Genomic DNA, 57,671 nt, shown 5'->3' with positions numbered 1-57,671 from the left:
TCGCACTGACCGCGGAAGACGTGCGCGACTACTACGAAGGCTTCTCCAACGCGACCCTCTGGCCGCTCTACCACGACGTCGTCGAGCGCCCGGTGTTCGACCGCGGCTGGTGGGAAAGCTACGTCAAGATCAACCGCCGCTTCGCTGAGGCCAGCGCCAGGGTCGCCGCCGGCGGCGCGACCGTCTGGGTGCAGGACTACCAGCTGCAACTGGTCCCCAGCATGCTCCGCGAACTGCGGCCGGACCTGCGCATCGGCTTCTTCCTGCACATCCCGTTCCCGCCGGTCGAGCTGTTCATGCAGCTGCCGTGGCGGGCCGAGATCGTGCGCGGGCTGATCGGCGCCGACCTCGTCGGCTTCCACCGGCCCGGCGGCGCGCAGAACTTCCTGTGGCTGGCGCGCACCCTGGTCGGCCTCGAACCGAGCCGGGGCGCCGTCGGGGTCCGGTCCCGGCCAGGCATGATGCAGGTCGGCAACCGGACGGTCCGGGTCGGCGCGTTCCCCATCTCGATCGACGCCGCCAAGCTCGACACGCTCGCCCGCACCAGACAGGTCGCCGAGCGCGCCGCCGAGATCCGCCGTGATCTGGGCAATCCCAGGACGGTGCTGCTCGGGGTGGACCGCCTCGACTACACCAAGGGCATCGACCTGCGGCTGCAGGCGCTGCACGAGCTACTGCACGAGGGCAGGGTGAAACCCGAGGACGTGACGTTCGTGCAGCTCGCCACGCCCAGCCGGGAACGCGTCGAGCACTACCAGCGGATGCGCAGCGACATCGAGCAGATGGTGGGCCGCATCAACGGCGAGTTCGCCCGGGTGGGGCATCCCGTCGTGCACTACCTGCACCAGTCGGTCAGCCGCACCGAGCTGGCCGCGTTCTACTCGGCCGCGGACGTCATGGTGGTGACCCCACTGCGCGATGGGATGAATCTGGTCTGCAAGGAGTACGTGGCGTGCCGGCACGATCTCGGCGGCGTACTCGTGCTGAGCGAGTTCGCCGGCGCGGCGGCCGAGCTGACCAGCGCCTTCCTGGTCAATCCGCACGATCTCGACGGGGTGAAGAACGCCCTGGAGGCGGCGATTACGCTCGACCCTGCCGAGGGCAGGCGCCGGATGCGAGCATTACGGCGTCAGGTCCTCACCCATGACGTAGACCGGTGGGCACGATCGTTCCTGGAAGCACTCGGATCCGAGCCGGCTTCCTGATTCAGCCGACTTGTCGACAAGCTTTTGAGCTCCTGAAGGAGGAGTGGTGACCGCCGAGTCCCTGCCCGCCGAGCTGCGCCGTGCGATCGTGCAGATCGCCCGCACGCCGCGACTGCTGGTCGCGTGCGACTACGACGGGACCTTGGCTCCGATCGTGACCAACCCGCACGAGGCGAGGCCGCTGCCCGAGTCCGTCGGCGCGCTGCGCTCGCTCGCCGGGCTGCACGAGACGACCACCGCGGTGATCTCCGGCCGCGCCCTGCGCGATCTGGCGATCCTGTCCCGCCTGCCGTCCGAGGTCCACCTGGTCGGCAGCCACGGTTCCGAGTTCGACATCGGGTTCGTGCACGCGCTCGACAAGAAGGCCCGCGAGCTGCACCGCAAGCTCGAGCGCGAGCTGGAGGAGCTGGCCGACGGCGTGCCCGGGGTGCAGCTGGAGGTCAAGCCCGCGAGCATCGCGGTGCACGTTCGCCGCGCCGAGCGCGACGCCGCGCACGGCGTCCTCGAATCGATCCACAGTGGACCGTGCACTTGGGACGGTGTGACGACGACGGATGGCAAGGAGGTCGTCGAACTCGCGGTCGTGCAGACCGACAAGGGCCGCGCGCTCGACACCCTGCGCCACCAGGTCGGCGCGACGGCCGCGGTGTTCCTCGGCGACGACGTGACCGACGAGAAGGCGTTCGCGCGGCTGTCCGGTCCGGACGTCGGCGTCAAGGTGGGCGGCGGGGAAACCCTTGCCACATACCATGTCGGGGGCACCGAGGACGTCGCGACCGCGCTCGCGTTCATCCTGGAGGAGCGGCGGAACTGGCTCTACGGCGAGCAGGCGCCGCCCATCGAGCGGCTGTCCATGCTGGCCAACGAGCGTTCGGTCGCGCTGCTCACCCCGGACGCCAGGCTCACCTGGCTGTGCCACCCCGGGCCCGATGCGCCCGCGGTGTTCGCGGACCTGCTCGGCGGCACCGGCGCGGGACATTTCTCGATCAACCCCGCGCGCGGGGATTCCACGCAGCGCAACGGGAACCTGCCGCTCGGCCAGCGCTATCTGCCGGCCACGATGACGGTCGAGACCCGCTGGTCCCGGCTGCTCGTCACCGACTACCTCGAGCCGGACACCCCCGCGCACCGGACGGACCTGGTGCGGGTCATCTCCGGGGCGACGGCGGCCACGGTGGTGTTCGCGCCGCGACCCGAGTTCGGCGCCGTGCCGGTCAACCTGGTGCCCGAGGCCGACGGCCTGCGCGTGGTCGGCACGTCGGAGCCGATCGTGCTGCGCTCGCCGGGGGTGTCCTGGGAGATCACCAACGACGGCCTGCACGACACCGCCACCGCGGTCGTCAACCCCACGCAGGATGTGCCGGTAGTGCTCGAACTGCGTTGTGGCACAACGGATCTCGGCGCGGCCGAGCTGTCCGAAGTGGACCGCAGGGCGCGGGCCGGCCGGTACTGGAGCGAGTGGGCCTCCGGGCTGAAGCTGCCGAACGTCGAGGCGGAACTCGTCGCGCGTTCGGCGCTGACGCTGCGCGGGCTGTGCGACACCGACACCGGTGGGGTGATGGCTGCGGCCACGTCCTCGCTGCCCGAAGAGATCGGCGGGGTGCGGAACTGGGACTACCGGTACTGCTGGATCCGCGACGCGGCGATGACCGTACGGGAACTGGTCGGACTCGGCTCGCTGTCCGAAGCGGACGGGTACCTGACCTGGCTGCACGGCGTCCTGTCGACGCTCGCGGGCCCGGAGCGGTTGCACCCGCTGTACACGCTGGCCGGCACGACGTTGGGCGCGGAGGCCGTCATCGACACCCTGCCGGGTTACGCCGGCTCGCGGCCCGTGCGCGTCGGCAACCTGGCGAACCACCAGGTGCAACTTGACGTGTTCGGCCCGGTGGTGGAACTGGTGGTCGGGCTCGCGGAGGCTCGTGGTGAGCTGCGGGACGAGGACTGGCAGATGGTGCGCGCGATGGCCGAAGCCGTGACGCGGCGGTGGAACGAAGCCGACCACGGCATCTGGGAGGAGCGGCACGTGCCGCGTCACCGGGTGTATTCGCGCGTGATGTGCTGGGTGACGATCGACCGCGCGCTCAAGCTCGGCGAGGTGTACGAGCGCGAAATCCCGCACGGCTGGCGCGAACTGCGCGCGACCATCGCGAGCGACGTGCTGGAGAACGGCTGGAACGAAGAGGTCCAGGCGTTCACCACGGCGTACGACGGCACGGACCTGGACGCGGCCTCGCTGTTCGTCGGCCTGTCCGGGCTGATCGACCCGGCCGACGAGCGGTTCCAGTCGACGGTGACGGCGATCGAGGCCGAACTGCGCAGCGGTTCGACGGTGTACCGCTACCGCCGCGACGACGGCCTGCCCGGCGGCGAGGGCGGGTTCCACCTGTGCGCGGCGTGGCTGATCGAGGCGTACCTGCTGACCGGGCGCCGGACCGAGGCGGAGGAACTGTTCGAGCAGATGGTCGACGCGACCGGCCCGACGGGCCTGCTGCCCGAGCAGTACGACCCGATCGCGGAACGGTCGCTGGGCAACCACCCGCAGGCGTACTCGCACATCGGCCTCATCCGCTGCGCGAAGCTGCTGGCGGGCCAGTAGCCGCGGCGTGGCGCGTCCGCGTGACCAGGCGTTTTCCGCCGTGTGGTGGTGTATCCCGGTAAACTCGACCTGAGGCGAACGGCCGGAGATAAGGAGGCGCAGCATGACTGCTCAGCTCGCGGACAAGCAGCAGGCGCTCGGCCCTGTCACGGTCGAGGACTGGCTGGCGGCGGATACGCCCGACGACGGTTCGCGCCTCGAACTGCTCCTGGGGTATTTCAAGATGACACCGCCCGCAACGTCCGGCCATCAGCGTGCGTCGTTCCGGCTCGCCCGAGCGATCGACAACGGGCTCGTAGCCGCTGGCTTGGCTGGCTTGGAGGTGCTGCAGGATGTCGGCGTGCGGATCAGCACGCCGTTCCGCACCGCGCTCATTCCGGATCTCGTCATCGTCAAGGTCGGCGACAGCCGCCCGGCTTTCGAGCCCGCCGACGTGTTATTGGCTGCGGAGATATGGTCGCCGGGGAACCGCCGGACCGAGCGCGAGACCAAGATCGCCGCCTATGCCGAGGCCGCGATCCCGTACCTATGGCTCGTCGAAACTCCACTCGGCAAGCCGGTCAGCTTCCGCGGCTACCGGCTCGAGGAGGCCGATTACGTGCAAGTGGTACACGCCGAGGCAGGCGAGACCATCACCATGGCCGCTGGCCCGGTCCCGGTGAAGATCGACACCTCCGAACTCTGCTAGCGCCGGCCACTTCCCCGCCACCACCCTCAACCGACGCACTCCGTGCGACTGCTATGCCCTCATCGCCGCGTTCACCGCCTCCGCGACGGTGCTCACCTGCAGCACCCGGATCCCGTCCGGTAGCTTCCCCGGGTCCGGCGGCACGATCGCGTGCGTGAAGCCCATCCGCGCCGCCTCGGCCAGCCGGCGCCCGACGCCGGTCACGCGGCGGATCTCCCCGGCCAGCCCGACCTCACCGATCGAAACCAGCCGCGGCGACAGCGCCACGTCCTTGTCCGACGACGCGATCGCCAGCATCACGGCAAGGTCCACCGCCGGCTCCGTCACCTTCATCCCGCCGACGGTCGCCGAGTAGACGTCCTTCTCCCCGAACCGCACCTCGGCGTGTTTGTCCAGCACCGCCAGCACCATGCCGACCCGCGCCGAGTCGAGCCCGCTCACCGCCCGCCTCGGCTGCGGCAGCGTCGTCTTCGACACCAGCGCCTGCACCTCGCACAGCAGCGGCCGCTTGCCCTCGATGGTCACCGTGATCGCGGTGCCCGGCACGGCCTCGGCATGCCGGTTCATGAACAGCCCCGACGGATCCGGCATCCCGACGATCCCGTCGTCCCGCAACTCGAAGCAGCCGATCTCGTCGGCCGCGCCGAACCGGTTCTTGACCCCGCGCACCATCCGCAGCGTCGAATGCCTGTCCCCCTCGAACTGCAGCACCACGTCCACCAGATGCTCCAGCACGCGCGGCCCGGCGACCGAACCGTCCTTCGTGACGTGCCCGACGAGCACGATCGGGAGGCCCCGCTCCTTGGCCAGCGCCACCAACCCGGCCGTCACCGCCCGCACCTGCGTGACCCCGCCGGGCGCGCTCTCGGCCTGGGGGGACGCCATCGTCTGCACGGAATCGACGATCAGCACTCCGGGATCGATCGCCTCGACATGCCCGAGGATCGCCCCGAGATCGCTCTCCGCGGCCAGGAACATGCGGTCGTGCAGGTTCCCGGTGCGGTCGGCTCGCAACCGCACCTGGCCCGCGGACTCCTCACCCGTCACGTACAGCGCGGGTTTCGCCGACCCGGCCGCCCACTGGTAGGCGACCTCCAGCAGCAACGTCGACTTGCCGACGCCCGGCTCACCGGCGAGCAGCACGACTGCTCCCGGCACGAGCCCACCACCCAGCACCCGATCCAGCTCCGGCACCCCGGTCGGCCGTGCCCGTGCGGCTTCGAGATCGACCTGCCCGATCGGCCGCGCCGGGGCGCTGGGGGCTCCGGCGGCGACCCTGGCCACCGCCGGGCGCGCGTCCCCGCGCTCCTCGATCGTGCCCCAAGCCTGACATTCAGGGCAGCGGCCGACCCATTTCGCGGCTTCGTGACCGCACTCGCCGCAGCGGTAGCTGACGCCCTTCTTGACCACGGTCGCCGACGTTAGCGGGCGCCACCGACAGTTTCAGTTACCGGCTTCGGCCTGTTGCGAAGCGGTCTGGCAGTCGGGCAGCTCCTTGGTGGGCGCGTCGATCGGCAGCTGAATGGTCACCGGGCCGGCGTCGCGGAAGACGAACGTGACCGGGGTCATCTGGCCGGGCCAAATGACCTGCTTGATGCCCTCCAGCACGATGGTGGCACGCCCGAGCGTGCCGTTCTCGCCGGTCGTGGGGCTGCTCGTCGGCGAGGCGGAGGTGCGACCGGAACCGGACTCCGGCCGGTCGGCCGGACCGACGACGAGGCTGCTCGCGCCGACGACCGTCTTCTGCCCGCCGATGGTCACGTTCGACGCGTTCGGCGAGGAGACCGAGACCAGCTCGTCGTCCTTCGCGCCGGCGTTCCCGATCGTCAGCGTAAGCGGGGCGTTCGACCCCGCCGGGTACGCCTGCTGGCAGCTGTTGGTGTTGGCCAGACCGGCGTTGCGCACGGAGATCTTGCCTACCGTCGCGAGCGCGCCGTTGACCGCGGGCACCATGGTGTCGGTCTGGGTGATCTGCCCGGCACCGCACCCGGCCAGCGCCAGAGCCGCACCGAGGCCCAGGACGCCCGAAGTCAGCGCACGACGTTTCTGCAGCCTCACGGTCTTCAGTCCCTCCTAGAGCCCGCATTACCACTGCGCAGACTAGCCGGGGCGGTTCCGGGGGGCGGAACCCGGTGGCCGATGGCCGCGCCAGACCGTCCACAGTGGATTCGTGATCATCCGGTGGACCACCTGCATGAGCACGCCGAAAGTGGATTTGTCAACCCCCGCGACTGCCCGCGCATGGCCCCTGACCTGCGAGGACGATCTCGCCCCGCTAGGTGGGCCTGTCCGCGGCGTGCTAGTATGGACCCAGCGAAAGGGGCAGAGGACACATGGTTTTCAAGGTCGGAGAGACCGTCGTCTACCCGCACCACGGTGCCGCACTCATCGAAGCCATCGAGACCCGTGTGATCAAGGGCGAGGAGAAGCAGTACCTCGTCCTCAAAGTCGCGCAGGGAGATCTCACGGTTCGCGTTCCCGCTGATAACGCCGAGATCGTCGGTGTGCGGGACGTAGTAGGCCAGGATGGTCTGAACCGCGTCTTCGACGTGCTGCGTGCTCCCCACACCGAAGAGCCCACGAACTGGTCTCGTCGGTACAAGGCCAACCTGGAGAAACTCGCCTCGGGCGACGTGAACAAGGTGGCCGAAGTGGTGCGCGACCTCTGGCGGCGAGAGAAGGACCGTGGCCTTTCCGCTGGTGAGAAGCGGATGCTGGCCAAGGCTCGGCAGATCCTGGTGAGTGAACTGGCCCTGGCGGAGGGCACCGACGAGGGCAAGGCGGAAACCCTCCTCGACGAGGTGCTGGAAACCGCGGCGGTTTAACCGGCCGAGGGCGCACCGTCTGTGAAAAACAGCTTATGAAGGCGGCTGCGCTCGTCATCGCCGACGCCGAGGGCCTGGACGTTCGCGTTCAGGGTGAGCCGTTGCTGGTGCACGCCGTCCGCGGCGTGCTCGATGCGGGCTGCGTGGATCACCTGCGGATCGTCGTCCCGAAGCGAGAAGTCGGCAGCTACGAATCGATCGTGCGGGCGGTACCCGGTACTGGAAAACAGTGCCGGGTACTGCCCTGCGACGGTTCCCGGGCCGAATCGATTCGGCTCGCGTTCGAAAGCCTTCCCGGTGGGCTCGACGTGATCTTGATTTGTGACGCGAGCCGCGCGTTCGTCCCTCCTCCCGTCATCCGGGCGGTGGCGGACACGGTTTCACAGGGGGCTGCCACCGTCATTCCGGTCCTTCCCGTCACGGACACGGTCAAACTCGTGAATTCGCACGAGGTGATCATCGCCACGGAGGATCGCGCCCGCTTGCGCACTGTTCAGGCGCCGTTCGGCTGCACGCCCGAGTCACTTCACGAAATGTGCACGCGCGGCGTCGACCCGCTTACGGAACCGCCCGAAACGGTGCACACGATCGCCGGGCACCAGAACGGAATCCGGATCACGACGCCGTTCGACGTCGCTGTCGTGTCGGCGTTGCTGAGCGAGGAGCAGGCGTGAGGGTCGGAACGGGCGTCGACGTACATCCGGTCGAGCGAGGCCGTGAATGCTGGGTCGCCGGATTGTTCTGGGAAGGCGTTCCGGGCTGCGCCGGGCATTCCGACGGTGACGTCGCGGCCCACGCGCTGTGCGACGCGATGCTGTCGGCCGCGGGACTCGGCGATCTCGGCTCGGTGTTCGGCACGAGCGACCCGCGCTGGGAAGGCGTCCACGGCCCGGAGTTCGTCGCCGAGGTGCGGCGGCGGGTCGCGGCCGCGGGCTGGCGGCTCGCCAACGCGTCGGTGCAGGTCATCGGCAACGAGCCGCGCATCGGCAGGCGCCGTGAGGAGGCCCAGGACGTGCTGAGCAAGGCGGCCGGCGGGCCGGTCGCCGTCAGCGGCACGACCAGCGACGGGCTCGGCCTCACCGGCCGCGGCGAGGGCATCGCCGCCGTAGCCACGGCGCTGCTGCTCGCCGCCGAGTAGGTCACAACGCGCGCCAAGCACGCAGCTGGCCCCCTACGCTGGAGACGTGACGATCCGGGCGGTGATGTTCGATTTCTCCGGCACCTTGTTCCGGCTGGAGCAGAACGAGAGCTGGCTGCACCACCTCACTGACGCCGAGGGCGAACCGCTGGACCTCGAGGCCCAGACCGAGCTGATGCGCCGGATGACCGCACCCACGGGCAAGGTCGTCGAGCTGTCCGAGGAGTACCAGTACGCGTGGGAGAACCGCGACCTCGACCCGGCGCTGCACCGGAAGATCTACCTCGAGGTCCTGCGCCGGTCCGGTGTCCCGAAGGCCGAGCAGGCCGAGGCGCTCTACGGCCGGCTGGTCGATCCGGGTGAGTGGACGCCGTACCCGGACACCGAGGCGGCGCTGAAGGACTGCGCGGGCAAGGGGATCAAGGTCGGGGTGCTGAGTAATATCGCGTTCGACATCCGGCCCGCCTTCACCCGTCGCGGCCTCGACCAGTACGTGGATTCGTTCGTGCTCTCCTTCGAGGAAGGCGCTATCAAACCGGATCCGGCGATCTTCCAGATCCTGCTGGACCGGCTGGCGGCCGACCCGGAGGAGACCCTGATGGTCGGCGACAGCGCCGAGGCCGACGGTGGCGCCCGCGCGCTGGGCTGCGCTTTCGCCCTGGTCGACCCGCTGCCCACCAGCGAGCGGGCCGACGCCCTGGTCGCCTCGCTCCGCGGGCACGGGGTGCTCTGACCGCGGTCCCAGGCAGGCCCCGTACCATTTCAGGGTGGCCTTACACCTATTCGACACCGCGACCAGGAGCGCGCGGGAGTTCCATCCCGCTCGTAGTGGAACGGCGTCCATTTACGTGTGCGGGGCCACCGTGCAGGGCATTCCGCATATCGGGCACGTCCGGGGCGCGCTGAACTACGACGTCCTGCGTCGCTGGCTGCTCCACAATGGACTCGACGTGCTGTTCGTGCGGAACGTCACCGACATCGACGACAAGATCATCACCAAGGCGGCCGATGCGGGTCGTCCGTGGTGGGAGTGGGCGTTCACGCACGAGCGCGCGTTCGAGGACGCGTACCTGGCGCTCGGCTGCCTCCCGCCGTCGATCGCCCCGCGCGCGACCGGGCACATGACGCAGATGGTCGAGCTCATGCGGCGGCTCATCGACAGCGGCCATGCCTACGCGGCCGACGGTGACGTCTACTTCTCGGTGAGCACGTTCGCGGAGTACGGAGCGCTCTCGCGGCAGAAGCTCGACGAAGTCCAGCAAGGCGAGTCGCTGGGCGGGGGCAAGCGCGACCCGCGTGACTTCACGTTGTGGAAGAGCGCCAAACCCGGTGAGCCTTCGTGGCCGACGCCTTGGGGTCCGGGGCGCCCCGGTTGGCACCTCGAATGCTCGGCGATGGCGACGAACTACCTCGGCGCCGAGTTCGACATCCACGGCGGCGGCGTCGACCTGGTGTTCCCGCATCACGAGAACGAGCGCGCACAGTCGAACGCGGTGGGCGATCCGTTCGCGCGGTTCTGGCTGCACAACGCGTGGGTCACGCTGTCGGGCGAGAAGATGTCGAAGTCGCTCGGCAACACCGTGTCCATCGAAGCGATGCTGAAGAACTACCGCGCCGCGGAGTTGCGGTACTACCTCGTCCAGCCGCACTACCGCTCGACCATCGAGTACTCCGACGCCGCGCTGTCCGAGGCCGCTTCGGGCTATCGCCGGATCGAGCAGTTCCTGCGCCGGGCGGGCTCCGTCGAGCCTGGCGGGCTGGCGCCCGAGTTCGTCGCGGCGATGAACGACGACCTCGCGACGCCCGCGGCGGTAGCGGTGGTGCACAACGCGGTCCGCGAGGGCAACGCGGCGCTGGACGCGCGGAACGAGGAGGCCGCCCGCACGATCGCCGGCTCGGTCCGCGCGATGACGGGGGTGCTGGGCCTCGATCCGCTCGCCCCCGAGTGGGCGGAGACGGCCAGCACGGAAATGCCCGGGCGCCAGGCGCTCTCCGATCTCGTCGACGGCATGCTCGCCGAACGCCAGGAGGCCCGCGCGGCCCGCGACTTCGCGCGCGCGGACGCGGTACGGGATCGGTTACTCAAGGCCGGAATCGCGGTCGAAGATACCCCAGATGGTCCACTGTGGACCGTTAAGGACGCTTAGGAACGATGGCAGGGAACTCGAAGCGCCGGGGTGCGATCCGCAATCCCGGCAGTAAGAAGGGTGCCGTCAAGGGCTCGGGCGGTCAGCGCCGCAAGGGCCTCGAAGGCAAGGGCCCGACTCCGCGGGCGGAGATGCGCCCCGGGCATCCGGCGCAGCGGCGCGCGGCGGCCGCGGCGAAGGCGGAGCGGGCACGGGAGAAGAAGGGCGAAGGGCCGGAGATCATCGCTGGGCGCAACCCGGTGGTCGAGGCGCTGCGAGCCGGTGTTCCCGCCACGACGCTGTACGTCGCGCTGAACGTCGAGGCGGACGACCGGGTGAACGAGGCCGTGCAACTGGCGGCGAACAAAGGCATCTCGGTGCTGGAGGTCCCGCGCGACGAACTGGATCGCAAGACGAATCGCGCGGTGCACCAGGGTCTGGGGCTGCAGGTGCCGCCGTTCGAGTACGCCCACCCCGACGATCTGCTCGCGGCCGCGCGGGATTCGGGCGAACCGCCACTTCTGGTCGCGCTCGACGGGGTCACCGACCCGCGGAACCTCGGTGCCGTGGTGCGATCCGCGGCGGCGTTCGGCGCGCACGGGGTGCTGCTGCCGGGCCGTCGCAGTGCGGGAATGACGGCGGTCGCGTGGCGGACGAGCGCCGGGACCGCCGCGCGGATGCCGATCGGGGTGGCCACGAACCTGACCAGGCAACTCAAGGCCTGGGCGAACGAAGGTCTGATGATCGCGGGCCTCGATGCCGACGGCACGGTGGACATCGACGGGATGGACCTCGCCGCCGACCCGCTGGTCATCGTGCTGGGCTCGGAAGGTCGCGGACTGTCCCGGCTCGTGCGCGAGACGTGCGACGTGACGGTGTCGATCCCCATGGCCGCCGGCGTCGAGTCGCTCAACGCGTCCGTGGCCGCAGCAGTGCTGCTGGCCGAGGTCGCCCGCCGCCGCCGAATCGCCGGCCGCGTCTGACCCCCACTCGCGGGGCGGGAGGTCGGTGCTTTTCTGCCGGGGTGGTGAGGGCGTCGGTTAAGGTCAGCAGGCTGAACTCGATGGGGGGGCTCCCACTCCGATGTCGTTCGTGTCTCCGCTGTTCCTGTGGTACTTCATGCCGACGTTGCTCGTCGCCGTGCTGGTGCTGCCGCGGACCTGGCGGAACGGCATCGTCGCGGTCGCGAGCCTGGTGTTCTACACCGTCGGCGCCGGCGCGTTCCTGGTACTGCTGCTGTCCACCATGGTGGTCAACTTCCTCGCCGGCCCCGCACTCGAACCAAATGGCCGGACCACGGGCCCGGCGCGCCGGAAACGCCTGCTGACCGGCGTGATCTGCTTCGACGTGACGATGCTCGTCATCTGGAAGTACGCCGGCTTCGCGACCCAGCAGTTCGACTACCTCGCGCGCCTGTTCGGCGGGGACTTCCCCATCGTGCACTTCGCGCTGCCGATCGGGATCTCGTTCTTCACGTTCCACCACATCTCATACGTGGTCGACATCTACCGCGGGGAGCGGCCGGCGCTGCGGAATCCGGTGGCCTTCGTCACCTACATCGCGATGTTCCCGCAACTGGTGGCGGGACCGATCGTGCGGTACCGCGAAATCGCCGACCAGCTACCGCAACTCCGTTCGCACAGGCTCGACGACATCGCGGCCGGCTTCCCCAGGTTCGCGCTCGGGCTGTGCAAGAAGACGATCATCGCGGACTCGCTCAACCCGATGGTCGAAGCCTGCTTCAAGACCTCGCCGGACAACATGACGTTCAGCGTCGCCTGGCTCGGCGCGGTCGGGTACACGCTGCAACTGTTCTTCGACTTCTCGGGCTACTCGGACATGGCGATCGGGCTCGGGCGCATGCTCGGGTTCCGCCTGCCGGAGAACTTCGCGCGCCCCTACTCGTCCGTGACCGTCACCGAATTCTGGCGACGCTGGCATATGTCGTTGTCCCGCTGGTTCCGCGACTACCTCTACATCCCGCTCGGCGGCAACCGCCGCGGCGCGGCGAAGACGTACCGGAACCTGTGCATCGTGTTCGTCCTGACCGGTTTCTGGCACGGGGCGAACTGGACGTTCCTCGTCTGGGGTTGCTACCACGGGGCGCTGCTGATCATCGAACGCGCCTTCGGCTGGGACACCACCCCCGCCGCACTGTGGCCCCGCATCGGGCGGCGGGCGCTGACGCTGGTGCTCGTCGTCCTCGGGTGGGTTTTCTTCAAGGCACCGGACATGGCGCACGCGCTGACCATGATCGGGCATATGTTCCTGCCGGACTTCGCCGGACTGACGGACGTCGTCTCGTCGGCGCTGACCAACCAGCGACTGGTGATCCTGCTGCTCGCGTTGCTCGTCGTGGTGCTGCCGGCACACCCGGTGACCGGCCCGCTGCTCGAATCCTCCCGTACCCGCCCAGCGATCAGCCTGCGGATCGGCGTGATGACGGTCGGCCTGGCCTACGCGGCGATCCTCGTCGCGAACGGCACGTTCAGCCCGTTCCTGTACTACCAGTTCTGATCGCCGGTCGGCGGGCCGTGGGCGAAGTCCCTACTTCGCGGCCTATCCTTCCGAAACGGGCCGATGACGGCCTGGCCGCCTTGATGATCCACCTTGCCATTCACGGCCGCTACCAGTTCTGGGAGGCCTGGCGTGGTAACCGGATCCCTGATCGCGATCGCGTTCGGGCTGGTGTTCGTCGAGGTGAACAGCGGTGGGCTGCCGGCGCCGTGGGCGCTGACCGTGCGGATCGCCGGAGCGGTGGCGGCCGCGGGCTTGCTCCTCGCGCTGCGCGGCCGCCGCCGGGACCAGGATCCGGGCACCGGGCTCGGCGGGCGTCGCTATTGGACGATCGTCCTCGTCGAAGCGATCGCGCTGTTCGGCGGGCTGGCCGTCATCAACGGCGTCTTCAAGCACGGCGAACTCGGCGTCGCGTGGACGGCATTCGTCGTCGGGGTGCATTTCTTCGCGCTCGGCAAGGCTTTCCGGCTCAACCGGTTCCATCTCCTCGGCGCCGCGCTGGCTCTGCTCGGCGTCGCCGGGTTCGTCCTCGACGCGCGCGGCGCCGGAGCAGGAACCATCGCCCTTGTTGCGGGTGTCCTGTCCGGCGCCGCGTTGTTCACCACCGTCGCGGCATCGCTCACGATGGCTGCACGACAAGCTCCTCGGTCTCCCGGTCGATAGCCTCCTGCACCTTCTCGCTCGAGACGGCCAGGCTGACCGCCCAGTAGAAGATCACCAGGCTGAACGCGATGACCACGAGCAGGTCGATCCACTCCGGCAGCGCGTTGATGTTCCCGCCGTCGCCGTACCGGCCGAGCCAGCTGATCAGCACCATCCCGCCGAGCCACGGCAGGATCCACATCGCGGCCTTCCAGTCGATCGCCCGCCGGTCCTCGGCCTTCGTGGTCGCGCGGGCGACCACGAACAGCGCGAAACCCGCCACGATCGCGATCATGATCTTCCACAGGGTGTCGAACCCGGTCCAGTAGATGACCAGGTTCGCGGCCACGAAACCGGCCGGTGCCAGCACCTTCGCCGCAGGTGCCTTGTACGGGCGGTGGCGGTCCGGGTCACGCTTGCGGAGCGCGGTCAACGCGAGCGGCGCGAACGCGTACATCAGCGCCGTCGCCGACGTGATCACCTCGACCAGCTTGCCCCAGCTCGGGAACGGCAGGAACGCGATCTCGCCGATCACGAACGACAGCAGGATCGACCAGACCGGCACCCCGCGGACGCTCAGCTTGCCCAGCCGCTTGGGCAGTACCTTCTCCCTGCCCATCGCGTACGACAACCGCGACGAGGTGCCGAGGTAGAGCAAACCGGTACCGGCCGGCGAAACGAACGCGTCCGCGTAGAGGACGTAGGACAGCCAGCCGGCGCCCGCGAGCGTCGCGAGAGTCGCATATGGACCGAACGAGCCCTGGGTGATCGGGTTGTCCCAGTTCTTCGCGATCGCCGCCGGGTCGAGCCCGCCGATGAACGCGATCTCCAGCAGCAGGTAGACGATCGTACCGATGACCATCGCGGTGATGATCGCGCGCGAGATGTCCTTCTGCGGGTTCCGCGCCTCGCCGCCGACCTGCACCGCCTGTTCGAAGCCCTGCAACGCGAACACCACACCGACCGGCAGCGCGGCGAAGACACCGTGCGCCCCCGCCGGCGCGAACCCGCCGCCCGCGCTGAAGTTACCGGGGTGGAACCGCAGTGACAGCAGGACCACGATCGTCAGCACCGGGACCGCGGTCTTCCAGATCACGGTCGCCGAGTTGCTCTCCGACAGCAGTTTCACACCCACGAGGTTGATCAGCGTGAAGATCGCCATCAGCAGCGTCGACCAGCCGAACCCGCTGGCGGTCAGCGTGCCGCTCGGGCTGAGCAGGTTCAGGTTTTCCTTGACCCAGGTGATGTTGTCGAGGTACTCGACGCTCGCCTCGACCTCGACCGGTGCCAGCGCGACCGCCTGCAGCCACGCGACCCAACCGCCCGCGAACCCACCGAGCACGCCGTACACGAGCGCCGGGAAGCGCGCCGTCCCGCCCGCGACCGGATAGGCCGCGCCGAGTTCGGCGTGTATCAGGGCGAGCGTCGCCATGATCACCGCGGTCAGGATCCAGGACAGCAGCGACGCGGGGCCGGCGACCTTGGCCGCCTTCAGCGCGCCGAGTAGCCAGCCGGAGCCGATGATCGACCCTAGTGACACGAACATCAGGCCGTAAAAGCCGACCGACCTGCGCAGGTGCGCGCCGGAGCGCGACGTGGCCGACTGCACGGGTTTAACCATCAAACGCCTCGATCCCGAATTCGAGCGGATTTTGTCCGGTGTGATGCACGACAAGCCCCTTCGGGCAAGTCCCCGTTCAGGTTCTTAGCGCATTCACAACGGGCAATGATGGCGAACTTTACGGGATGACGGAACAGCCAGATTGTTACGGGTGAGTTTCATTCGCCAGAATCAGACACTTCGAAAATAAGCGACAAAGCGCAGGTCATGACCCTCTTCGGGCATGAAAAAGCCGCCTTTCCGGCGAAGCGAAAAGGCGGCTGACGGATAGGGAAAAGGTCAGGCGGGAACTTTGCCGGATTCGTCGGCGGGGACCAGCTGCTGGAGCGCTTCCTGCAATGCGGAATGCGTTGCGGTGAGCCGCTCCGTAACCTCCTGCTTGAATTCGAAAGCCTGTGTGCGATTCTGCTCGGCTTCGGCGAGCTGGCGCTCGGCGTCGGCGACGAGCACGGCCGCCCGCTCCTCTGCTTCCAGCGTCTGGCGGGACAGCCGGTTCTCGGTCTCGGAAACCTTGGCCGCGAGCGACTCCTCGGTCTCACGGACCTTGGTGGCCAGCGCGTCCTCGGTGGTCGACACCTTCTCAGCAAGCGCTTTCTCGGTGGTCGAGACCTTCGTGGCGAGCTTCTCCTCGGCGTCGGAGATCTTGGCCGTCAGCTCGTTCTCGGCCTTCTTCTCCGCCTCGGCACGCTGCAGGTTCGACTCCTCGTCGAGGCGTGCGCGCTCTGCCTGGGCCTCGGCGTTCAGCCGCTCGATCTGGCCACGGGCGGAGTTCATCAGCTCCTCGTGCTCGCCCTTGAGGCGGGCGGTGAGCGCCTGGTACTCGGCCTCGAGCTCGTTGCGCCGCTCGGCGATGTCGGCCTCGCGCTCGGAGACCCACTTGTCCGTGGCCTTACGCGTGTCGAGGTCGTACTTCTCCGCCTCGGCGCGGATCTGCGCGGCCTGATCTTCGGCCTGCTGGCGGAGTTCGGCGATCTCCTCCTCGGCCAGCTGCATCATCGAGCGCACGCGCTCGGTCATGGTGGCCGCGCTGTTGGGGTCGCTGGCCATGCGCGAAAGCGCTGTCTTGGTCTCGGAAAGCTCCTGCTGCGCGTAGCTGAGCGCCTTCGTCAGCTCGGCGACCGAGGACATCGCCTCGTCGCGGGCCTGGGAAAGCTCCTTCATGTCGGCAGCGAGCTGGTTGAGCCGCTCGTCGACCGGGACCCGGTCGTAGCCGCGGAAGACCAGCGGGAAATGCGGGGCACCGAGCGAAGGCTCGGTAGATTCGATGGGGGACTGCGCTGGGGGCATGGCGCGAACCTTAGTAGGTCCGCACGCCGGATTCCATACCTCCGTTCGAACTCTTTACTCTCGGTGAATGGCGGGTTCACCTGCCGCCGACCTGCGTAACACGACTGTCCAAGTTGGTCATGACCGGCTGGTTACCAACCCGACCAAAAGTAGGCAGACCCTGAGCAGCACGTGACCGTCGCTGCGCAAGCCGGATGGCCGTGACTGTGGTCGGGTTGGTAACGAACGGCACAGTACGGTTCGTGGTGGAGTCGCGGAGGTGGGGCGCGTGGAGCTGCAGCGGGTCGTCGAGGACCTCGGTGCGCATTGGCCGGTCTACCTGAGCATGCCCTTCATCGCGGCGCTCATCGGCTACCTCACCAAACGGGTCGCCATCGAGATGATGTTCCGGCCGATCGAGTTCGTCGGGATCAGGCCGTTCCTCGGCTGGCAGGGCGTGCTGCCGGCGAACGCCGAGCGGATGGCGGCCACCGCCACCCAAATGCTGATCAGGAACCTCGTCGACCCGAAGGAGATCTTCGCGCGGCTCGATCCGGAACAGGTCGCCAAGGAGGTCGAGGAGCCGCTGCTGGAGATCGTCGAGGACGTCACGCGCGAGGTCATGGAGCAGTACCAGCCGCGGCTGTGGGAAGCGCTTCCCGGTGGCGCGCAGCAACTCCTGCTCAACCGGGTGCGCGCGGAGTCCCCGAAGGCCATCGCGAAGATCATGCGGGAGATCTCGCACGATATCGACGGCGTGCTGGACCTCGAGCACATGGTGGTCACCAACCTGGTCCGCGACAAGGCCCTGCTGAACCGGCTGATCCGGGAGATCTCGCGTCCGGAGATGCGGTTCATCGCCCGCTCGGGCCTCGTGTTCGGGTTCGCGCTCGGCATCGTGCAACTCGCGGTGTGGGCGCTGACGAAATCGCCCATCGTGCTGCCGCTGTTCGGGCTCGGCATCGGCTGGTTCACCGACTGGCTCGCACTGAAGATGATCTTCCTGCCGCGCGAGCCCCGCGAGTTCTTCGGCCTCTACACCTGGCAGGGCGTGTTCCAGAAGCGCAAGGAGCAGGTCTCGGCCGACTACGGCGACATGATCGCGCGCGAGATCATCACGATCCCGAACCTGCTCGAGGAGATCCTGCGCGGGCCCCGCTCGGACAGGCTGTTCCAGATGATCACGCGCGAGGTGCGGCGGACGATCGACGCGCAGGCGAGCCTGGTCAAACCGCTCGTCGCGGTCGCCGTCGGCAGCCGCCGGTTCCAGGAGATGAAGCAGGCCGCCGCGACGAAGGCCGCCGAACGCGTGCCGGACACGATCCGGTACGCCGAGGAGTACGCCACGAACGCGCTCGACGTGCGGAACACGATCTCCGAGCGGATGAAGCGACTGTCCCCTGTGGAGTTCGAAGGGCTGCTGCGCCCGGCGTTCCGGCAGGACGAGTGGAAGCTCATCGCGGTCGGCGCGGTGATCGGCGGCCTCGTGGGTGAGCTGCAGGTCCTGTTCCTGCTGCACTAGTCTTCGCGCGTGGTCGCAGACCTAGCCGCGCACTGGCCGCTCTACCTCGCGATCCCGTTCGTCGCCGCGCTGATCGGGTACGTGACCAAGCGCGTCGCGATCGAGATGATGTTCCGGCCGCTGGAATTCGCCGGGATCCGGCCGTTCCTGGGCTGGCAGGGGGTCGTCCCCAAGCACGGCGGCCGGATGGCGGCGATCGCCACCGATCTGCTCACCTCGAACCTGCTCGACCTCAAGGAGATCTTCGCGCGCATCGATCCGGACCGGCTCACCGCGACCATGGAGCAGCCGCTGCTGCGCGCGGTCGACGAGATCGCGCGCGACGTGCTCGCCGAATACCAGCCCCGGCTGTGGGAAGCGCTCCCCCCGATGGCCCAGGAACTGGTCGTCAAGCAACTGCAGGCGGCGGCTCCGCGCATCGTGCGGGAGCTCATGGCCGATCTGCGCGAGAACCTCGACGACGTGCTCGACGTCAACCACATGACCGTCCAGCACCTCACCCGGGACAAGGCGCTGCTGGTCCGGCTCATCCGCGAGACGACCCGGCCGGAGATGGCGTTCATCGCGCGCTGCGGGATCTACTTCGGCTTCGGACTCGGTGTCGTGCAGGCGTTCGTGTGGGCGCTGACGAAGAACCCGTGGGTGCTGCCGATCTTCGGCGGCTGCATCGGGCTGCTCACCGACTGGCTCGCGATCAAGATGATCTTCCTGCCGCGCGAACCGGTCCGCGTGCTGCCCGGCCTGATCCTGCACGGCAAGTTCCAGCGACGCCGACACGAGGTTTCGCGCCAGTACGGCGAGCTGGTCGCACACGAAGTGCTCACCACGCCGAACCTGGTCGACGCGCTCCTCCGCGGGCCGCGCGCCGACCAGATGGTCTCGATCGTGCGGCGGACCGTGGCGAAGGCGGTCGACGAGCAGGCCGGGCGCTTGATCTCCGTCACGATCGGCGCGGCACGGCTGCGGGAGATGAAGGCGGCCGCGGCGAACCACGCGGTCGCGCGACTGCGGGAGACCGTCCGGCACGCCGAGGGCTACCTCACCGACGCGATGGACGTGGCGAACATGGTCGAACAGCGGATGCTCGCGCTGACCCCGGTGCAGTACGAAGGCCTGCTGCGCCCGGCGTTCCGGCAGGAGGAGTGGAAGCTCATCTCCGTTGGCGGGGTGATCGGGTTCGTCGTCGGCGAGTTGCAGGTTCTGCTGATGTTGCACTAGCGAGCGGATACCGTGTCGGCGTGGCGCAAGAACCGCAGCAACTGCCCGCCGTGCACGAGGCGTGGCTCCCCCGGGAGCATCCGCTGCACCGTCCCCGGCACGGCGGCAAGCAGCTCACCGCGCTGATCAGCGCCATGGTGTTCTTCGTGATGCCGACCCTGCTGTGGGTGTTCGGCGTCCGACCCGGCGAGATCGAGAACCACCGGCTCGCCGGCTTCCCGAGCGTTTCCGCCGGCTGGGGGTTCTTCACCGCCCTGCCGACCTGGGGCACCGATCAGCTCTCGTTCCGCACCGCGGCCATCGAGGCCGCGGACGGGATCAGCCGCGGCGTGTTCGGCGAGCCGCTGCCGCACGACCAGGGCGGCACGTCGAACTCCGGACCGCTGCCAGGCGGCCTCCCGCCCGCGAACGGCGACACCCCGACGCCGGGGGCCGACCTGGGGCCCGTGGACCAGGCCGGCTACCGCCAGGTGATCGAAGGCAAGGACGGCTGGCTGTACTACGGGGTCGACGCCGAGGCCAAATGCGCGCCCAACCGGCCGCTCGCCGACACGATCAAGCTCATCCGGCAGATCCGCGACCTGGTGGTCGCTTCCGGCCGCCAGTTCGTCTGGGTGGTGCCGCCGGACAAGTCGACGATGGTGCCGCAGTTCCTGCCGGCCAGCTATCCCGGCAAGGAGTGCCAGCAGGCCGCCGAGGGCCCGACCTGGTCGCAGCTGGACGCGGCCGGCGTGCTCGATCTGCGCCCCGAACTGCGGGCGGTGGCGACGCAGCTGAACCGTCCGGTGTACACGCCGGACGACACGCACTGGACCGACGAAGGCTCACTCTCACTGACCCGCAACGTGGCCGAAGCCGTGCAACCCGGGGTCACGAAGACCTGGCGCAGCCCGGCGATCGGTTCCTATACCGGCAGCGCCGATCTGCCCAAGCTGATCGGGAAGTCCGGTACCAAGACCAGCGTCCTCTACAACCTCCTGCCCGACGGGGCGACCAACCGGGCCGGCCCGATCATCACGGATATCGAGACGCCGTCGGTGCACGACTCCGCACCGATCACCGGCACCGTCAACACGAAGACGCTGGTGTACGGCGACTCGTTCAGCATCGCCTCGTCGCGGTACCTCACCGGCGCCTTCAGCAACCTGACGCTGCTGGCGTACTCCACCACGAAGACGGACACCCAGCAGGCGGTCGATCAGTTCGTCGCCGCCAGGACCGTGGTGCTGGAGACGGTCGAGCGCGCCGTTTCGGCCGGCGCCCTGCCGTTCTTCGACGACGGGTTCATCGACCAGTTGCGGACGGCACTGGAGCAACATCCGGTGCGGTGACCCGGGTGGCGCGCGAGCGGCGGTAGGCGATCACGCGGCAGACGAGGTAGATCAGGAACGAGATCGCCGTGACGAAGGCGCTGACCGGGACGCCGGGCGCGAGCGACAGGATGATTCCGCCCAGCGCGGCCAACTCCGCGAACAGCACGGCCAGCAACGTCGCGCGCCACGGGTTCGCCGTGACGCGGACCGCGGCGGCCGCCGGGGTGACCATGAGCGAAACCACCAGCAGCGAGCCGACGATCTGCACGCCGAGGGCCGTCGCGATCCCGACGAGCACCGCGAACACGACGGACAGCAGCCGGCCCGGCACCCCGCGCGCGGCGGCGACCTGCGAGTCGACGCTCGCGAACAGCAGCGGGCGGTAGATCACCGCGAGCACCAGCAGCACCACGATCGCAGCCAGGACCAGCACGATGATGTTGGTCGATCCGATCGACACGATCTGCCCGATGAGGATGCCGAACTTGTTCGACGTCCGTCCCGGGTAGAACGACAGCAGCAGCACGCCGAGGCCGAGCCCGAACGACAGGATCACGCCGATCACGGAGTCGCGATCGGACTCCCGCCCGCCGAGCAGCCCCAGCAGGAGCGCCGCCAGCACCGAACCGGCGAGCGCGCCGTACTCGACCCCGATCCCGAGCAGCAGCGCCCCGGCGGCGCCGGTGAACGCGAGTTCCGCCGTGCCGTGCACCGCGAACGACATCCGGCGCGTCACGACCAGCGGGCCGAGCACCCCGGCGACCAGGCCGAGTACCGCCGCGGCCAGCAGCGCGGTCCGCACGAACGGCTCCGACAGCAACTGGACGGTGAGCCCGAAATCGAACAGCTGGCCCACTCAGGACACCCGCTCTTCCTCGTCGAGGTGATGGGCTTCGTCTTCGCACAGCGCGCTCTGCGTCCCGGCCACGTGGATCTGCCCGCCGATCCGGATGACCTCGACCTTGCTCCGGTACAGCTCCGAGAGCGTCGTCGAGTTCATCACCTCCGCCGGCGTGCCGATCCGGAAACGACCGTCCACGAGGTACAGCACCCTGTCCACATAGGACAGAATCGGGTTGAGCTCGTGGGTGACGAACAGCACCGCGGTACCGGCTTCGCGGCGCCGCTGGTCGATCAGGGCGCTCACCGCACGCTGATGCCCGAGATCCAGTGACGCCAGCGGCTCGTCGCACAGCAGCACGTCCGGCTCGCCGACCAGCGCCTGCGCGACGCGCAGCCGCTGCTGCTCGCCGCCCGAAAGGTGCCCGACCGGCGACTTCGCGTACGCCTGCGCACCGACCGACTCGATCGCGGCCGCGACGCGACGGCGGCGCTCGGCCATCCCGCGCAGTCCGAGCCCCCAGCGGTGCCCGTCGAGGCCGAGCCCGACGAGGTCCACGCCCCGTAACGCCAGCGCCTCCTGCATCGCGCGCTGCTGCGGGATGTAGCCGACCGGCCGGTCGCCCGCGATACGCCAAGTGCCGGCCGACAGCGGCTGCAGCCCCAGCAGCACCTTGAGCAGGCTCGTCTTGCCCGACCCGTTCGGTCCGAGGATCGCGAGGAACTCACCGGGCTGGACGCTCAGGTCCAGCCCGGACCAGAGCGTGCGCCCGCGGAAGCCCAGGCTCGCACCGGAGATCTCGACTGCGGCACTCAAGAGTTCAGCGCTCCTGCCAGGGCGTCGACTTGGCCGGTCATCCACGAAATGTAGCCCGTGGCGCCGGCCGGCAGCGTCTCGGTCACGTTGACCACGGGCAACCCGGCCCTCTTCGCGTTGTCCACCACCTGCTGCGTCACGGGCGTCACCGTTTGTGCATTGTTGACAATCGCCTTCACTTGTTTACCATCGATCAGGCTGTTCACCTCGGCGAGCGCGGCCGCGGGCACGTCGTTCTCCTGCTCGACGGCGTCCGAGAACGCGCGCGGGGTCACGTCGGTGACCTTCGCGGTCTCCAGCAGGTAGTGCGCGACCGGTTCGGTGGCGATGACCTTCTCACCGGGATGCGCGGCGCCGGCCTGCTCGGTCTTCGTCTGCAGGCTCGCGACCTTGGCCTTGAACGCGTCGGCGTTGGCGGTGAAGGTCTTCGCGTCGGCGGGGCGCAACTGCCCGAGATCGGCCGCGATCCGGTCGGCGATCTTGTCCACGCTCGCGAAGCTGTACCAGACGTGTTCGTTGTCGTCACCGGTCGCGGCGATGTCGTAGGCCACCAGCTTCTTCGCGTTCGTCGCCTGGTCCGCCAGCTTGGTGAAGAAGTCGTCGTAGCCGCCGCCATTGCCGAGCGTCAGCACAGCCTTCTGGGCGGCGAGGGCGTCCTGCGGGGTCGTCTCGTAGGAGTGCGGGTCCGCGGCCGGGTCGTGGATGATCGACGTGACCTGCACCTGATCGCCGCCGACCGCGGCCAGCACGCTGCCCCACACGTCGGTCGAGGCGACCACGTCGAGCTTCCCGTCAGTGGTGCCGGTGCTGTTACCACCGCCACATCCGGCGAGGGCCAGCGCCAGCGCGGAGGCGGCGGAAACCAAGCCGATCAGGCGCGGCAAACGGCTTTGACGCATCACGGATACTCCCGAAAGTGGCAGGTGGTGGCACCGCCAGTAGTTATTGGAAACGGTTTTCGAGTTCAGCTTACGCCATCGGGTGATGATCTTGCTGTCCCGGGTTAAGCGGATCTGAACGCTGTGTTGCCCCCACCAGGCGCCGAGGCGGCCAGGCTCCGACTTCAGGAATCCGATCTGAACCGTTACGGTTCCCTCATGGGGCGTCCTTTGCGCATGAGGCGACAGGCGACGTTGGCGTCGCTCGCCGCGGAACTCGGCGTGTCCAGGACCACGGTGTCCAACGCCTACAACCGGCCCGACCAGCTCTCGCCCGAGCTTCGCCGCCGGGTGCTGGAGACCGCACGCCGGCTCGGCTACCCGGGCCCGGACCCGGTCGCCCGCTCGCTGCGCACCCGCAAGGCAGGCGCGGTCGGACTGCTGCTCACCGAGAACCTGTCGTACGCCTTTCGCGACCCCGCCGCGATCGGGGTGCTCGAAGGGCTCGCACTCGCCTGCGAGGACGCGGGCGTCGGGCTTCACCTCGTGCCCGCGAGCCCCGGCCGAGACGACGTGGCGGCCGTGCACCGAGCCGGCGTCGACGGGTTCGTCGTCTACTCGGTGCCGGACGACGATCCGCACCTGGCCGCGGTACTGGCCCGCCCTGTTCCGACCGTGATCATCGACCAGCCGCAGATCGAGGGCATCGACCGCGTCGGCCCGGACGACGCGGCGGCGATCACCAAGCTGGCCGAGCACCTCGTTGGCCTCGGCCACCGCCAGGTTGGGGTGCTGTGCATGCGCCTCGGACGTGACCGCAACGACGATTTCGTGTCGCTCGAGCGCCAGCGTGCCGCCCATTTCCACGTACAGAGGAACCGGCTCGAGGCGCTCGCGACGGCGTTCACCAAGGCCGGGGTGGACTGGGCGACCGTGCCTGTCGTCGAGCGCTTCGACCACACCGTCGACGAGGGCGCGTTCGGGGCGCGTCAGCTACTGAGCACATATCCGCAGGTCACGGCCGTGATCTGCACCTCGGACATCCTGGCGCTGGGCGCGCTCGCCGAAGCCGAGCGGCGCGGTCTGCGCGTCCCGGCGGACCTCACCGTGACCGGGTTCGACGGTATCGCCGAGGCCGAGCGCATCGGGCTCACCACGGTGCACCAGCCGGTCCTGGAGAAGGGCCGGGCGGCCGGGAAGCTGCTGCTGTCCGCGGCCGATCACATCAACCCGCAGGTGATCACGCTCCCGACCGACTTGCGGCTCGGGACGACGTCGGCTCCGCCACGAACGATGGAAGAGCACTGGTTCGGACCGTAGAGTGGATGGAACGACGCCGGGAGGGGCCTGATGACCGCGATCGACGTACTGCTGAAGCGCTACGAGAAACTCGAGGACCGGGTTCGGGGTGACCGTTCCAGTCCCCGGCCTTCCCTCCAGATAGCCGTTCTGACCTGCATGGACGCCCGGATCCGGACCTTCGAACTGTTCGGCCTCATCCAGGGCGAGGCGCATATCCTGCGCAATGCCGGCGGGGTGGTCACCGACGACGCGATCCGCTCGCTCGCGCTGTCGCAACGCAAGCTGGGCACGCGTGAGGTGCTCATCGTGCAGCACACCGACTGCGGGCTGTCGATGGTGACCGAGGACGAGTTCAAGGACGAACTCGAAGAGGACACCGGGCTGCGCCCGACCTGGGCGGTCGAGGCCTTCCGCGAGGTGAAGGACAGCGTGCGGACGTCGGTGCGGCGGGCGCGGCGGAGCGCTTTCCTGCCACATACGGACAACGTGCGCGGGTTCGTCTACGACGTGCACACCGGCTGGCTCACCGAGGTCGAGTAGCTTGTCGGGGTGCCTCTTGAGTCCGAGACGCTGATCGACTGGTTCGACAGGACGGGACGCGATCTGCCCTGGCGCAGGCCGGACTGCACCGGCTGGGGAGTGCTCGTCAGCGAGATCATGCTGCAGCAGACGCCCGTCGTGCGCGTGCAGCCGATCTGGGCGGAGTGGCTCGCGCGCTGGCCGGTTCCGTCCGCGCTCGCCGCCGAGAGCCAGGGCGAGGTGCTGCGCGCCTGGGGCAAGCTCGGCTACCCGCGCCGGGCGCTGCGGCTGCACGAGGCGGCGTCGGTGATCGCCGCTTCGCATGGCGACGTCGTACCGTCCGATGTGGACACTCTGCTCGCGTTGCCGGGTATCGGGGCGTACACCGCACGGGCGGTCGCGGCCTTCGCGTACGGCAGGCGGGCGCCGGTGGTGGATACGAACGTGCGCCGGGTGGTGGCCCGGGCCGTGCACGGCGCCGGCGACGCCGGCCCGGCGTCGAATACGCGGGACATGGCGGACGTCGAGGCCCTGCTACCGGCGGCGGCGGCCGGTGCGGCCCGGTTTTCCGCGGCGCTGATGGAACTCGGCGCGCTGGTGTGCACGGCGCGTTCGCCGAAATGCGCGGACTGCCCGGTCTACGACACGTGTGCCTGGCAGCGCGCGGGGCGCCCGGAGTACACGGGCCCGGCCAAACCGGTGCAGAAGTTCGCGGGCACCGACCGGCAGATCCGCGGCAAGCTGCTCGACGTCCTGCGCGCGACCCCGGACCCGGTGCGGAAGGACCGGCTGGACGTCGTATGGCCCGAGGACGCGGGCCGGCGCGACCGGTGCCTGGCTTCGCTCCTGACGGACGGCCTGGTGGAACAGATCCCCGACGGCCGCTTCGCCCTACCCGGCGAACACCACCCCTAACCGGCGTGTTGGCCCGCCACGCTGGCGTGTTGGCCCGCCGCGACACCGAGTTGGCCCGCCGCGACACCGAGCCGTCGCCGCAAGCCAAGTCACCGACGCCGCGGGCAAACACGCCGATCAGCGGCACAGCACGGCGGAGAGGAAGGCTTCGACGGCGCCGCGATACTCGTCGGGGGCCCCGTCGTGCACGATGTGACCGGCGCCTTCGATCACGACGTGAGTCCCGTGTGGGACGCAGGCGGCAAGCTCGGCCTGCTGCCCGGGCGGCATGAGCGTGTGACCGGCCTCGATCACCAGCAGCGGGCACTTCACCCCGGCCACGAACGACCAGTACTCCCGCCGCCCCCATTCGGCCGCGATCTCGTACAGGTCTTCGAGGCGCGCGATCAGGTGGTAGCCGTCCTCGCGCTCCTCCACGCACTCGGTGAAGTAGTTTCCCGTGCTGCCGAAGAACTCCCGCACCTGCGCGAGCGAGCCGAACGGCACCGGCCACGAGTCGAAGTACGCACGCCAGTCATCGACCGTGCGCCCGCGCTGGTCCGGCGCCATGTCCTCGACCACCACCGCCCGCACGAGATCGGGATGCGTCGCCGCGGTCGCCCACGCGTGCAGCCCGCCCATCGAATGCCCGATCAGCACGGCCGGCTCGTCGAACGACCGCAGCAACCCCGCCACGTCCTCGACGAACCGTTCCGTGGTCCACGGCCCAGTCCGCGCGGCCCGCCCGTGCCCGGCCGCGTCGAGCCCGACGACCTGCCCGTACCGGGTCAGCCACCGCGCCACCGGCCACCACGTCCGCGCGCGGCCCATCAGCCCGTGCAGCAACACGATCGGCTGCCCGTGCCCACCGAAGTCGACGACGCTCATCCGCTCCCCAGCAACGACCTGGTCAGCGACTCCCGCGAATCGTTCATCTCCCGCAGCGCCTGCTTGAGCGCCGGGTCGTCCACCGGGACCGGGTTCTCCCGCACCCCCGCGTGCAACTGGTGCAGGACGGCCCGCCGCAGCAACTCCTTGATGAACGACGCCGTGACCCCGTCGGTCTGCGCGACAACCGGCTCGAGGTCGGCTCGCAGGTCCACGTCGCGCCCGTACAGTTCGAGCAACTGCCGCCGCCCGGCCGCGTCCGGTCTCGGGATCTCCACGGCGAGATCGACGCGGCCCGGCCGGTCGGCCAGGGCCTTCTCCAGCTCCCGTGCCCGGTTCGTGGTGAGCACGAAGGTCACATCGGCGTCCGCGCCGATCCCGTCCATCGCGTCGAGCAGGCTGAACAGCAACGGGTTCGTCCCCGGCCCGATCGAGCGGTCCTGCGCGACCAGGTCGACGTCCTCCAGGACCAGCAGCGAGGGCTGCAGGCGCCGGGCGAGTTCGGCGGCCTTGCTGATGAACCGCATCGCGCCGCCGGTGAGGATGATCACCGTATGCCGGTCGAGCCGCCCCATCAGATAGCGCAGGGTGTGGGTCTTCCCGGTACCGGGCGGGCCGTGCAGCAGCAGCCCGCGCTTGAGGTGCTGCCCGACCGCGCGCAACCGCTCGGCGTGCTCGGCGATGCCGATGGTGTGCCGTTCGATCGTGGCCAGCACGCCTTCGGGCAGGACGACATCCGAGGGCGCTAGCTTCGGCCGGGGCAGGAAGGTGACCAGTTCGTTGCCGCGGTACTCGCTGCTGCCGAACGCGAGCACCTGCCCCCGGAGCACGTCATGCACCCCGATGAGCCGTTCGATCCGGTCCCGGACCGCACCGGCCGCGGCCCGGTCGGCGGCGAGCACCTCGAATTTGACCGTCGCCATCGGGCCGTGCTGCGGGTTCATCCCGCGCATCGCGACCACCACCGGTGTCCCGTCCGGCGCCGCGGTCGTGACCAGGCCGAACTGCACGACCTCCTCGGCGTCTTCCGGCCCGGTGGCCTCCGTCTTGTAGTCCACCGCGCCGGGTTCGAACGTGCCGTCGCGGCGGGCCGTGGCGAGCATGCCGAGCACCTCTTCGTTGCTGCGGTTGGCGCCCGCGACGCCGAACCACTCGTGCCCGCCGTCCCGCTCGGCGAGGTAACGCTCGACCCCGCGGTGCACGTTGACGTGTTCCCACGGCGGGAACTCCCGCGCCACCAGCACCAGCTGCTGCAACGGGGCGCCGAGGTGCTTGGTCACCCGCGCGATCAGCTCGGCCGCCGGCGTGTCCCCGTCCACCGCGTCCGCCGCCGAGCGAAGGATGCGCTGCAGGTCGGCGGCGAGTGCCCGGCTCCGGGCGGCTTCGGCCTCATCGCTCATTCCAGCAGCCTTCCAGATGAGTAGGGTGGTCCGCATGGCAGTTGTCAAGATCAACGCAATCGAGGTCCCCGAAGGCGCCGGCCCTGAGCTGGAGAAACGGTTCGCCAACCGGATGCACGCGGTGGACAGTCAGCCCGGCTTCCTCGGCTTCGAGCTGCTGCGCCCCGTCTCCGGTGAGAATCGCTACTTCGTGTACACGAAGTGGGAGTCCGAGGAGGCTTTCAAGGCGTGGGCCGAAGGCCCGTCGCGTGAGGCGCACTCGGGTGAGCGCGCCAAGCCGGTGGCGAGCGGCGCGAGCCTGCTGGAGTTCGAGGTCGTCCCGCTGGACAGTGCCGAGTAGCGGGGAACTGCGCAGGGCCGCCGAGCTGATCGCGGGCGCGGGCGCCCTGCTGGTGTGCGCGGGCGCCGGTATGGGCGTCGATTCCGGGTTGCCCGATTTTCGCGGTGACGAAGGGTTCTGGCGCGCGTACCCGCCCTATGCCCGGCTCGGCCTGCGGTTCGCCGAGCTCGCCGACCCGCGGCATTTCGCCGAAGATCCCGCGCTGGCTTGGGGTTTCTACGGTCACCGCCTCCGGCTGTACCGGGAAACGATGCCGCACAAGGGTTTCTCGCTGCTGCGCGATTGGGGCGCCGCCAGGCCGGGCGGCTCGGCGGTCTTCACCTCCAATGTGGACGGACAGTTCCAGGCGGCCGGGTTCCTGCTCGTCGCCGAGGTGCACGGTTCGATCCATCGCCTGCAATGCGCGGTCCCGTGCGGCACCGAGATCTGGTCCGCGGACGGGCTCGAACCGCGGATCGACGAGGATTCGATGCGCGCGGCCGAGCCGTTGCCCGAATGCCCCGCGTGCGGTGGCCTCGCCCGGCCGAACATCCTGATGTTCGGCGATTTCGACTGGATCTCCCACCGCAGTGACGACCAGTTGCGCGCGGTGAACGAGTGGCGCCGCGACCACCCGGACCTCGTCGTCATCGAGTTGGGCGCCGGCCAGGCGGTACCGACCGTCCGGCGCTACGCCGAACTCGCCAGCGCCGCGACCGGCGCGCTCATCCGCGTCAACCCGCGCGAACCGGAGATCCGGCACGATCGCGGCGTTTCGCTGCCCTACGGCGCGCTGGACACGCTCACCGCGATCGACGAGTTGCTCACGGCAGGGTGAGCTCGGCGAGCACGGCCCGATGGTCGGAATCCGGCACGTCGAGCACGCGATAGGCGTCGACGGCGACGCGCGGGTCCACGAGTACGTGATCGATCGTCACCGGCGGCGGGAAGAACGAAGACGGCCAGGTGGGCTTGAACCCCTCACCGCGGTTCAGCGCCGCGTCGGTGTAGCCACCGCTGAGCAGGTCACGGAATGTCGCGTGGTCGACCGTCGAGTTGAAGTCCCCGGCGAGGACCCGCACCGGCCCCCCGCTGTCCGGCCGGGGCAGACCGCCCATCTCCTTCTTCCACTGCGCCGCGTCCGTCGTCGGCGGGATCGGGTGCACGGCGACGATCTCGACGGGCGTGCCGTTGACGTCGGCCCGCGCGCTCGGCTGCGCCATCAGCGACGGCCCGGCCAAGGACTGCTGGGTCAGCGGGTACCGCGAGGCGATCCCCGAACCGGCGCCGCCATACCGCGGCTCGAAGACCCGGTGCGGCAGCACGTCGAACAGCCCCGCCCGCTCGAACTCGCCGGCCTCGCGCGGAGTCAGTTCCAGCAGGTTGAGCACGTCGACCTTGTTGTCCCGGACCAGCCGCACGATGGTCTTCACGTCGGCCCGCCCCAGATACTGGTTCGACGACATGACCCGCAGGTGGGCGCCGTGCGCGGCCGGCTGCGCGGAGGCGAACGCGCGCGGCAGGAGCGTGCCGGCCACCGCGAGTGCGACCGCGAGCACGATCCCGCCGATCCACCAGTGCCGGAACGCCAGCGAGAACCCGCCAAGGAGCAGGCCGCCGATCGTCCAGTACGGGGTCAGCGCGAGCAGCGCGGCCGTCACCCGGTTGCCGTCGACGCCGATCAGCCGCAGCGCGGCGATCTCCAGGAAGGCCACGGCCAGCACGATGAGCGCGATCATCCGGAGGTTCCGGCCGTAGGAGCGGGCCCGCGGCGCGGCCGGGGCTTCGGCGGTGTGCACACGACCTTTTCTACGCGAGATCGCGGTATGAGGGCTGTCAACAATCGACTTGAAGGCCCTGTCAGGTGCTGCCAGCGCCTGACAGCGCGCTGTGCGCGACCTGCCAGCGGACCCGGGCATCTTGTCCTCGTGCGACGACAAGGAGGACGAGATGTCGCTGGCGATCCAGGCGGAAGGCCTGGTCAAACGTTTCGGGGAAACGGTCGCGCTGAACGGGGTGGATCTGCGGGTGCCGACCGGGAAGGTGGTCGGCGTGCTCGGCCCGAACGGGGCCGGGAAGACGACGGCGGTCCGGATCCTGGCCACGCTGCTGCGGCCGGATGCGGGGCACGCCACGGTCGGGGGCTTCGACGTGGTGCGCGATCCGGTGCGGGTGCGTTCGCTGATCGGGCTGACCGGCCAGTACGCCTCGGTGGACGAGGACCTGTCGGGGACCGAGAACCTGGTGCTGATCGGGCGGCTGCTGGGACTGTCCCGGCCGGGGGCGAAAGCACGGGCGGCGGAACTGCTCGAGCAGTTCGAACTGACCGAGGCCGCCGGCCGGGCGGCCAAGACCTACTCGGGCGGGCTGCGGCGGCGCCTCGACCTCGCCGCGAGCCTCGTCGGGCGGCCACAGGTGCTCTACCTCGACGAGCCCACCACCGGCCTTGACCCCCATGCGCGCAACGAGGTGTGGAACGTCGTGCGGCGGCTCGTCGCCGACGGCGCGACGGTGCTGCTGACCACGCAGTACCTCGACGAGGCCGACCAGCTGGCCGACTCGATCACCGTCATCGACCACGGGCGCGTTGCGGCCGAAGGTCGTGCCGACGAACTGAAGCGGCGAGTCGGCGGGCAGACGATGCTGGTGCGGCCGACCTCACTGTCCGATATGGACGTAGTCGAGCGCATTCTCGCCGATCTGACCGGGACCATCCCGGTGCGCGACGACGACACGGGACTGCTCACCGCGCCCGTCGCGGACCCGGTCCTACTGTCCACAATGGTCCGCAAGCTGGACGAGGCCGGTATCACCGCCGACGAGCTCGCCCTGCGGCTGCCCAGTCTGGACGAGGTCTTTCTTGCCCTGACCGGAAAGCCCACGGAGGTGGTCGCATGACCGCGGCCGTTCTCGCACCACCGCGCCACATCAGCCCGGCGAAGGCGCTGCAGCATGGATTCTCCCTTGCCTGGCGCGGGGTCCTGAAGATCCGCAAGAACCCGGAGCAGCTGATCGACGTGACGATCCAGCCGATCCTGTTCCTGGTGATGTTCGTGTACCTGTTCGGTGGCGCGGTCGCCGGCAGCACGGGCGCGTACCTGCAGAACCTGGCACCCGGCCTGCTGGTGCAGAACACACTGATGGCGAGCCTGTCCGCCGGGGTCGCGCTCAACACCGACGTGAGCAAGGGTGTGTTCGACCGGTTCCGCAGTATGCCGATCGCGCGGTCCGCGCCACTGGTGGGCGCGGTGCTCGCGGACGTCGTGCGTTACCTGGTCGCGGTCGCGGTGCTGCTGATCATGGCGACGATCATGGGCTTCCGCATCCACACCAACCCCGCCGCCGCGCTCGGCGCTGCGGCGTTGATGGTGGTGGCGGGCCTGTGCTTCTGCTGGATCGCCGTGTTCATCGGCATGCTCGTCGAGAATCCAGGTTCGGTGCAGGGCATCATGATCGCGGTCATCTTCCCACTCACCTTCGGCAGCAACGTGTTCGTGCCGAGCCAGACGATGCCCGGCTGGCTGCACGCGTGGTCCGACGTGAGCCCGGTGAGCCTGCTCGCCGACGCGATGCGGGGCCTGCTCGTCGGTGGTGAGGTCGGCGGCCCGCTGCTGGGTGCGCTGGCCTGGATGGCGGGGGTGGTGCTGGTGTTCTTCCCGCTCGCGATGCGCGCCTACCGGCGCCGGGTGGGCTGACCACGGATGCGGAGCCGCTTCCAGGGGAGCCGGCTCCGCCGTTTCAGATCCCGAACTCCGTGCGCAGACTCGCCAGGGCGTCCTCTTTGGACATTTCCGCGCCGGTGCGGTAAGCGCTTTCAAACCCGGCTTCGCCGAGCTCCCGCCGGCACACGGAGGCGAGTTCCGCCAGCTCGGGATCGCCACGGTCGAACACGCCACGAACCACCTCGGTGACGCCGAGCGTCCACGCGGCACGCGCATAGTCCCCTTCCGCACCCCGCAGGAGGGCCCCGGCCTGCGCGGCGACCGCGACGTCCGGCATGTCCTGCCGGCCGGTCGACAGCCGGATCGCCGTGGGCAGGTGCTCGCGGGCGACGGCCAGGTCGCCCGCGGAAACGGCGAGTGCCGAACGGAACAGCGCAACCCATTCGTCGGCCATCATCATCGGGAACGGCAGCCGGGGGGCGACCGAGGTCAGCCAGTCCAGTTCCCGGCGCGCCTCGTCGAGGTTCCCGGCCCGCCGCGCGAGGTCGATCAGCGTGAACCGCGCGATGGCCCGGAACTCGAGCCGGCCGCTGGCGTCGGCGATCTCCTGTGCCTCCCGGATGTCGCGCCACGCGCCAGGCCAGTCGCCGGCCCGCATCCGCTCGGTGGCCAGCCGCGACAGCGACTGCACGGTGTCGTCGCCCGAATCCAACTCTCGCGCCAGCGTCAGACCCTGCAGGTAACCGTCGATGGCCTCGTCGTGCCTGCCACGCAGCGAGAGCGCGTTCGCACGCATCGCGAGCGTCATCGCCATCCCCCACCGGTCGCCGGCATCCTTGAACCCGGCGAAGGCCGCGTCGCGCGCCCTCTCACTTCCCTCCAGATCACCCGCGTCGTCGAGGACGAAGGCCTGCACCCAGCGCGCGCAGGCACGTGCCCACGGGTCGGGGAACGCGAGCGCCCGCCGCAACTCGCGGTCGGCCAGGTCCAGGTCACGAGAGAGGAAGGTCAGCATCGGCACGGCCAGCGCCAGCGAGGGAAACCGTTCCCCCACGTTCAGCCGCGCGCATTCGTCGACGAGCTCACGCAACCGCGGCAGCGGCCCCCGCATCGGCAGGCTGAGCACGAGCGCGTTCATCACGGCGAACGCGGCGGAGACGTCCTCGGGGATCCGGCCCCGGTACCCGTCCACGGTGGCGAAGAATTCGAACGGCTGCTCGTTGAACCCGCGAATCACCCAGTACCAGGCCAGTGCGGCTACGAACCGGGCGGCCGTCTCGGCGTCGTCGGCCTTCACCGCGCGGCGCAGGGCGGTGACCATGTTGTCGTGCTCGGCCTCGAACGTCCTGATCGCGCGCAGCTGCTCGCCTGTGCGCAGCACTGGTTCGTTCCCCTCGGCCAGGCGCAGGAAATGCTCGGCGAAGCGGCTGGTGACCAGGTCGCGCTCGCCCGCCTCGTCGAGCCGTTCCTCGCCGTAGACGCGGATGGTCTCCAGCATCCGGTAGCGCCCGTCCAGGCTGTCCACAATGGATTTTTCGACCAGTGAGCCGAGCACGTACAGCACATCCTCGCCCGCCAGCAGATCGTCGGCGCAGATTTCCTCGATCGCGGGAACCGTCGCCCCACCGGGAAATATCGAGAGGCGGCGGGCCAGCACGCGTTCCGGTTTCTCCAGCAGGTCCCAGCTCCACTCGACGACCGCGCGCAGCGTGCGCTGCCGTGGCAGTGCGACCCGGTTGCCCGAGGTGAGCAGGCGGAACCTGTCGTCGAGCCGTTTCGCGATCTGCTCGGCGCTCATGGACCGCAGCCTCGCTGCGGCGAGTTCGAGCGCGAGCGGCATCCCGTCCAGCCTGCTGCAGATCTCGTGTACCGGCTCGTGGCTGGCCTCGTCGAGCGCGAACCCGGGCCGGACGGCCGCCGCGCGCTCGGCGAACAGCCGCATCGCCGCCGGATCTTCGAGCGGGCCGAGCGGGCAGATCAGTTCGCCGGTGATGGCAAGCGCTTCCCGGCTGGTCGCGAGGATGCGCAGGTTCGGGAGCCTGGTCAACAGCTCGTGCGCCAGCTCGGCGGCCGCCGCCACGAGATGTTCGCAGTTGTCCAGCAGGAGCAGTCCTTCGCTGCTGCCGATCAGTTCGCTGACGCGGTCGAGCGGGTCGTTGGAGTGGCGGGTGTTCAGGCGCATGTCGAGTGAGCCGAGGGCGGCGAGCACCGCGCTGGTCACGTCACCAGGTTCCCGGACCGAGGCGAGCGCGACGAACCACACGCGGCCGTGCTGGTGTGAGGGATGGCGTGCGGCGGCTTCGGTCGCGAGACGGGTCTTGCCGGCGCCGCCCGACCCCGTGAGCGTGACCAGACGCGCGGTGTCGAGCGAGCGCGCGAGCAGGTCGAGCTCCCGCTCCCGGCCGACGAAACTCGTGAGCCGGACGGGCAGGTGGTCGTTCTCGGGGCGTGGCGCCGCACGCTCACCGCGCAGCACCGCGAGGTGGGCCTCCTGGAGTTCCGCCGACGGGTCGACGCCCAACTCGTCGGCGAGGGTCACGCGGATGTGCTCGAACACGGCGAGTGCGTCGGACTGGCGACCCGCCGCGTACAGGGCCCGAATGCGCAGCCCGGCGAGGCGTTCGCGCAACGGGTGCCTGGCGCCGGCGGCCTCGAGATCGACGAGGACGTCGGCGTGGTGGCCGAGTTCGAGCTCGGCCGCGAACCGGTCCTCCATCGCGGCGAGGCGCAGTTCGTCGAGACGAGTAGCCGGCGCTTGCGCGAACGGCGCGTCAAGGACGTCCGAAAACGCCTCCCCACGCCACAGCGCGAGGGCCTCGTTCAGCGTGGCGGCGGCTTCGGCGTGCCTGCCCGCGGCGACCGCCCGCCTGCCGCGCGCGGCAAGCTCCTCGAACCGGTGCGCGTCGACTTCCTCGACCTTGAGCAGGTAACCGCCGTTCGCCGAAGTCAGCCGGGCCCCGTCACCGAGCGCGCGGCGAAGGCGGGAGACGAGGGACTGCAAGGCGTTCGCGGCGTCGGCGGGCGGCTCGACGCCCCACAGCCCGTCGACGAGGGCGTCCGCCGTGACAGACCGGTTCGCGTCGAGTGCAAGCCTGGCCAGCAGCGTGCGCAATCGAGCGCCGCCGACCTCGATCGGCGCGCCGTCATCCGCCCTGGCACTGACCGGGCCGAGCACGCACACCCGCACCGGTCAAGCTTCCCAGATCCGGACTGAGACCGGCGGCGAACACCACGACACACGACGAAGCGCCCCTGCGTGGGCAGGGGCGCTTCGCTTCTCCTGATTAGTCTTCTCGCTCGTGGCGCGGGTCGTTCGCGGCGCCGATGGACACGGGCGGGGCGTCCGGCACTTCGAGCGGCTTGGCCTCGCCGCGGAAGGTGAAGTGCGCCTGGTCGTCCTTGTCCTCGGTGTTCCCGCTCCAGCCCTCGACGTCGACGATGATGATCTGACCGGGCTCCACCTCGCCGAACAGGATCTTCTCGGACAGCTGGTCCTCGATCTCCCGCTGGATGGTGCGGCGCAGCGGACGGGCGCCGAGCACCGGGTCGAAGCCGCGCTTCGCGAGCAGCGCCTTCGCCTTGTCGGTCAGCTCGATCGCCATGTCCTTGGCCTTGAGCTGGGTCTCCACCCGGGTCACCATCAGGTCCACCATCTCGATGATCTGCTCGCGGGTGAGCTGGTGGAAGACGATGATGTCGTCGATCCGGTTGAGGAACTCCGGTCGGAAGTGCTTCTTCATCTCCTCGTTGACTTTTTGCTTCATCTTGTCGTACTTGGCTTCGCCTTCGTTGCCAGACGAGAAGCCAAGGCTCACGGACTTGGAGATGTCCTGCGTGCCCAGGTTCGAGGTGAAGATCAGCACTGTGTTCTTGAAGTCGACCGTGCGGCCCTGACCGTCGGTGAGGCGACCGTCCTCCAGCACCTGCAGCAGCGTGTTGTAGATCTCCTGGTGCGCCTTCTCGATCTCGTCGAACAGCACCACCGAGAACGGCTTGCGCCGCACCTTCTCGGTGAGCTGGCCGCCCTCCTCGTAACCCACGTACCCAGGAGGGGCACCGAACAGGCGCGAGGCGGTGTAGCGGTCGTGGAACTCGCCCATGTCGATCTGGATGAGCGCGTCGTCCTCGCCGAACAGGAACGCGGCAAGCGCCTTGGACAGCTCGGTCTTACCGACACCGGACGGGCCGGCGAAGATGAACGAACCGGACGGGCGCTTCGGGTCCTTCAGGCCGGCGCGGGTGCGGCGGATGGCCTGCGACACCGCCTTGACGGCGTCCTCCTGGCCGATGATCCGCTTGTGCAGCTCGTCCTCCATGCGGAGCAGACGCGTGGTCTCCTCCTCGGTGAGCTTGAACACCGGGATACCGGTCCAGTTGGCCAGGACCTCGGCGATCTGCTCGTCGTCGACCTCCGCGACGACGTCCAGGTCACCGTCCTTCCACTGCTTCTCCCGCTCGGACTTCTGGCCCAGCAGGGTCTTCTCCTCGTCACGCAACCGGGCCGCACGCTCGAAGTCCTGCGCGTCGATCGCGTTCTCCTTGTCGCGACGAACGGCGGCGATCTTCTCGTCGAACTGGCGCAGGTCCGGCGGCGCGGTCATCCGGCGGATGCGCATCCGGGCACCGGCCTCGTCGATCAGGTCGATCGCCTTGTCGGGCAGGAACCGGTCGTTGATGTACCGGTCGGCCAGCGTCGCGGCCGCGACCAGCGCCGAATCGGTGATCGTCACGCGGTGGTGCGCCTCGTAACGGTCCCGCAGGCCCTTGAGGATCTCGATCGTGTGCTCGAGCGAGGGCTCGCCGACCTGGATCGGCTGGAAGCGGCGCTCCAGCGCGGCGTCCTTCTCGATGTACTTGCGGTACTCCTCGAGCGTGGTGGCGCCGATCGTCTGCAGCTCACCGCGGGCCAGCATCGGCTTGAGGATCGAGGCCGCGTCGATCGCGCCCTCGGCGGCACCCGCGCCGACGAGCGTGTGCAGCTCGTCGATGAACAGGATGATGTCGCCACGGGTCTTGATCTCCTTGAGCACCTTCTTCAGGCGCTCTTCGAAGTCACCGCGGTAGCGCGAACCGGCGACCAGGGAGCCGAGGTCGAGGGTGTAGAGCTGCTTGTCCTTCAGCGTCTCCGGGACCTCACCCTTGACGATGTTCTGCGCGAGCCCCTCGACGACAGCGGTCTTGCCGACGCCGGGCTCGCCGATCAGCACCGGGTTGTTCTTGGTGCGCCGCGACAGCACCTGCATGACCCGCTCGATCTCCTTGCCGCGCCCGATGACCGGGTCGAGCTTGCCCTCGCGGGCCGACGCCGTCAGGTTGCGGCCGAACTGGTCGAGGACCAGCGAAGACGACGGGGTGCCCTCGCCGCGGCCGGCCCCGGCCTCGGCGGGCTCCTTGCCCTGGTAACCGGACAGCAGCTGCAGCACCTGCTGGCGCACCCGGTTCAGGTCCGCGCCGAGCTTGACGAGCACCTGCGCGGCCACGCCCTCGCCCTCGCGGATGAGCCCGAGCAGGATGTGCTCGGTGCCGATGTAGTTGTGGCCGAGCTGCAGCGCTTCGCGCAACGACAGCTCGAGCACCTTCTTGGCTCGCGGGGTGAAGGGGATGTGCCCGCTCGGAGCCTGCTGGCCCTGGCCGATGATCTCCTCGACCTGCTGGCGGACGCCCTCCAGCGCGATGCCCAACGATTCGAGCGCCTTGGCGGCGACACCCTCACCCTCGTGGATCAAACCCAGGAGGATGTGCTCGGTGCCGATGTAGTTGTGGTTAAGCATCCTGGCCTCTTCCTGAGCCAGGACGACCACCCGCCTCGCGCGGTCGGTGAACCTCTCGAACATTCCCACTCCCTCGACTGCTGCGCCGGCGGTGAGTCTCCATCCTCGCGATGGATTCAGCACCGTGAGTCCACTGTAGTAGCCAACGGCTCACACCGGACTACCACTCGGGCGGATTAGGTCACAGAAGTCAGCTCGCCGGCTTGTGCCGGCCATGCGTTCTCGCTGGTAACTGACATCTGTACCAACGTGTGCCGGCCCGGCGGGATTCCACTGATCGCGTTTGTCCGCTCACCGCGAACACCCCTGGCCGCCCCCGCTCGGATGCCATCTCCGACGAGAGATTGTAAGGTTAGGCAGACCTAACACTGAGACGGAGCAGCGGGGGTTCTGATCGACACTGTGCGACAGCACCCCGCGTTCGATCTCGGTGCCTCGGTCACGAAGGTCGCGGCACTGCAGCAGCGCCTCGAGTTGCGCCCTGACCTGCCCGCGGGTGACGGCTGGCGACGCTGTTCGGAGTTGCTCGCGGACCCGGCGCGGTTCGACATCTGGCGCAAGCGGCTCGCGGGGTGGCTGCGAGCCCGCTTCGGCGAAGCACCCGCTCGGACCACGGCCGGTTACGTGATGTCGTGGTACCTGCATGTACCCGCCTACACCGCGGCGATGCTGCTGTATCACGAACGGCGGGTACCGCTGCTCCACCCAGCCGAACTCGCGTTCCGCCTCGCCGGCGACCGGCCGCATCCGGACGGGATCGCCGTACTCGGGGGCGAGTTCTACTGTCTGCCCGCCGATCCCGCCGCCGGCCGCCGCGAAGCGACGGTCGTCCCGGACGAACGGGCGCTCGCCGCGGCGCTGCGCGTCCGATATGTCGCGCACGCGGCGAAGTTCGTGCGCGCCTACGGACCGGTCAGCAGGCTGGGCCGCCGGACGTTGTGGGCCGCCGCGACCGACGCGCTGGAGAACTCCCTGTGGTGGGCCGGCCGCCAGAACGGCGACGAGGGTGCAGGGGTGGCGGACGCGGCACTGGTCCTCGACGCGCGGCACGCGCCCCTCACGTCGCCGTCGAAGCTGTACCTCGACGGCGACAACGGCTGGACCCGCCAGCGGGAAAGCTGTTGCTTCTCTTATCTACTGCCGGGCGAGGCCGAATGCGCCGAATGCCCGCGCACCCGCCGCCGGACGTGACCTTCGCCACGCGGGCCCGGCTGGTTCCGGATGGCGAAATGCCATGTTGAACGCGGGACACTAAACGCCGCCGAAATGTGTCACCCGGCCGCCATCCGCACTCCCCGCGCCCGGGATTGCGGTAACCAATGCCCGCGGACCGGAGAATCGGGCAAGTCATCGGGCGTCCGCCGTGATCAGAACCATGCCCTGCAACTTGCAGCGACAGTTTCGGCGATCCGTACCACGCCCGGCTAGAACGTAGTTCAAGATTCCACGGATACGAACAAGGCCGCCGGAACGAATCCCGGCGGCCCGTTCGCTCAGGCGTGTCAGTTCTTCTTGTGGTACGCCTCGACGACCTCGGACGGGATACGCCCGCGGTCGGAAACCTGGAAGCCGTTCTTGCGCGCCCACGCGCGAATCGCCTGATTCTGCTCGCGGTCAACCGAAGCGGAGCTGGCGGCGGGCTTGGCGGACGGGCGGCCACCGGCGCGCTTGCGGCCACCGGCGCGGCGCGCGTGCTCGACGTACTGCGCGAGCGCGTCCCGCAGTTCTTCCGCATTTTCGCTGGATAGGTCGATCTGGTAGTTGATCCCATCCAAACCGAACTCGACGGTCTCGTCCGCCTCCGAACCGTCGAGGTCGTCCACGAGGGAGACCAGCACCTTCTGTGCCATCAGTTTTCCTCCTGTTTTGAACTAGCCGCAAAAGTCTGGGTAGACCGAGCACCCCCGGCCAGAAGCCATTGACTACGACATTAATACCCGGAATCGCCGCGCAACGCAAACTTGAGTTTGCATTGCGCGTGTGCGAGCCGCCGGCCGGTTATTCGGGACGCACCAGCGGGAACAGGATCGTCTCCCGGATACCGAGACCGGTGAGCGCCATCAGCAACCGGTCGATCCCCATTCCCACGCCACCGGACGGGGGCATTCCGTACTCCAGGGCCCGGAGGAAATCTTCGTCCAGCCGCATCGCTTCGCTATCTCCCGCCGCGGCCAAACGGGACTGCGCGGTCAGCCTTTCCCGCTCGACGACGGGATCGACCAGCTCCGAGTAACCCGTGGCCAGCTCGAAACCGCGTACGTAGAGATCCCACTTCTCGGCGACCCCGGGCTCGCTGCGATGCTGGCGCGTCAACGGCGAAGTCTCGAGCGGGAAATCACGAACGAATGTGGGTGCGTGCAGCTGATCCCCGACGAGATGCTCCCACAGTTCTTCGACGAGCTTCCCGTGCCCCAGCTTCTGATCCACCTCGATCCCCCTGGCCTCGGCGAATGAACGCAGCTTCTCGACCGAGGTGTCCGGGGTTACCTCTTCGCCGAGCGCATCGGACAACGACCCGTACATCGTGAGCGTCGTCCATTCACCCGAGAGGTCGTAGGGCGTTCCGTCGGCGAGTGTCACTTCGAGCCCACCGAATATCGACGCCGCGGCCTCCTGGACGAGCTCGCGGGTCATCACAGCATTGGTGTCGTAGGTCGCATACGCCTCGTAGAACTCCAACATGGCGAACTCGGGCGAATGCGAAGAGTCGCTGCCCTCGTTCCGGAAGTTACGGTTGATCTCGAAGACCTTCTCGATACCGCCGACCACGCAGCGCTTGAGATACAGCTCCGGCGCGATGCGCATATACAGGTCCATGTCGAACGCGTTGGAGTGGGTCACGAATGGGCGGGCGGCCGCGCCGCCGTGCAGCGTCTGCAGCATCGGCGTTTCCACCTCGATGAACCCGCGCCGCTCGAAGGAATTGCGCAGCGACCGGTTGACGGCGGCCCGGGTGCGGACCACGTCGCGTGCCTTGTCGCGCAGGATCAGGTCGACATATCGCTGCCGGATCCGCGTTTCCTCGCTCAGTTCCTTGTGCGCGACCGGCAGCGGCCGCAGCGCTTTCGCGGTGATCTGCCAGCGGTCGGCCATGACCGAGAGCTCACCGCGCTTGGAGGTGATGACCTCGCCGTGCACGAAAACGTGGTCGCCGAGATCGACCTCCGATTTCCAGTTCGCCAGGCTGTCCTCGCCGACACCGGCGAGGCTGATCATCGCCTGCAACTCGGTGCCGTCGCCTTCGCGCAGGGTGGCGAAACACAGTTTCCCGGTGTTGCGCAGGAACAGCACCCGGCCGGTCACGCCGACGATCTGACCCGTGGCCGTATCGGTGGGCAGATCCGGATATTTCGCGCGGATCTCGGCGAGAGTGTGGGTCCGGGGCACTTCGACCGGATACGGATCGCCGCCCTCGAAGATGATCCGGTCGCGCTTGGCCCGGCGAACCCGCATCTGTTCCGGCAGGTCTTCGTCGGGCGTGGGGCGCCCGGAGGCGGCGGAATCGGTCATACGCCTAGGGTACGAACCCGCCCGTCCGCTAGGCCAACCGGATTACCGTTACCTGCGAATAGTATCGATCGCGTGACCGATCCCACTTCCGCAGATGAGGAACTGTACGCACGACGTGCCCGGTCGTTCGGCGCGCAGGCGAGCGCGTATGCCGAACACCGGCCCGACTACCCGTTGCCCGCGATCCGCTGGGGCCTGCCCGATCGGGCCCGCCACGTCCTGGACCTCGCCGCCGGCACCGGGAAGCTGACCGACGGCCTCCTGGCGCTCGGGCTGAGGGTGACCGCCGTCGAACCGGACCCGGGGATGCGGGCGGAGTTCGAACAACGCCATCCGGGCACCGCCGCGTTCGAGGGCACCGCGGAGCGGATCCCGCTCGGCGAAGGCGCCGTCGACTCGGTGCTGGTGGGGCAGGCGTTCCACTGGTTCGATCTCGACCGTGCGCTCACCGAGATCGCCCGTGTGACGCGCCCCGGCGGCACGGTGGTCGCGCTGTGGAACCACGACGACTTGTCGGTGCCGTGGGTGGCCGAGTTCAGCGAACTGACCAAGACGGGAGTGAGCCGCCGGTTCCTGTGGCAGCGTCCGGACCTGCCCGAGCATCCCGGCTTCGAACCGTTCGAGCGGCGGCAGTTCTCGCACGTCCAGCGGCGTACCGCGGGAACGCTGATCGACACGGTCGCGACGCATTCGCACATGCTGACCGCGCCGGACGAGGAGCGGGAGCAAGTGATCACCCGGCTGCGGGATTTCCTGGCGCGAACCCCGGAAACCGCCCACGGCGAGTTCGACCTGCCGATCACCACCACCGTCCTCCGCGCCGTCCGCAAATAACGCCGTCAGCGGGGGTGGGTGCGGTTGAAGACGAGGCGGAGGCCGTCGAGGGTGAGGTGGGGGGCGTGTTCGGTGATGGTCTCGGATTCGTTGAGGACGAGCGGAGCGAGGCCGCCGGTGGCCAGCACCGCGACCGGGCCGCCTCCGGACAGTTCCTTGACGATCCGCCGGACGAGGCCGTCGACCTGGCCGGCGAACCCGTAGAGGATCCCGGACTGCAGGCATTCCACCGTGTTCTTGCCGATCACCGACCGCGGCGGGACGAGTTCGACCTTCCGCAGCGCCGCCGCGCGGTCCGCCAGCGCGTCGACCGAGATCTCGATCCCCGGCGCGAACGCCCCGCCGAGGAACTCGCCGCGCGCGGAGATCGCGTCGACGTTGGTGGACGTGCCGAAGTCCACCACCACGCACGCCGTCTGGTGCAGGTGATGCGCGGCGAGGGTGTTCACCAGCCGGTCCGCACCGACCTCGCGCGGGTTGTCGACCAGCAGCGGCACGCCGGTGCGAACTCCGGGCTCCACGACGACCTTCGGCACCCGCGCGTAGTAGCGGGCGAGCATCACCCGGAGTTCGCGCAGTACCGCGGGCACGGTCGACAGCGCGCTGATGCCGGTGACATCGTCGGCGTGCGGTCCCAGCAGGCCCCGCATCGTGAGCGCGAGCTCGTCGGCGGTCATCTGCGCGTCGGTTCGCATCCGCCAGTCCCCGAGCAGCTCCGTGCCCGCGTAGAGCCCGAGCGAGATGTTCGTGTTGCCGACGTCGATCGCCAGCAGCACCTAGCTCTCCGAGTGCAAGAGCGCGTCGAGGCGGGCGGCGTCGACGGTTTCGGCGACGGGATAGGCGCCTTCGCGCTCCTGCTGGACGACCACGGTCCCGCTCGTCAGGCCCGAGCCCTCAGGCGCGTACGCCGGGTCCGAACCGTCGTGCTTGATCCGGTTCTCCCTGTCCACGAACAGGATCCGGGGCCGGAAGGACGCCGCCTCGGCCTCGTCCATCTGCGCGTAGGAGATCAGGATGACCAGATCTCCGGGGTGCACCAGATGCGCGGCCGCGCCGTTGATGCCGATGACCCCGCTGTCGGCCTCGCCCGCGATGACGTAGGTCTCCAGCCGGGCCCCGTTGGTGATGTCCACAATGGACACCTGCTCGCCCGGCAGCAGGTCCGCCGCTCTCATCAGCGTCTCGTCGACGGTGACCGAGCCGACGTAGTGCAGATCGGCCTGGGTGACGGTCGCGCGATGGATCTTCGACTTGAGCATCGTGCGGTACATGGGCTCTCCTTTGCCTCAGACGCCGGCGCCGAGCAGGACGGGCAGGTTGTCGATCAGCCGGGTCCGGCTGACCCGTGCGGCGATCAGCAACCGTGCCTGTCCATCGACGGGCGCGGGACCGAGATCGGTTCCACGCAGTTCGAGATAGTCCACGGCGACCTGTGGCCGGGCGGCCAGCGTCTGCCTCGCCGCGGACAACACCGCTTCGGCCCCCTCCTGGCCGGCGTGCGCTCCGGCCGCCAGCGCCGCGGCGAGCACCGCGGCGTCGGCTCGTTGTTCCTCGCTCAGATAGACATTGCGTGACGACAGCGCCAGCCCGTCATGCTCGCGCACGGTCGACACCCCGATCACCTTCGTCGGGATGTTCAGCTCCCGCACCATCCGCTTGACCAGCACCAGCTGCTGGTAGTCCTTCTCGCCGAAGAACGCGTAGTCCGGCGCCACGATGTTGAGCAGCTTCGACACCACGGTCAGCACGCCGCTGAAATGCCCCGGCCGCGCGGCGCCTTCGAGCTCGTCCCCGAGCGGACCCGGGTGCACGGTCACCGAATGCCCCGGCGCGTAGAGGTCGTCGACCTTCGGCACGAACACCAGCTCGGCACCCATCTCGGCAAGCACCTCGAGATCGTGCTCGAGCGGGCGCGGGTAGGCGTCGAAGTCCTCGCCTTCGCCGAACTGCAATGGGTTCACGAAGATCGATGCGCCCACCACGGTGCCCGGCAACCGCTTGGCGCGCCGCAGCAGTTCGCGGTGGCCGTCGTGCAGCGCGCCCATGGTCGGCACCAGCGCGACCTTCCGGCCGACGCCGTGCAGCGCCGAGGTGACCCGGTTGACGTCGTCGGGCGTCTGGAAGACGTTCAACTGCCCGCGACTGAACTTCGGGGTGCTCACGGTTTCTCCGGTTCTTCGAGGAGTTCGGTGATTTCGGCGGCGGCGTCCTTGCCGAGCAGGCCGGCCGCCGAGGCCCGCTCGACGGTCCGCCGGGCGAGCGCGGTGTAACAGGGCCGGACGTCCGGCGCCTCGGCTGCCAGCACGCGCAGATGCTTCCGCACCGTGCCCGTGTCACCACGCGCGACCGGACCGGTCAGCGCGCGGTCGCCGTGGCGCAACGTGTTGTCCAGCGCGGCGGAGAGCAGCGGGCCGAGCATCCGCTCGCCGTTCGCGATACCCGCGCCGGCCAGCAGGTCCAGGCAGTCCGCCACCAGGGTGGTGAGGTGGTTCGCGCCGTGTGCCAGCGCCGTGTGGTACAGCGGCCGCGCGGCCTCGGGGACACGGACGGGATCACCGCCCATCTCAACGGTCAGCGCTTCGCCGACATTCCAGGCGATCTCGTCGCCGGCCGGCGCGGTGACCCCGACACTGCACGCGGCCAGACGCTGCAGGTCCTCCTCGCGCCCGGTGAAGGTCATCACCGGATGCAGGGCGAACACGAGCGCTCCGGCCTCGGCGGCAGGCCGCAGCACGTCTACCCCGTGCGCGCCGGAGGTGTGAATGACGATCTGGCCGGGCCGCCAGCTCCCGGTCGCGGCGAGGCCCGCGACGAGATCGGTGAGCACGTCGTCGGGGACGGCGAGCAGGACCAGATCCGCGGCCGCCACGACCTCATCGGGCGGCAGCATCGGCACACCGGGCAGCAGGCGCTCAGCCCGGTCGTGGGAAGCGGCGGAGATACCGGAAGCGGCGGCGACCGTGTGCCCGGCCCTGGCCAGTGCGGCACCCAGCACGCTGCCGACGCGGCCGGCGGAAACCACGCCGACCCCCAGCCTCGCCGGGCGCGTCATCGCGTACCCCGATGGACGCTCATGAGTGAAAGCTCCTCATTTCGTTCCAGTCCCGCTCTTCGGTCGCGGGTACCGGACGACGGCGCGAGAGTAGCTCGGACAACGGGGATTATTCCGGTCCTGGTGACCAGCTTCACCCGACCTGGGGCCCTCACGCCGGGCTGCTTTCCCCCGCCAGCCTGACGGCCTCGGCCCGGGATGCGCGCAGGGTACCGAGCAGTTCCGCTTCCTTCACGCCGGCGCCGCCGTGGCGACGATTGAGGAACGCGAGTTCGGTCACACTGTTCTGATACTCCGCGACGGCCTTCGCGGCACGCCGCCCGGACTGCCGGCGCGCCTGCCGCCGCCATTCACGGCGGCCTCTCAGGGTGGCCAGCAGGTCGACCTCCGAAGCCGCGATCCAGCGCGCCTTGACCATGTTCGGCAGCGCCGACTCGATGATGCGCTGCTCGCGGCGGCGCTGCAGGATCACCACGAGCACGACCGCGATGAAGATCGGCACCATGATCAGGAAGTAGACGTTGAGGAAGGTCTTCGGACCACCCAGCGTCGCCGCGCCGTTCCACAGCGCGTGCAAGCAGACAGCGGCGAAATACCCGCCCAACGGAGCCAGGATGCGCACCGGGCCGCTGCGCGTGCGCGCCGCGTAGCCGAGCCCGACGCCGGTGAGCGCGGTGAACAGCGGATGGGTGAACGGCGACAGGATCCCGCGCAGCACGAACGCCGCGATCACCCCGGTGCTGGTGCCGTTGCCGAACCCGTAGTCCGCGAACGCCCGGCCGAAGTAGTAGATGTTCTCGGTGAACGCGAAGCCGGCGGCGGTCAGCCCGGCGTAGACGACGCCGTCGATGACCCCGTCGAACTCCTCGCGGCGGCGGATCAGGACCAGGAGCACGAAGGCGCCCTTCGCGGCCTCCTCCACCAGGGGTGCGGAGACCAGCGCCCCTACCCGGCTGCCGTTTCCGTTGCCCAGCAACATGTCCCCGACGGTTTCGGCGGTGTTGTTGATCAGCAGCGCGGTGATCGCGGCGATACAGGCGCCCCAGGCGAACGCGATCATCAGCAGTTTCGCCGGTTCCGGTTCCCAGCGGTCGATCCAGAGCACGGCCGCGACCACGATCGCGACCGGCACCAGCGCCGCGGCGACACCGATGACGACCGCCAGCGGACCGACACGCACCGTGGCGAGCGCAAGCAGGCTCAGCCCGCATACCGCGACCACGATCAGGCCGAGCACGGGCAGCAGAACGGTGATCCTGCGAGAGGCCGACACAGCCCGGCACTTTACGGTGACTCCGCAGAGTCACGGAAATTCGGTCAGCCGTCCGCGCGACGGCGGCGGCGCGGGATCGCGTCGGTGGTGGTGCCGTGTGCGGCGAGGAGGTCGCTCACGGAGCGCCCGGCGGAATGCGATCCGCCGTCGTCCGGCGCGGCGCGGCGCGGCGGAGGCTCGGGCCTCGCGTGGCTTCCCGTTGGCTGGTCGGGTGAAAGCGCTTCCCACGTGGGCGGCTCCCCGTCGGGACGGCGACGGCGCCCGGCGCTCGGCTGCTCCGGTTCGTCCTCGGCACGGCGGCGACGGCCGCCGCCGCGGCCTTCCTGCGCGAGCCGGCGAACCTCCTCCGGGAGCGTCGGGTTCACCGGCGGCGGCAACTCCTCGGCGGGCGGCGGCACCGGCTCGACGTTGGGCCGGGACAGCCCGAACCGCGACTCGGCCGGCTCCGGCTGGACCGGCGGCCGAGGTGGCACCGGCTCCATCCGCGGGCGGGACAGTTCGAACCGCGACTCGGCGGGCTCCGGCCGAGGCGGGACCGGCTCCATCCGCGGCCGGGAAGCCTCGGCCGCGCGCCGCGGCTGCACCGGCTCCATCCGGGGCCGGGAGTCGTCGAACCTCGGCTTGGGCTCCGGCTTCGGGACCGGCACCGCGGGAGCCACCTCTTCATCCTTGGCCAGTGGGGAGTTCCAGGACGCCGTCCAGTCCGCGTCGACAGGCTGCGACAGCTGGGTAGGTTCGTCGGCGGGTTCCGGCGGGCGACGCCGCAGGTCCGACGGGGTGAAACCGGGCCGGGTCGCTTCGGACGAGCCCGCGAACCGCGGCGAAGGCTCCTGTTTCGCGCGCACCTGAGGGTTCACGGCCGTCTGCTGGGCACGTGCCTCGGCGGCGGCTTTCGCCACGTTCGCCGCGGCGTTGCTGCCGCGCCCCGGCCGCACCGGTTCGCTCTTGGCGACGCGGCGAGGCGGCAGATCGAGGGACCGTTCCGGGCGGCGGGGCTCCGGCGCGGCCGGGCGGCCGGCGGGCCGGGCCGGCGGTTTTTCCCGGACGCGATCGACCACCTCCGACGGTCTTTCCTGATGCCGCTCCGGTGCGGCCGTCAGCTGCGCCGGAGTGCGATGCCCGTTCGGACCGGTCTCGACGATCCGTTGCTCCTCGCGCAGCGCACGCATCCGGGTCGCCTGCGCCGTCAGCGACAACCGCTCGAGCAGCACCTCGCCGCCGAACAGGGATTGCAGGTTGTCCCGAAGCGCGGACACCTCGGCGCGCAACGCGTCCAGTTCACCGCGCGAGTCGGCGTGCACCTTCGCCCGGATGTCGTTCTCGACCTCGAGCTCGTACTCGCGCCGGGCCGCGACCTCGCGTTCCAGTTCGAGTTCGTAGACCTCCTGCGCCTTCGCGACCGCGTCTTCGGTGCCGACGGCCTGCTTGCGGTAACGGACCGCGAGGAACGCGCCGACGAGCGCGGCCCACAGGGCGGCGACGATTCCGAGCCGGAGATAGCGGATGTCGTCGGCGAGCACGAGCGCCAGGGTCGCGGCCACGGCGAGGGCCAAGCCGACGACGAACCACGGCTTGCCCAGGAGGCGGCCCCGCGAGTCGTCGCCGGGGTTCTCCCGGTCACTCCCGCCAGTCATGCGGAACACCGTACCCTCCAGTTATCCGTTTGAGATCTGGTCGGTACTTCGAACGGTAGGTTCTCCGCGTTAACCGGTCGAGTGACGATCGGGATCCTGATCACGTTGCTTCGGTGTGCGGCAACACTGTTCAAGCCACAGCGCGGCCGCGATCAGCACGGCGGCGCTGATCGCGCCGATGATCGCCGCCCGCAGATCGCTCGCGGCGGCCGTCACCTCGCTCGCCCGCGGCACCAGCGCGCCTATCGCCCCCAGCCACGCGCCGAGCATCAGCGCGCCGAGCACGGACGAAGCCTTCGCGAGCGCCACCGCGCGGGCGACGCCGATCGCGCCCAGCAGCTGTCCGCTGCGGATGCGCGAGCGGATGGCGAAGGCGAGCACGGTCTCGATCAGCGCGAGCACGAGGAGCGTGACCCCGGCATATAGCGGCATCCGCGGCAGCGAGTTGTAGGCGAACTCGAACGCGAGGTAGGCGAGCACGACGCCGACCAGCCCGGCGATCACGAGCTCGCGAGGCCGCGTGAAGTGCATGAACCAACCGTACCGTGCGAAGCTTGACTCTCCAGCCAGTGGAGACATCAGGATGGATTCCGTGAGCAGGAAGTTCACCATCGGTGAGCTGGCGCGCCGCACCGGCCTGCCGGTCAAGACGATCCGGTTCTACTCCGATGAGGGACTCCTCCCTCCCACCGACCGCACACCCGCGGGCTACCGGCTCTACGACACCCGGTCGCTGGCCCGGCTCGAGCTGATCAGAACCTTGCGCGAGCTGGGCGTCGGCCTGGATGACGTGGCGCAGGTCCTCGAGTCGCGGGTCAGCGTGCCGGCACTCGCGGCCCGGCATCTGGACGCACTCGACGAGCAGATCCGCCGGTTGCGGCTGCGGCGCGCGGTGCTGCGTGCGGTCGTGAAAAGGGAATCCGAACCGGAGGAAGTGAAACTGATGAACAAGCTGGCATCGATGTCCGACGAGGAGCGGGCGCGCCTCGTGGACGAGTTCTGGGACGAGGTTTCCGGCGGCCTGAACGTGGATCCGGAGTTCGCCTCGGGCATGCGTGCGGTGAAACCGAACCTGCCCGACGATCCGGCGCCCGAGCAGGTCGAAGCGTGGGTCGAGTTCGCGGAGCTGATCCAGGACCCGTCGTTCCGCGCCACGATCCGCGGGATGAGCGAACGGCACGCGGCCGAACGCGAAGCGGGTGCGGATCTGAGCCCGTCGGCGGCGCAGCGCGAGCACTGGTTCGAGTGGAACGCACGGGCCCAGGAGTATCTGGACGCGGGTCTGGAGCCTGGTTCGGCGGAAGGTCGCGGCCTGGCCGAGGAGATCGTCCAGGCTTCGGGCGCGCGATCACCCGGTGAGCTGGCCGAACGTATCGAGTCCGGCAGCGATGAGCGGGCCGCGCGCTACTGGCACCTGCTCGCGATCATCAACGGCTGGCAGCCCGTGCCGTGGCACCAGCAGGCGATAACGTGGACGATCGCGGCACTCAGGGCGCTGCCAGCCTGAGCTCCGGGCGGGGGTGCACACCCGCCCGGTCCGCCTCGGGCAGCGCGGACAGGAGTGCGCGGATCGGGCCGTGGCCGGGCAGGACCGCGTCCGGTTCGATCTCCAGCCAGGGGATCAGCACGCTGGCGCGCTCGGGGGTGCCGGGATGCGGCAGCAGCAGTTCGGGGTCATCCGAGCGCACCCCGTCCACGGTCACGACGTCCACGTCGAGCGTGCGCGGGCCCCATCGCAGCTCGCGCACCCGCCCGGCCGCCTGTTCGAAGGACTGCCCGGCGCGCAGCCACGCCCATTCGTCCCGCGCGGGATCGTCCACGACGCACACCGCGTTCAGGAAGTCCGGCTGGTCCTCGACGCCCCACGGTTTCGTTTCGTACACGGTGGACACCGCGACGAGCGCCTCGCCGAGGCCGGTCACCACGGACTTCAGGTGGCCGAGCCGGTCGCCGAGGTTCGAGCCCAGCGAGAGCACCGCGCGGCTCATCGCTCCCGCCGGATGGTCACCGCGACGTCGTCGAAGGTCAGCGGGATCGGCGCGGACGGCTTGTGCACGGTCACCTCGACCGCCCGCAGCCGCCGGTCCTCGAGGACCTCGCCGGCGATCCGGCCGGCCACGCTCTCGATCAGGTCGTACGGTTCGCCGCCGACGATGCCGGCCGCCAACTCCGCCAGTTCGCCGTAATGCAGCGTCTTGGTGAGCTCGTCCGTGCTCGCCGCCGCGGAAAGGTCCAGCCACACCGTGATGTCCACGACGAACTCCTGGCCTTCGCGCTTCTCGTGCTCGAATACGCCGTGCCGGCCGAACACGCGCAGCCCGGTCAGCGTGATCCGGTCACTCATGCCCGCGTCGCCAGGCCGCCGCCACCGCGACGGCGTCGAGCGACGCGCCGACCGAGTGGACCCGCACGCCCCAGGCCCCGGCTGCCGCGGCGAGGGCGGAGATCGCGGCCGTCGCGTCCTCGCGCCCGGAGGGCCGCCTCGGGGTGCCCTCGGCGTCCGCGAGCAGGCGGCCGAGGAACCGCTTCCGGGACGCGCCGACCAGCACCGGGAATCCCATGTCCACAAAGGACGCCAGATTGTGCAGGAGTGCCCAGTCCTGCGGTGCGTGCTTGGCGAACCCGAGCCCCGGGTCGATCACGATGCGCTCGGCCGCGACCCCGGCGGCCAGCGCCGCGTCCACGCGGGCGCTCAGTTCCGCGCGGACGTCCGCGACCACGTCCTCGTACTGGGCGAGGCTGTTCATGTCCTTGCTGTGGCCGCGCCAGTGCATCAGGATCCACGGCGCTTCGGTGGCCGCCGCGACCTTCGCCATGTTCGGGTCGGCGAGCCCGCCCGAGACGTCGTTGATGATCCGGGCGCCCGCGTCCAGCGCCGCTTCGGCCACCGCCGCCCGCGTCGTGTCCACCGAGAGGCGCAACCCGTCCTCGGCCAGCGCCCGGATGACCGGCAGCACGCGATCGATCTCGGTCTGCGCGTCCACCCGCAACGCGCCGGGCCGGGTCGACTCACCGCCGACGTCGATGATGTCCGCGCCGCGCGCCCACATCTCGTGCGCGTGGGCGAGCGCCGAGTCGGCGTCGAGATACCGGCCGCCGTCGGAGAACGAATCGGGCGTGACGTTCAGCACGCCCATCACGACACACCGCCCCGGCGAGGGCAGGGCGGCACTCACCGGCGGCCCTTGATCAACTCCAGGGCTTCCGCCCGCGTGGTGGCCGAAGACTGCAGCAGCCCTCGCACCGCCGAGGTCATCGTGCGGGCGCCCGGTTTGCGGATGCCGCGCATCGACATGCACAGATGCTCGGCCTCGATCACGACGATCACGCCGCGCGGCTTGAGCCTGCGGTCCAGCGCGTCGGCGACCTGCGAGGTCAGCCGCTCCTGCACCTGCGGGCGTTTGGCGTAGAGATCGACCAGGCGCGAAAGCTTCGACAGGCCGGTGACCTTGCCGTGCCCGTTCGGGATGTAGCCGACATGAGCCACACCGTGAAATGGGAGTAAATGGTGCTCGCAGTTATGACTTAAATGCCCCGAAATCAAAAAGGTCGGGTGCGGCTCGCAGGTGAAACTGTAAACGGTGTACGGCTTGGCGCCCGTCGCAACGATCGGACGGACCGATTTCACCTCGACGTATTCGGACTCGATCAGGTCGGTGGCGTAGTCATCCTGCGGGAATCCATGCCGCCGGAACCAACTGTCCGCAACATATAGCCGCGATGCCGTGGTGGTCCTCGGTGAGAATCGAGCGCCGATGACGGTCGCCAGGTCTTCAAGGAACGGAACGTTCGCGCTAACGATAATGCGGCCCGCACTACGCTTCGAACGGAAACCGTCTCCATCGACGTAGCCATCGAGGAAACCGTTGAACGTGGACAGGTCATTCAACACGACCATCGGGAAGCGCTGACGCTGGTGATGCGCGTCGCCGCCGACGTACTGCCTCAGCAGGTCGGCGAGGTACGACGACACGACTCGCACCCGGAAACCAGGTGCCGGACGGTTGAGATACCCGGAAGGCCGGGTCACCGCCTCGACCTTGGCGTCGATACCGAACGCACCGTGCAACGCCTCGGCGAACTTCTTCGCGTAATCACGATCATTGACGATCAGGGACACGTACCGCTCGGCGACCGTGCCATCGGCGCAGACCGAGCCGATCACATACCCGAAGTCATAGCCGAGCGTCGGCTTCCACCGGTCGCGGCACAGCTTCCGGGCAGCCGTCCACTCGATGAACGTGCCCTCGACGTCCTTCGCTTCCATCCAGCCCTTGGGCGTCGCAAGAGGATGGTCCGGGGTAACACGGAAGCTGCCCTCGGACGTCACGACCTCGACCAGATCGCGCGTCTTGTGCGACGTGATCTGCGTCACCGTCGTCTCCTCGACGTTGCCCCCGACCAGGGTCCACAGCTTGTCCCCAACCTGGACGTCGCGCGCCTGCTTCGTGCCGTCAACGGCGTTCACCGTCTGCTTGCTCGGCACGCAGAAGCTATACAGCGGGATGTCCGTGACCAGCACCATCTCTTCGTGGGACTCGTCGAAGGTGCGGTCCAGCACCGAGTCCGGATCGGTGTACAGGCCGGCGAACATCTCCTGATAAGCCCGCGCGACCCGGGCCGGGGTGTCGGCAAGACCGTCCCGATCCGGGTCCTCGCCCACGGCCAGCAACAATTCACGCACGGCCTTCTCGGCGCGTGCCTGATCGAACACCGGCCCGGGCTCGCGGGTCAGCTCACTGTCGATGTTGACCGTCCTGATCATCCGGGTCACGACGGCCCTCGCCCGACCCACCGAACCAGTTACCGCGCTGCTGCTCCTCGCCCGGCTGCTGACGCCACTCCTCCGACGGCGGGCGCCACTGCTGACCGCTGCCCGGCTCGGTCGCCGGCCGCCACCCCGGAGGGGCGCCGTAGTTCGGCGGGCCGCCCTGGCCACCGGACGGCTGCGGCCACTGGCCACTGCCGTTCGCCGGGTTGTACCGGCCGCCGCCGTTCGGACCGCCTGCCGGCGGGGCGTACGGGTTGGCCGCGGGTTCGGGCTGGGTGTACTGCGGCGGGCCGGCGGGCACGTCCGCACCGCCGCGCGCCGTACCGACCGGGGCCGGCGCCGGGCGCGGAGCGGGCTGCTCCTGCGGCGGCGGCCACGGCTCGCCCCGCTCCATCGCCAGCTCGCCCGGGGTCTTGATGGGCGGTTTGTCCGACGGAGTGCGCTCACCGAACTCGTTGAACACGGTGATGTGCGGCCGCTTCTCGACCGTCGCGAAGATCCGCTCGAGGTCCTTACGCTGCAGGGTCTCCTTCTCCAGCAGCTCCCTCACCAGATCGTCGAGGACGTCCCGGTAGGTGTTCAGCACCTCGTAGGCCTCGGTGTGCGCGGTCTCGATGAGCTTGCGCACCTCTTCGTCGATCTCGTGCGCCACCTCGAGCGAGTAGTCGGGCTGGCGGCCCGCGGACCGGCCGAGGAACGGGTCGCCCTGCTCCTGGCCGTACTTCACCGCGCCGAGCCGGGCGCTCATGCCGTACTCGGTGACCATCGCCTTCGCGATCTTGGTGGCCTGCTCGATATCCGAGGACGCGCCGGTGGTCGGCTCGTGGAAGACCAGTTCCTCGGCGGTGCGCCCGCCCAGGGCGAACACCAGCCGCGCGATCATCTCCGAGCGGGTCATCAGCTGCTTGTCGTCCTCGGGCACGACCAGCGCGTGCCCGCCGGTGCGGCCGCGCGGCAGGATCGTCAGCTTGTACACCGGCTCCAGGTCCGGCATCGCCCACGCGGCGAGCGCGTGCCCGCCCTCGTGGTAGGCCGTGATCTTCTTCTCCTTCTCGGAGATGATCCGGCTCTTGCGCGCCGGCCCGCCGATCACGCGGTCGACCGACTCCTCGAGCGCGGCGTCGTTGATCACGTGCCCGTTCTGCCGGGCGGTCAGCAGGGCCGCCTCGTTGATCACGTTGGCCAGGTCGGCACCCGACATCCCGACGGTGCGCTTGGCGAGGGCCTCCAGATCGACGTTCTGCGCAAGCGGCTTGCCCTTCGAGTGCACCTGCAGGATCGCGCGGCGGCCCATCAGGTCCGGCGCGGACACCGGGATCTGCCGGTCGAACCGGCCGGGGCGCAGCAGCGCCGGGTCGAGGATGTCGGGGCGGTTGGTCGCGGCGATCAGGATGATGCCGCCGCGGGAGTCGAACCCGTCCATCTCGACGAGCAACTGGTTCAGCGTCTGCTCGCGCTCGTCGTGCCCGCCGCCGAGGCCGGCGCCGCGCTGGCGGCCGACCGCGTCGATCTCGTCGACGAAGATGATGCAGGGCGCGTTCTGCTTGGCCTGCTCGAACAGGTCACGCACGCGGGAGGCGCCGACACCGACGAACATCTCGACGAAGTCCGAACCGGAGATCGTGTAGAACGGCACCCCGGCCTCACCGGCGACGGCTCGCGCGAGCAGCGTCTTACCGGTACCGGGCGGGCCGTAGAGCAGCACGCCCTTCGGGATCTTCGCGCCGAGCGCCTGGTAGCGCGCCGGGTTCTGCAGGAAGTCCTTGATCTCGTAGAGCTCTTCGACCGCCTCGTCGGCACCCGCGACGTCACCGAAGGTGGTCTTGGGCATGTCCTTGTTGAGCTGCTTCGCCTTGGACTTGCCGAAGTTGAGCACCCGGTTGCCGCCGCCCTGGGCGTTGTTCATCATCCACATCAGCAGCAGGAGCAGCAGGCCCAGCGGGATCATGTAGATCAGCAGCTGGGAGAACCACGACTGCTGCGTCACCGTGGTGGTGAACTTGACGTCCTGCTTGCCGATCAGCTCGTTGTAGATCGTGCCGGTCGCGTCCGCCGGGTACGACGTCATGATCTGGTCGACCTGCTGACCGTCGACGTTGATCTTGTTGTTGAGCGTCAGCTTGAGCTGCTGCTCCTTGTCCTGGAGATTCGCTTCCTTCACATTGTTCGCACTAACCTGTGCGATGGCTTGTGAGGTGGGAACCTGGGTGTAGCCGCGGTCGCTGTTGAAGATCGAGCTGAACGCGAAATAGAGCAGCAGAACCGCGACGATCCACAGAAGTGGGTTCCTGAGCAGGCGCTTCCGGTCCATATGCCTCGGCCGTCCTGGCCTTGACCCTCCCTGGTTAGGCGGTAGATGCTGACATCCGCCGTCACGGTGTACACAACGACTTACGGTGCGCGGGGGACACCCGTTCAACCAGGGTACAGTCCGGTCGAGCTGGACACCCGCGTGAGCCTCCTGCAGCTCAACGGCTGATCACGCCCGAGGGTTCCCGGCGGTCAGGACGCGACGCCGGCGACCATCTCCGACAGCCGCGAACGCAGGGTCTTCGAATCGGCGGGCGCGACCGTCATCCACTCCCGCCCGTCGCCGCCGGCGCGGGAAAGGCTGAGGTAGCGGCCGGTCGAGGTGTCGAACCAGGCCAGCACCGGCGAGCGCCGGCGCCCGTTCAGCTCGCTGCGGCTGTTCGCCGCGAGCTGACCGCCGCGCAGTCGCGGCTGCCCGATGAGCCGGGCGTAGGACTCCCGCGGGTCGGCCACCTGATCGCTCAGCGACGTCCGGCGGCGGGACCTGGTGGGCGCGGCCGCGCCGTCGGGCGTCACGGGAACGCGGTTCGGCGGGATGCCCAGCGCCTCGTCTACGGGCAATGTGATGGAAGCCTCGGTGCCGCGGGCGCCGTGCGGCAGCGACTCGACGACGGTGGAGACCAGGCCCTCGGCGAAGGCCGGGCGCAGCCAGATGCCGTCGGCGGTCTGGGTGGCGATCACCCCGTGGCTGTCGTCGGCGGCGGCGAGAAGGCCGACCGGCGGCGCCTGGTAGTCGGGGATGTGCAGCGCGTCGATGCTCAGCGTGGGCCTGGCGAGCAGGGTGAACCACTCCTCGACCCACGGCTCGAGCCGGCCGAAGTGATCGCGCAGGCCGCGGGCCTTGAGCTCGTTGTCCGCGCGCCGCCGCAGCGACGCGCGCTCGTCCATGGTCGCGCCGTGCGAGCGGATCCGCAGCGGGTACGGCAGCTCACCGAGCCCGGCGGCCTCCCACAGGAAGTCGAAGGTCAGCGGGGTGAAGAACTCTGCCTGGCCCGTGGTCACCATGCTCCTCCCGGCGCCATCGTCGTGCTGGCGGCACCGGAGAGCATCTCATTCAGCCGCTGGCGCAGGGACACGGCGTCCGCGGGGGCGATGGTGATCCAGTCACGCTGGTCGTGCCCGCGACTGGCTTGCGTGAAGTACCGGCCGGACTCGGTGTCGAACCAGCTCAGCACCGGCAACCGGACCTTGCCGGACAGCCGGCCACGGGCGTTCGCGCCGATCTGGCCGCCGCGCAGCCGGGGCTGGGCCTGCAGCCGGGCGAGCGCCTTGCGGTCCTCGTCGGCGCTTACCCGGCCCGAAGCGTCCGGCACCCGCCGTTGCAGGAAGTCCGCACCGGTCCCGGTGAGCAGTTGCTCGAGCGGCACGGTGATCGACTTCTCCGCGCCGCGCGGCGCTCCGGGCAGCAGCGAGACGATCGCCGTCGCCAGTCCGTCGGCCGGGGCCGGGTTGAAGTGAAAGCCCCGCTCGTCGTGCACCGCGAACACGCCCTGACCGCCGAGCGCGGCCGCCACCCCGAGCAGCGGACGCGCGTTCGGCGCCGGCAGGTGCACCGAATCGAGGCTCACCTCCGACCCGGTCAGCACCTCGAAGTAGTTCTCGACGTGCGGCTCTGGGCGGCCCCTGCCGTCCACGACACCCCGGCGGGCCAGCTCTTCCATGGTCTGGCGGCGCAGCCGCGCGCGCTCGTCCATGGTCGCCCCGTGCGACCGGAGCTCGAGCGGGTACGGCAGCTCTCCGGCCCCGAACGACTCCCACAGGAAGTCCAGCTCCAGCGGAGTCAGCAGCTCCGCACGCGTCACTCTTCGTCCTCTTCGCCGGACCAGGCGCCGATGACCGGCTGGGCGGTCGCCACGTTGGCACCGAAGGCCTCGTCGGGATCGGCCTCGACGAGGTACGAGGCACGCTCGTGCTCCTCGTCCTCGGCGCCGCCGTGGGCACCGGCCCCGCCCATCCCGCCCATCCCGGTCGGCGGCGGCGTGTTGGTGCCGCCGATCGTGCCGTTGGCCGACATCATCGGCTGCTGCGGCGCGCCGGCGGCACCGTGGGCCTGCTGCGCCTGTTCGGTGCTCGCGGCCGCAGTCTCGTCCGTATTCTCCTTGGCACCCGACTTGCTGCCGCGCCCGAGCGCGGCCTTGCCGGCGGCCGCACCCAGCCCGGCGCCGGCCAGGCCGAGGCCGACCCCGAGCGCCGCACCGCCGCCACCACCGGAGGGGCTGGTCGGCACCGGCGTCGCATGCGCGGCCGGGGCCACGCCCGCACCGGAAACCGGACCGCCCGGCGCCGGACCGGCCGGCGCCCCGGGGCCGGCGACACT

The 57,671-nt window shown here is 69.4% G+C and carries 50 protein-coding genes and 4 pseudogenes (1 of these 54 running past the window's edge); 24 read left to right on the top strand and 30 right to left on the bottom strand.

Annotation, left to right across the window (positions count from 1 at the left end; all coding sequences use genetic code 11):
• The 3 genes from FG385_RS06165 to FG385_RS06155 all read left to right on the top strand — a co-directional run.
• Positions 1-1,205, top strand: the 3' portion of a protein-coding gene (locus FG385_RS06165; protein WP_139095636.1) for an alpha,alpha-trehalose-phosphate synthase (UDP-forming). The gene continues 238 nt to the left of window position 1, outside the view; 1,205 of the gene's 1,443 nt are visible here — the last part of the coding sequence; its start codon lies off the left edge, out of view; the stop codon is at positions 1,203-1,205.
• Positions 1,206-1,251: 46 nt separating this feature from the next.
• Positions 1,252-3,804, top strand: a complete 2,553-nt coding sequence (gene otsB, locus FG385_RS06160) for a trehalose-phosphatase (RefSeq protein ID WP_139095635.1) — start codon at positions 1,252-1,254, stop codon at positions 3,802-3,804.
• A gap of 103 nt (positions 3,805-3,907) precedes the next feature.
• Complete coding sequence (locus FG385_RS06155) at positions 3,908-4,492, top strand: Uma2 family endonuclease (RefSeq protein ID WP_139095634.1); 585 nt, start codon at positions 3,908-3,910, stop codon at positions 4,490-4,492.
• A 51-nt stretch (positions 4,493-4,543) separates the two neighbouring features.
• Here the strand turns inward: FG385_RS06155 and radA are convergent, their stop codons facing one another.
• Both radA and FG385_RS06145 read right to left on the bottom strand, forming a co-directional pair.
• The gene (gene radA, locus FG385_RS06150; protein ID WP_139095633.1) at positions 4,544-5,902 is read right to left on the bottom strand and encodes a DNA repair protein RadA; all 1,359 of its coding nucleotides are present in this window, start codon (positions 5,900-5,902) and stop codon (positions 4,544-4,546) included.
• 33 nt (positions 5,903-5,935) lie between these two features.
• Complete coding sequence (locus FG385_RS06145; RefSeq protein ID WP_139095632.1) at positions 5,936-6,550, bottom strand: copper chaperone PCu(A)C; 615 nt, start codon at positions 6,548-6,550, stop codon at positions 5,936-5,938.
• 275 nt (positions 6,551-6,825) lie between these two features.
• Between FG385_RS06145 and FG385_RS06140 the strand changes: the two genes are divergently transcribed.
• The 8 genes from FG385_RS06140 (at position 6,826) to FG385_RS06105 (ending at position 13,761) form a co-directional block, all read left to right on the top strand.
• The gene (locus FG385_RS06140; protein ID WP_020417039.1) at positions 6,826-7,317 is read left to right on the top strand and encodes a CarD family transcriptional regulator; all 492 of its coding nucleotides are present in this window, start codon (positions 6,826-6,828) and stop codon (positions 7,315-7,317) included.
• A gap of 35 nt (positions 7,318-7,352) precedes the next feature.
• The gene (locus FG385_RS06135) at positions 7,353-7,991 is read left to right on the top strand and encodes an IspD/TarI family cytidylyltransferase (RefSeq protein ID WP_139095631.1); all 639 of its coding nucleotides are present in this window, start codon (positions 7,353-7,355) and stop codon (positions 7,989-7,991) included.
• Entirely contained in the window at positions 7,988-8,455 is a 468-nt protein-coding gene (ispF, locus tag FG385_RS06130; protein WP_139095630.1) for a 2-C-methyl-D-erythritol 2,4-cyclodiphosphate synthase, read from the top strand. The genes FG385_RS06135 and ispF overlap by 4 nt, the downstream gene beginning before the upstream one ends.
• A 46-nt stretch (positions 8,456-8,501) precedes the next feature.
• The gene (locus FG385_RS06125) at positions 8,502-9,188 is read left to right on the top strand and encodes an HAD family hydrolase (protein WP_139095629.1); all 687 of its coding nucleotides are present in this window, start codon (positions 8,502-8,504) and stop codon (positions 9,186-9,188) included.
• Between the two features lie 34 nt (positions 9,189-9,222).
• Positions 9,223-10,602, top strand: coding sequence for a cysteine--tRNA ligase (cysS, locus tag FG385_RS06120; RefSeq protein ID WP_139095628.1), 1,380 nt, complete (start codon positions 9,223-9,225; stop codon positions 10,600-10,602).
• Positions 10,603-10,607: 5 nt separating this feature from the next.
• Complete coding sequence (gene rlmB, locus FG385_RS06115; protein WP_139095627.1) at positions 10,608-11,564, top strand: 23S rRNA (guanosine(2251)-2'-O)-methyltransferase RlmB; 957 nt, start codon at positions 10,608-10,610, stop codon at positions 11,562-11,564.
• A 100-nt stretch (positions 11,565-11,664) separates the two neighbouring features.
• A complete protein-coding gene (locus FG385_RS06110) occupies positions 11,665-13,098 on the top strand; it encodes an MBOAT family O-acyltransferase (RefSeq protein ID WP_139095626.1) in 1,434 nt (477 codons plus the stop codon).
• 132 nt (positions 13,099-13,230) lie between these two features.
• Positions 13,231-13,761 (top strand): hypothetical protein, encoded by a 531-nt coding sequence (locus FG385_RS06105; RefSeq protein WP_139095625.1) that lies wholly within the window; start codon positions 13,231-13,233, stop codon positions 13,759-13,761.
• On the opposite strand, the gene FG385_RS06100 is transcribed toward FG385_RS06105, so the two are convergent.
• Both FG385_RS06100 and FG385_RS06095 read right to left on the bottom strand, forming a co-directional pair.
• Positions 13,718-15,349: an APC family permease gene (locus FG385_RS06100; RefSeq protein WP_235022412.1), complete on the bottom strand. Its 1,632-nt coding sequence runs from the start codon at positions 15,347-15,349 to the stop codon at positions 13,718-13,720. The two genes, FG385_RS06105 and FG385_RS06100, sit on opposite strands and share 44 nt — an antisense overlap.
• Before the next feature lie 291 nt (positions 15,350-15,640).
• The gene (locus tag FG385_RS06095; RefSeq protein WP_139095623.1) at positions 15,641-16,648 is read right to left on the bottom strand and encodes a coiled-coil domain-containing protein; all 1,008 of its coding nucleotides are present in this window, start codon (positions 16,646-16,648) and stop codon (positions 15,641-15,643) included.
• A 325-nt stretch (positions 16,649-16,973) separates the two neighbouring features.
• On the opposite strand from FG385_RS06095, the gene FG385_RS06090 reads away from it, so the two are divergent.
• Genes FG385_RS06090 through FG385_RS06080 form a run of 3 tightly spaced genes read left to right on the top strand, consistent with a single transcriptional unit; the run spans position 16,974 to position 20,698 of the window.
• A complete protein-coding gene (locus FG385_RS06090; RefSeq protein ID WP_200834340.1) occupies positions 16,974-18,149 on the top strand; it encodes a DUF445 family protein in 1,176 nt (391 codons plus the stop codon).
• Positions 18,150-18,158: 9 nt separating this feature from the next.
• Positions 18,159-19,367, top strand: coding sequence for a DUF445 family protein (locus tag FG385_RS06085; protein WP_139095621.1), 1,209 nt, complete (start codon positions 18,159-18,161; stop codon positions 19,365-19,367).
• 20 nt (positions 19,368-19,387) lie between these two features.
• Entirely contained in the window at positions 19,388-20,698 is a 1,311-nt protein-coding gene (locus tag FG385_RS06080; RefSeq protein ID WP_139095620.1) for an alginate O-acetyltransferase AlgX-related protein, read from the top strand.
• Here FG385_RS06080 and FG385_RS06075 read toward each other — a convergent pair.
• Genes FG385_RS06075 through FG385_RS06065 form a run of 3 tightly spaced genes read right to left on the bottom strand, consistent with a single transcriptional unit; the run spans position 20,652 to position 23,236 of the window.
• The gene (locus FG385_RS06075) at positions 20,652-21,536 is read right to left on the bottom strand and encodes a metal ABC transporter permease (protein ID WP_139095619.1); all 885 of its coding nucleotides are present in this window, start codon (positions 21,534-21,536) and stop codon (positions 20,652-20,654) included. The genes FG385_RS06080 and FG385_RS06075 overlap by 47 nt on opposite strands.
• Entirely contained in the window at positions 21,537-22,337 is an 801-nt protein-coding gene (locus FG385_RS06070; RefSeq protein WP_139095618.1) for a metal ABC transporter ATP-binding protein, read from the bottom strand.
• On the bottom strand, positions 22,334-23,236 hold the full coding sequence (locus tag FG385_RS06065; protein WP_139095617.1) for a metal ABC transporter solute-binding protein, Zn/Mn family: 903 nt from the start codon (positions 23,234-23,236) through the stop codon (positions 22,334-22,336). Before FG385_RS06065 ends, FG385_RS06070 begins: the two co-directional genes overlap by 4 nt.
• A 198-nt stretch (positions 23,237-23,434) precedes the next feature.
• Here FG385_RS06065 and FG385_RS06060 point away from each other — a divergent pair, with 198 nt between their 5' ends.
• Genes FG385_RS06060 through FG385_RS06050 form a run of 3 tightly spaced genes read left to right on the top strand, consistent with a single transcriptional unit; the run spans position 23,435 to position 25,951 of the window.
• Positions 23,435-24,535 carry a LacI family DNA-binding transcriptional regulator gene (locus tag FG385_RS06060; protein WP_139095616.1) on the top strand — a complete coding sequence of 367 codons (1,101 nt, stop codon included), beginning with the start codon at positions 23,435-23,437 and terminating at the stop codon, positions 24,533-24,535.
• Positions 24,536-24,565: 30 nt separating this feature from the next.
• Positions 24,566-25,057 (top strand): beta-class carbonic anhydrase, encoded by a 492-nt coding sequence (locus tag FG385_RS06055; RefSeq protein ID WP_139095615.1) that lies wholly within the window; start codon positions 24,566-24,568, stop codon positions 25,055-25,057.
• A 9-nt stretch (positions 25,058-25,066) separates the two neighbouring features.
• On the top strand, positions 25,067-25,951 hold the full coding sequence (locus FG385_RS06050) for an HhH-GPD family protein (RefSeq protein ID WP_139095614.1): 885 nt from the start codon (positions 25,067-25,069) through the stop codon (positions 25,949-25,951).
• 117 nt (positions 25,952-26,068) lie between these two features.
• On the opposite strand, the gene FG385_RS06045 is transcribed toward FG385_RS06050, so the two are convergent.
• Positions 26,069-26,818, bottom strand: coding sequence for an alpha/beta fold hydrolase (locus tag FG385_RS06045; protein ID WP_139095613.1), 750 nt, complete (start codon positions 26,816-26,818; stop codon positions 26,069-26,071).
• A complete protein-coding gene (locus tag FG385_RS06040) occupies positions 26,815-28,218 on the bottom strand; it encodes an AAA family ATPase (protein WP_139095612.1) in 1,404 nt (467 codons plus the stop codon). Before FG385_RS06040 ends, FG385_RS06045 begins: the two co-directional genes overlap by 4 nt.
• Positions 28,219-28,252: 34 nt before the next feature.
• Here FG385_RS06040 and FG385_RS06035 point away from each other — a divergent pair, with 34 nt between their 5' ends.
• On the top strand, positions 28,253-28,558 hold the full coding sequence (locus FG385_RS06035) for an antibiotic biosynthesis monooxygenase family protein (protein ID WP_139095611.1): 306 nt from the start codon (positions 28,253-28,255) through the stop codon (positions 28,556-28,558).
• Positions 28,548-29,375, top strand: coding sequence for an SIR2 family NAD-dependent protein deacylase (locus FG385_RS06030; protein ID WP_235022411.1), 828 nt, complete (start codon positions 28,548-28,550; stop codon positions 29,373-29,375). The genes FG385_RS06035 and FG385_RS06030 overlap by 11 nt, the downstream gene beginning before the upstream one ends.
• Here the strand turns inward: FG385_RS06030 and FG385_RS06025 are convergent.
• On the bottom strand, positions 29,362-30,336 hold the full coding sequence (locus tag FG385_RS06025) for an endonuclease/exonuclease/phosphatase family protein (protein WP_235022410.1): 975 nt from the start codon (positions 30,334-30,336) through the stop codon (positions 29,362-29,364). The two genes, FG385_RS06030 and FG385_RS06025, sit on opposite strands and share 14 nt — an antisense overlap.
• Positions 30,337-30,487: 151 nt before the next feature.
• Between FG385_RS06025 and FG385_RS06020 the strand changes: the two genes are divergently transcribed.
• Both FG385_RS06020 and FG385_RS06015 read left to right on the top strand, forming a co-directional pair.
• Positions 30,488-31,435, top strand: coding sequence for an ATP-binding cassette domain-containing protein (locus FG385_RS06020; RefSeq protein ID WP_139095881.1), 948 nt, complete (start codon positions 30,488-30,490; stop codon positions 31,433-31,435).
• A complete protein-coding gene (locus FG385_RS06015) occupies positions 31,432-32,232 on the top strand; it encodes an ABC transporter permease (protein WP_139095610.1) in 801 nt (266 codons plus the stop codon). The genes FG385_RS06020 and FG385_RS06015 overlap by 4 nt, the downstream gene beginning before the upstream one ends.
• Positions 32,233-32,275: 43 nt before the next feature.
• On the opposite strand, the gene FG385_RS06010 is transcribed toward FG385_RS06015, so the two are convergent.
• Positions 32,276-35,386: a BTAD domain-containing putative transcriptional regulator gene (locus FG385_RS06010; RefSeq protein ID WP_139095609.1), complete on the bottom strand. Its 3,111-nt coding sequence runs from the start codon at positions 35,384-35,386 to the stop codon at positions 32,276-32,278.
• Between the two features lie 97 nt (positions 35,387-35,483).
• A complete protein-coding gene (locus FG385_RS06005) occupies positions 35,484-38,033 on the bottom strand; it encodes an ATP-dependent Clp protease ATP-binding subunit (protein WP_139095608.1) in 2,550 nt (849 codons plus the stop codon).
• 339 nt (positions 38,034-38,372) lie between these two features.
• On the opposite strand from FG385_RS06005, the gene FG385_RS06000 reads away from it, so the two are divergent.
• The gene (locus tag FG385_RS06000) at positions 38,373-39,161 is read left to right on the top strand and encodes a (2Fe-2S)-binding protein (RefSeq protein WP_200834321.1); all 789 of its coding nucleotides are present in this window, start codon (positions 38,373-38,375) and stop codon (positions 39,159-39,161) included.
• A gap of 311 nt (positions 39,162-39,472) precedes the next feature.
• Here FG385_RS06000 and FG385_RS05995 read toward each other — a convergent pair whose 3' ends face one another.
• Positions 39,473-39,820 (bottom strand): histone-like nucleoid-structuring protein Lsr2, encoded by a 348-nt coding sequence (locus FG385_RS05995; RefSeq protein ID WP_139095606.1) that lies wholly within the window; start codon positions 39,818-39,820, stop codon positions 39,473-39,475.
• Positions 39,821-39,968: 148 nt separating this feature from the next.
• Positions 39,969-41,480 (bottom strand): lysine--tRNA ligase, encoded by a 1,512-nt coding sequence (gene lysS, locus FG385_RS05990; protein ID WP_139095605.1) that lies wholly within the window; start codon positions 41,478-41,480, stop codon positions 39,969-39,971.
• Between the two features lie 72 nt (positions 41,481-41,552).
• On the opposite strand from lysS, the gene FG385_RS05985 reads away from it, so the two are divergent.
• Positions 41,553-42,314 (top strand): class I SAM-dependent methyltransferase, encoded by a 762-nt coding sequence (locus tag FG385_RS05985; protein WP_139095604.1) that lies wholly within the window; start codon positions 41,553-41,555, stop codon positions 42,312-42,314.
• A gap of 5 nt (positions 42,315-42,319) precedes the next feature.
• Here the strand turns inward: FG385_RS05985 and FG385_RS05980 are convergent, their stop codons facing one another.
• The 7 genes and pseudogenes from FG385_RS05980 to FG385_RS05950 form a co-directional block, all read right to left on the bottom strand.
• A complete protein-coding gene (locus FG385_RS05980) occupies positions 42,320-43,090 on the bottom strand; it encodes a type III pantothenate kinase (RefSeq protein ID WP_139095603.1) in 771 nt (256 codons plus the stop codon).
• On the bottom strand, positions 43,091-43,585 hold the full coding sequence (panD, locus tag FG385_RS05975) for an aspartate 1-decarboxylase (protein ID WP_139095602.1): 495 nt from the start codon (positions 43,583-43,585) through the stop codon (positions 43,091-43,093).
• Positions 43,586-43,600: 15 nt separating this feature from the next.
• Positions 43,601-44,476 (bottom strand): pantoate--beta-alanine ligase, encoded by an 876-nt coding sequence (gene panC / locus FG385_RS05970; protein ID WP_139095601.1) that lies wholly within the window; start codon positions 44,474-44,476, stop codon positions 43,601-43,603.
• Positions 44,473-45,375: pseudogene (locus tag FG385_RS05965) on the bottom strand (Rossmann-like and DUF2520 domain-containing protein); the annotation flags it as partial. The pseudogene FG385_RS05965 and the gene panC, both read right to left, overlap by 4 nt.
• A 142-nt stretch (positions 45,376-45,517) precedes the next feature.
• Positions 45,518-46,639, bottom strand: coding sequence for a PrsW family intramembrane metalloprotease (locus tag FG385_RS05960; protein ID WP_139095599.1), 1,122 nt, complete (start codon positions 46,637-46,639; stop codon positions 45,518-45,520).
• Between the two features lie 44 nt (positions 46,640-46,683).
• On the bottom strand, positions 46,684-48,273 hold the full coding sequence (locus tag FG385_RS05955) for a DUF6779 domain-containing protein (protein WP_139095598.1): 1,590 nt from the start codon (positions 48,271-48,273) through the stop codon (positions 46,684-46,686).
• 69 nt (positions 48,274-48,342) lie between these two features.
• The gene (locus FG385_RS05950; RefSeq protein ID WP_139095597.1) at positions 48,343-48,804 is read right to left on the bottom strand and encodes a DUF3180 domain-containing protein; all 462 of its coding nucleotides are present in this window, start codon (positions 48,802-48,804) and stop codon (positions 48,343-48,345) included.
• Positions 48,805-48,856: 52 nt separating this feature from the next.
• On the opposite strand from FG385_RS05950, the gene FG385_RS05945 reads away from it, so the two are divergent.
• Positions 48,857-49,780 (top strand): helix-turn-helix domain-containing protein, encoded by a 924-nt coding sequence (locus FG385_RS05945; RefSeq protein WP_139095596.1) that lies wholly within the window; start codon positions 48,857-48,859, stop codon positions 49,778-49,780.
• Here FG385_RS05945 and folK read toward each other — a convergent pair.
• The 9 genes and pseudogenes from folK to FG385_RS05905 form a co-directional block, all read right to left on the bottom strand.
• On the bottom strand, positions 49,761-50,261 hold the full coding sequence (gene folK, locus FG385_RS05940; protein WP_139095595.1) for a 2-amino-4-hydroxy-6-hydroxymethyldihydropteridine diphosphokinase: 501 nt from the start codon (positions 50,259-50,261) through the stop codon (positions 49,761-49,763). The two genes, FG385_RS05945 and folK, sit on opposite strands and share 20 nt — an antisense overlap.
• Positions 50,258-50,617: a dihydroneopterin aldolase gene (gene folB, locus FG385_RS05935; protein ID WP_139095594.1), complete on the bottom strand. Its 360-nt coding sequence runs from the start codon at positions 50,615-50,617 to the stop codon at positions 50,258-50,260. The genes folK and folB overlap by 4 nt, the downstream gene beginning before the upstream one ends.
• Entirely contained in the window at positions 50,610-51,410 is an 801-nt protein-coding gene (gene folP / locus FG385_RS05930; RefSeq protein ID WP_139095880.1) for a dihydropteroate synthase, read from the bottom strand. Before folP ends, folB begins: the two co-directional genes overlap by 8 nt.
• A gap of 35 nt (positions 51,411-51,445) precedes the next feature.
• Positions 51,446-51,790 (bottom strand): annotated as a pseudogene (folE, locus tag FG385_RS34280) (GTP cyclohydrolase I); the annotation flags it as partial.
• A 969-nt stretch (positions 51,791-52,759) separates the two neighbouring features.
• Positions 52,760-53,038, bottom strand: a pseudogene (locus FG385_RS34275) (GTP cyclohydrolase I); the annotation flags it as partial.
• Complete coding sequence (gene ftsH, locus FG385_RS05920; protein ID WP_139095593.1) at positions 53,010-55,355, bottom strand: ATP-dependent zinc metalloprotease FtsH; 2,346 nt, start codon at positions 55,353-55,355, stop codon at positions 53,010-53,012. The pseudogene FG385_RS34275 and the gene ftsH, both read right to left, overlap by 29 nt.
• Positions 55,356-55,546: 191 nt before the next feature.
• On the bottom strand, positions 55,547-56,356 hold the full coding sequence (locus FG385_RS05915) for an ESX secretion-associated protein EspG (RefSeq protein ID WP_235022409.1): 810 nt from the start codon (positions 56,354-56,356) through the stop codon (positions 55,547-55,549).
• Positions 56,353-57,156: an ESX secretion-associated protein EspG gene (locus FG385_RS05910; protein ID WP_139095591.1), complete on the bottom strand. Its 804-nt coding sequence runs from the start codon at positions 57,154-57,156 to the stop codon at positions 56,353-56,355. The genes FG385_RS05915 and FG385_RS05910 overlap by 4 nt, the downstream gene beginning before the upstream one ends.
• A pseudogene (locus tag FG385_RS05905) lies at positions 57,153-57,671 on the bottom strand (hypothetical protein); the annotation flags it as partial. The gene FG385_RS05910 and the pseudogene FG385_RS05905, both read right to left, overlap by 4 nt.

The organism is Amycolatopsis alkalitolerans (assembly GCF_006152065.1).
GTDB lineage: Bacteria > Actinomycetota > Actinomycetes > Mycobacteriales > Pseudonocardiaceae > Amycolatopsis_E > Amycolatopsis_E alkalitolerans.
This window is presented reverse-complemented; position numbering and strand designations above follow the sequence as displayed.

Bases quoted from the DNA above. Each gene is read 5' to 3' on its own strand.
- rlmB (WP_139095627.1), top strand. From the start codon at position 10,608: ATGGCAGGGAACTCGAAGCGCCGGGGTGCGATCCGCAATCCCGGCAGT.
- FG385_RS06015 (WP_139095610.1), top strand. From the start codon at position 31,432: ATGACCGCGGCCGTTCTCGCACCACCGCGCCACATCAGCCCGGCGAAG.
- FG385_RS06045 (WP_139095613.1), bottom strand. From the start codon at position 26,818: ATGAGCGTCGTCGACTTCGGTGGGCACGGGCAGCCGATCGTGTTGCTG.
- FG385_RS05955 (WP_139095598.1), bottom strand. From the start codon at position 48,273: ATGACTGGCGGGAGTGACCGGGAGAACCCCGGCGACGACTCGCGGGGC.
- FG385_RS05950 (WP_139095597.1), bottom strand. From the start codon at position 48,804: ATGCACTTCACGCGGCCTCGCGAGCTCGTGATCGCCGGGCTGGTCGGC.
- FG385_RS06155 (WP_139095634.1), top strand. From the start codon at position 3,908: ATGACTGCTCAGCTCGCGGACAAGCAGCAGGCGCTCGGCCCTGTCACG.
- FG385_RS06005 (WP_139095608.1), bottom strand. From the start codon at position 38,033: ATGTTCGAGAGGTTCACCGACCGCGCGAGGCGGGTGGTCGTCCTGGCT.
- FG385_RS06095 (WP_139095623.1), bottom strand. From the start codon at position 16,648: ATGCCCCCAGCGCAGTCCCCCATCGAATCTACCGAGCCTTCGCTCGGT.
- panD (WP_139095602.1), bottom strand. From the start codon at position 43,585: ATGTACCGCACGATGCTCAAGTCGAAGATCCATCGCGCGACCGTCACC.
- FG385_RS06040 (WP_139095612.1), bottom strand. From the start codon at position 28,218: ATGAGCGATGAGGCCGAAGCCGCCCGGAGCCGGGCACTCGCCGCCGAC.
- lysS (WP_139095605.1), bottom strand. From the start codon at position 41,480: ATGACCGATTCCGCCGCCTCCGGGCGCCCCACGCCCGACGAAGACCTG.
- FG385_RS05945 (WP_139095596.1), top strand. From the start codon at position 48,857: ATGGATTCCGTGAGCAGGAAGTTCACCATCGGTGAGCTGGCGCGCCGC.
- FG385_RS06110 (WP_139095626.1), top strand. From the start codon at position 11,665: ATGTCGTTCGTGTCTCCGCTGTTCCTGTGGTACTTCATGCCGACGTTG.
- folP (WP_139095880.1), bottom strand. From the start codon at position 51,410: ATGGGCGTGCTGAACGTCACGCCCGATTCGTTCTCCGACGGCGGCCGG.
- FG385_RS06090 (WP_200834340.1), top strand. From the start codon at position 16,974: ATGCCCTTCATCGCGGCGCTCATCGGCTACCTCACCAAACGGGTCGCC.
- ftsH (WP_139095593.1), bottom strand. From the start codon at position 55,355: ATGGACCGGAAGCGCCTGCTCAGGAACCCACTTCTGTGGATCGTCGCG.
- FG385_RS06140 (WP_020417039.1), top strand. From the start codon at position 6,826: ATGGTTTTCAAGGTCGGAGAGACCGTCGTCTACCCGCACCACGGTGCC.
- FG385_RS06135 (WP_139095631.1), top strand. From the start codon at position 7,353: ATGAAGGCGGCTGCGCTCGTCATCGCCGACGCCGAGGGCCTGGACGTT.
- folK (WP_139095595.1), bottom strand. From the start codon at position 50,261: ATGAGCCGCGCGGTGCTCTCGCTGGGCTCGAACCTCGGCGACCGGCTC.
- FG385_RS06020 (WP_139095881.1), top strand. From the start codon at position 30,488: ATGTCGCTGGCGATCCAGGCGGAAGGCCTGGTCAAACGTTTCGGGGAA.
- FG385_RS06065 (WP_139095617.1), bottom strand. From the start codon at position 23,236: ATGCGTCAAAGCCGTTTGCCGCGCCTGATCGGCTTGGTTTCCGCCGCC.
- folB (WP_139095594.1), bottom strand. From the start codon at position 50,617: ATGAGTGACCGGATCACGCTGACCGGGCTGCGCGTGTTCGGCCGGCAC.
- FG385_RS06055 (WP_139095615.1), top strand. From the start codon at position 24,566: ATGACCGCGATCGACGTACTGCTGAAGCGCTACGAGAAACTCGAGGAC.
- FG385_RS05995 (WP_139095606.1), bottom strand. From the start codon at position 39,820: ATGGCACAGAAGGTGCTGGTCTCCCTCGTGGACGACCTCGACGGTTCG.
- FG385_RS06035 (WP_139095611.1), top strand. From the start codon at position 28,253: ATGGCAGTTGTCAAGATCAACGCAATCGAGGTCCCCGAAGGCGCCGGC.
- FG385_RS06060 (WP_139095616.1), top strand. From the start codon at position 23,435: ATGGGGCGTCCTTTGCGCATGAGGCGACAGGCGACGTTGGCGTCGCTC.